The organism is Streptococcus sanguinis, assembly GCF_900635155.1.
Taxonomy (GTDB): Bacteria; Bacillota; Bacilli; order Lactobacillales; family Streptococcaceae; genus Streptococcus; species Streptococcus sanguinis_G.
This window is the reverse complement of record NZ_LR134002.1, coordinates 1,557,133-1,614,803: the sequence shown is the minus strand read 5'-3', so window position 1 is coordinate 1,614,803 and position 57,671 is coordinate 1,557,133. Positions and strand designations below refer to the sequence as shown.

Annotated in this window: 58 protein-coding genes and 3 pseudogenes (2 of these 61 only partly in view); 56 read left to right on the top strand and 5 right to left on the bottom strand. The window is 42.8% G+C overall.

The features are described from left to right. The 10 genes from argJ to ELZ47_RS07950 all read left to right on the top strand — a co-directional run. Positions 1 to 903: the 3' portion of a bifunctional glutamate N-acetyltransferase/amino-acid acetyltransferase ArgJ gene (gene argJ / locus ELZ47_RS08005; protein ID WP_126435746.1), read on the top strand. It extends 291 nt beyond the left edge of the window; only the last 903 of its 1,194 coding nucleotides appear in the window; its start codon lies beyond the left edge, outside the window; it ends in the stop codon at positions 901 to 903. Between the two features lie 11 nt (positions 904 to 914). Beyond that, positions 915 to 1,652 (top strand): acetylglutamate kinase, encoded by a 738-nt coding sequence (argB, locus tag ELZ47_RS08000; protein ID WP_126435745.1) that lies wholly within the window; start codon positions 915 to 917, stop codon positions 1,650 to 1,652. Positions 1,653 to 1,654: 2 nt separating this feature from the next. Beyond that, positions 1,655 to 2,797 carry an acetylornithine transaminase gene (locus ELZ47_RS07995; protein WP_126435744.1) on the top strand — a complete coding sequence of 381 codons (1,143 nt, stop codon included), beginning with the start codon at positions 1,655 to 1,657 and terminating at the stop codon, positions 2,795 to 2,797. 299 nt (positions 2,798 to 3,096) lie between these two features. Next, positions 3,097 to 3,429, top strand: a complete 333-nt coding sequence (locus ELZ47_RS12065) for a hypothetical protein (protein ID WP_126435743.1) — start codon at positions 3,097 to 3,099, stop codon at positions 3,427 to 3,429. An 18-nt stretch (positions 3,430 to 3,447) separates the two neighbouring features. After that, complete coding sequence (locus ELZ47_RS07980; RefSeq protein ID WP_002896031.1) at positions 3,448 to 3,657, top strand: helix-turn-helix transcriptional regulator; 210 nt, start codon at positions 3,448 to 3,450, stop codon at positions 3,655 to 3,657. Positions 3,658 to 3,754: 97 nt separating this feature from the next. Continuing rightward, a complete protein-coding gene (locus tag ELZ47_RS07975) occupies positions 3,755 to 4,519 on the top strand; it encodes a DUF3169 family protein (protein WP_126435742.1) in 765 nt (254 codons plus the stop codon). 28 nt (positions 4,520 to 4,547) lie between these two features. Continuing rightward, a complete protein-coding gene (locus tag ELZ47_RS07970; protein WP_126435741.1) occupies positions 4,548 to 5,090 on the top strand; it encodes a DUF3267 domain-containing protein in 543 nt (180 codons plus the stop codon). Next, positions 5,087 to 5,788: a CPBP family intramembrane glutamic endopeptidase gene (locus ELZ47_RS07965; protein ID WP_126435740.1), complete on the top strand. Its 702-nt coding sequence runs from the start codon at positions 5,087 to 5,089 to the stop codon at positions 5,786 to 5,788. Before ELZ47_RS07970 ends, ELZ47_RS07965 begins: the two co-directional genes overlap by 4 nt. A gap of 21 nt (positions 5,789 to 5,809) precedes the next feature. Continuing rightward, positions 5,810 to 6,463: a CPBP family intramembrane glutamic endopeptidase gene (locus tag ELZ47_RS07960; RefSeq protein WP_126435739.1), complete on the top strand. Its 654-nt coding sequence runs from the start codon at positions 5,810 to 5,812 to the stop codon at positions 6,461 to 6,463. A 160-nt stretch (positions 6,464 to 6,623) separates the two neighbouring features. Next, the gene (locus ELZ47_RS07950) at positions 6,624 to 7,541 is read left to right on the top strand and encodes a diacylglycerol/lipid kinase family protein (protein WP_164549592.1); all 918 of its coding nucleotides are present in this window, start codon (positions 6,624 to 6,626) and stop codon (positions 7,539 to 7,541) included. Positions 7,542 to 7,647: 106 nt separating this feature from the next. Here the strand turns inward: ELZ47_RS07950 and nrdF are convergent, their stop codons facing one another. The 3 genes from nrdF to nrdH all read right to left on the bottom strand — a co-directional run bounded on the left by nrdF (position 7,648) and on the right by nrdH (position 11,302). Continuing rightward, a complete protein-coding gene (gene nrdF / locus ELZ47_RS07945) occupies positions 7,648 to 8,607 on the bottom strand; it encodes a class 1b ribonucleoside-diphosphate reductase subunit beta (RefSeq protein WP_002915597.1) in 960 nt (319 codons plus the stop codon). A gap of 156 nt (positions 8,608 to 8,763) precedes the next feature. Further along, positions 8,764 to 10,923, bottom strand: a complete 2,160-nt coding sequence (nrdE, locus tag ELZ47_RS07940; RefSeq protein ID WP_126435737.1) for a class 1b ribonucleoside-diphosphate reductase subunit alpha — start codon at positions 10,921 to 10,923, stop codon at positions 8,764 to 8,766. Between the two features lie 160 nt (positions 10,924 to 11,083). Then, positions 11,084 to 11,302 carry a glutaredoxin-like protein NrdH gene (gene nrdH, locus ELZ47_RS07935; protein ID WP_002897920.1) on the bottom strand — a complete coding sequence of 73 codons (219 nt, stop codon included), beginning with the start codon at positions 11,300 to 11,302 and terminating at the stop codon, positions 11,084 to 11,086. Between the two features lie 600 nt (positions 11,303 to 11,902). Here nrdH and ELZ47_RS07930 point away from each other — a divergent pair. The 37 genes and pseudogenes from ELZ47_RS07930 to ELZ47_RS12115 form a co-directional block, all read left to right on the top strand. After that, entirely contained in the window at positions 11,903 to 12,166 is a 264-nt protein-coding gene (locus tag ELZ47_RS07930) for a phosphocarrier protein HPr (RefSeq protein WP_002896017.1), read from the top strand. A 1-nt stretch (position 12,167) separates the two neighbouring features. Then, positions 12,168 to 13,901 (top strand): phosphoenolpyruvate--protein phosphotransferase, encoded by a 1,734-nt coding sequence (gene ptsP, locus ELZ47_RS07925; RefSeq protein ID WP_126435736.1) that lies wholly within the window; start codon positions 12,168 to 12,170, stop codon positions 13,899 to 13,901. A gap of 234 nt (positions 13,902 to 14,135) precedes the next feature. Continuing rightward, complete coding sequence (locus ELZ47_RS07920; protein ID WP_125330531.1) at positions 14,136 to 15,560, top strand: NADP-dependent glyceraldehyde-3-phosphate dehydrogenase; 1,425 nt, start codon at positions 14,136 to 14,138, stop codon at positions 15,558 to 15,560. A gap of 385 nt (positions 15,561 to 15,945) precedes the next feature. Beyond that, positions 15,946 to 17,856 (top strand): 1,4-alpha-glucan branching protein GlgB, encoded by a 1,911-nt coding sequence (glgB, locus tag ELZ47_RS07915; RefSeq protein ID WP_126435735.1) that lies wholly within the window; start codon positions 15,946 to 15,948, stop codon positions 17,854 to 17,856. Between the two features lie 6 nt (positions 17,857 to 17,862). Then, on the top strand, positions 17,863 to 19,005 hold the full coding sequence (locus ELZ47_RS07910) for a glucose-1-phosphate adenylyltransferase (protein ID WP_004187682.1): 1,143 nt from the start codon (positions 17,863 to 17,865) through the stop codon (positions 19,003 to 19,005). Continuing rightward, positions 18,995 to 20,134 carry a glucose-1-phosphate adenylyltransferase subunit GlgD gene (glgD, locus tag ELZ47_RS07905; protein WP_126435734.1) on the top strand — a complete coding sequence of 380 codons (1,140 nt, stop codon included), beginning with the start codon at positions 18,995 to 18,997 and terminating at the stop codon, positions 20,132 to 20,134. The genes ELZ47_RS07910 and glgD overlap by 11 nt, the downstream gene beginning before the upstream one ends. Further along, positions 20,131 to 21,561, top strand: coding sequence for a glycogen synthase GlgA (gene glgA / locus ELZ47_RS07900; RefSeq protein WP_126435733.1), 1,431 nt, complete (start codon positions 20,131 to 20,133; stop codon positions 21,559 to 21,561). Before glgD ends, glgA begins: the two co-directional genes overlap by 4 nt. A 214-nt stretch (positions 21,562 to 21,775) precedes the next feature. Continuing rightward, complete coding sequence (locus ELZ47_RS07895) at positions 21,776 to 24,172, top strand: glycogen/starch/alpha-glucan phosphorylase (protein WP_126435732.1); 2,397 nt, start codon at positions 21,776 to 21,778, stop codon at positions 24,170 to 24,172. Between the two features lie 142 nt (positions 24,173 to 24,314). Then, the gene (locus ELZ47_RS07890) at positions 24,315 to 24,815 is read left to right on the top strand and encodes a phosphatase PAP2 family protein (protein WP_126435731.1); all 501 of its coding nucleotides are present in this window, start codon (positions 24,315 to 24,317) and stop codon (positions 24,813 to 24,815) included. 125 nt (positions 24,816 to 24,940) lie between these two features. Then, the gene (gene manA / locus ELZ47_RS07885; protein ID WP_126435730.1) at positions 24,941 to 25,882 is read left to right on the top strand and encodes a mannose-6-phosphate isomerase, class I; all 942 of its coding nucleotides are present in this window, start codon (positions 24,941 to 24,943) and stop codon (positions 25,880 to 25,882) included. A gap of 264 nt (positions 25,883 to 26,146) precedes the next feature. After that, complete coding sequence (locus ELZ47_RS07880) at positions 26,147 to 26,347, top strand: F0F1 ATP synthase subunit C (RefSeq protein ID WP_006596628.1); 201 nt, start codon at positions 26,147 to 26,149, stop codon at positions 26,345 to 26,347. 35 nt (positions 26,348 to 26,382) lie between these two features. After that, on the top strand, positions 26,383 to 27,099 hold the full coding sequence (atpB, locus tag ELZ47_RS07875; protein ID WP_126435729.1) for a F0F1 ATP synthase subunit A: 717 nt from the start codon (positions 26,383 to 26,385) through the stop codon (positions 27,097 to 27,099). Positions 27,100 to 27,117: 18 nt separating this feature from the next. Then, complete coding sequence (gene atpF / locus ELZ47_RS07870; RefSeq protein WP_072073704.1) at positions 27,118 to 27,612, top strand: F0F1 ATP synthase subunit B; 495 nt, start codon at positions 27,118 to 27,120, stop codon at positions 27,610 to 27,612. Continuing rightward, entirely contained in the window at positions 27,612 to 28,148 is a 537-nt protein-coding gene (locus ELZ47_RS07865) for a F0F1 ATP synthase subunit delta (protein ID WP_126435728.1), read from the top strand. The genes atpF and ELZ47_RS07865 overlap by 1 nt, the downstream gene beginning before the upstream one ends. A gap of 15 nt (positions 28,149 to 28,163) precedes the next feature. After that, on the top strand, positions 28,164 to 29,669 hold the full coding sequence (atpA, locus tag ELZ47_RS07860; RefSeq protein ID WP_126435727.1) for a F0F1 ATP synthase subunit alpha: 1,506 nt from the start codon (positions 28,164 to 28,166) through the stop codon (positions 29,667 to 29,669). Between the two features lie 15 nt (positions 29,670 to 29,684). After that, positions 29,685 to 30,566, top strand: a complete 882-nt coding sequence (locus ELZ47_RS07855) for a F0F1 ATP synthase subunit gamma (protein WP_002895995.1) — start codon at positions 29,685 to 29,687, stop codon at positions 30,564 to 30,566. 38 nt (positions 30,567 to 30,604) lie between these two features. Beyond that, positions 30,605 to 32,011 carry a F0F1 ATP synthase subunit beta gene (gene atpD / locus ELZ47_RS07850; protein ID WP_126435726.1) on the top strand — a complete coding sequence of 469 codons (1,407 nt, stop codon included), beginning with the start codon at positions 30,605 to 30,607 and terminating at the stop codon, positions 32,009 to 32,011. A gap of 7 nt (positions 32,012 to 32,018) precedes the next feature. Next, positions 32,019 to 32,441, top strand: coding sequence for a F0F1 ATP synthase subunit epsilon (locus ELZ47_RS07845; protein ID WP_126435725.1), 423 nt, complete (start codon positions 32,019 to 32,021; stop codon positions 32,439 to 32,441). Positions 32,442 to 32,615: 174 nt separating this feature from the next. Next, positions 32,616 to 32,846, top strand: coding sequence for a DUF1146 family protein (locus tag ELZ47_RS07840; RefSeq protein WP_002897901.1), 231 nt, complete (start codon positions 32,616 to 32,618; stop codon positions 32,844 to 32,846). A gap of 67 nt (positions 32,847 to 32,913) precedes the next feature. After that, on the top strand, positions 32,914 to 34,194 hold the full coding sequence (murA, locus tag ELZ47_RS07835; RefSeq protein ID WP_002917491.1) for a UDP-N-acetylglucosamine 1-carboxyvinyltransferase: 1,281 nt from the start codon (positions 32,914 to 32,916) through the stop codon (positions 34,192 to 34,194). Beyond that, positions 34,187 to 34,369 carry a DNA-directed RNA polymerase subunit beta gene (locus ELZ47_RS07830; protein WP_002917490.1) on the top strand — a complete coding sequence of 61 codons (183 nt, stop codon included), beginning with the start codon at positions 34,187 to 34,189 and terminating at the stop codon, positions 34,367 to 34,369. Before murA ends, ELZ47_RS07830 begins: the two co-directional genes overlap by 8 nt. Positions 34,370 to 34,427: 58 nt before the next feature. Next, positions 34,428 to 35,288, top strand: a complete 861-nt coding sequence (locus ELZ47_RS07825; RefSeq protein ID WP_126435724.1) for a DNA/RNA non-specific endonuclease — start codon at positions 34,428 to 34,430, stop codon at positions 35,286 to 35,288. A gap of 177 nt (positions 35,289 to 35,465) precedes the next feature. Beyond that, positions 35,466 to 36,185, top strand: a complete 720-nt coding sequence (locus tag ELZ47_RS07820) for a matrixin family metalloprotease (RefSeq protein ID WP_002904157.1) — start codon at positions 35,466 to 35,468, stop codon at positions 36,183 to 36,185. 4 nt (positions 36,186 to 36,189) lie between these two features. Further along, positions 36,190 to 36,555, top strand: a complete 366-nt coding sequence (locus tag ELZ47_RS07815) for a hypothetical protein (protein ID WP_126435723.1) — start codon at positions 36,190 to 36,192, stop codon at positions 36,553 to 36,555. Between the two features lie 252 nt (positions 36,556 to 36,807). Continuing rightward, complete coding sequence (locus tag ELZ47_RS07805; RefSeq protein WP_126435722.1) at positions 36,808 to 38,703, top strand: ABC-F family ATP-binding cassette domain-containing protein; 1,896 nt, start codon at positions 36,808 to 36,810, stop codon at positions 38,701 to 38,703. A 135-nt stretch (positions 38,704 to 38,838) separates the two neighbouring features. Next, positions 38,839 to 39,396, top strand: coding sequence for a hypothetical protein (locus ELZ47_RS07800; protein WP_126435721.1), 558 nt, complete (start codon positions 38,839 to 38,841; stop codon positions 39,394 to 39,396). 67 nt (positions 39,397 to 39,463) lie between these two features. Beyond that, the gene (locus ELZ47_RS07795; protein ID WP_126435720.1) at positions 39,464 to 40,225 is read left to right on the top strand and encodes a hypothetical protein; all 762 of its coding nucleotides are present in this window, start codon (positions 39,464 to 39,466) and stop codon (positions 40,223 to 40,225) included. 90 nt (positions 40,226 to 40,315) lie between these two features. Further along, positions 40,316 to 40,981, top strand: coding sequence for a hypothetical protein (locus tag ELZ47_RS07790; RefSeq protein ID WP_002900722.1), 666 nt, complete (start codon positions 40,316 to 40,318; stop codon positions 40,979 to 40,981). A gap of 174 nt (positions 40,982 to 41,155) precedes the next feature. Continuing rightward, on the top strand, positions 41,156 to 42,061 hold the full coding sequence (locus ELZ47_RS07785; protein ID WP_002900721.1) for a hypothetical protein: 906 nt from the start codon (positions 41,156 to 41,158) through the stop codon (positions 42,059 to 42,061). A gap of 69 nt (positions 42,062 to 42,130) precedes the next feature. Beyond that, the gene (locus ELZ47_RS07780) at positions 42,131 to 42,838 is read left to right on the top strand and encodes a hypothetical protein (RefSeq protein WP_002900720.1); all 708 of its coding nucleotides are present in this window, start codon (positions 42,131 to 42,133) and stop codon (positions 42,836 to 42,838) included. A 213-nt stretch (positions 42,839 to 43,051) separates the two neighbouring features. Further along, a pseudogene (locus tag ELZ47_RS07775) lies at positions 43,052 to 43,947 on the top strand (hypothetical protein). A gap of 57 nt (positions 43,948 to 44,004) precedes the next feature. After that, positions 44,005 to 44,664 carry a hypothetical protein gene (locus ELZ47_RS07770; RefSeq protein WP_002900716.1) on the top strand — a complete coding sequence of 220 codons (660 nt, stop codon included), beginning with the start codon at positions 44,005 to 44,007 and terminating at the stop codon, positions 44,662 to 44,664. Positions 44,665 to 44,809: 145 nt separating this feature from the next. Beyond that, positions 44,810 to 45,250, top strand: a complete 441-nt coding sequence (locus ELZ47_RS11990) for a hypothetical protein (RefSeq protein ID WP_232011348.1) — start codon at positions 44,810 to 44,812, stop codon at positions 45,248 to 45,250. A 151-nt stretch (positions 45,251 to 45,401) separates the two neighbouring features. Beyond that, on the top strand, positions 45,402 to 45,722 hold the full coding sequence (locus ELZ47_RS11985) for a hypothetical protein (RefSeq protein ID WP_232011345.1): 321 nt from the start codon (positions 45,402 to 45,404) through the stop codon (positions 45,720 to 45,722). After that, positions 45,715 to 46,614, top strand: a complete 900-nt coding sequence (locus ELZ47_RS07760; protein ID WP_002900714.1) for a hypothetical protein — start codon at positions 45,715 to 45,717, stop codon at positions 46,612 to 46,614. The genes ELZ47_RS11985 and ELZ47_RS07760 overlap by 8 nt, the downstream gene beginning before the upstream one ends. Continuing rightward, a pseudogene (locus ELZ47_RS07755) lies at positions 46,607 to 47,495 on the top strand (hypothetical protein). Before ELZ47_RS07760 ends, ELZ47_RS07755 begins: the two are co-directional and overlap by 8 nt. A 50-nt stretch (positions 47,496 to 47,545) precedes the next feature. Beyond that, positions 47,546 to 47,697: pseudogene (locus ELZ47_RS12115) on the top strand (MFS transporter); the annotation flags it as partial. Between the two features lie 56 nt (positions 47,698 to 47,753). Here the strand turns inward: ELZ47_RS12115 and gatD are convergent. Beyond that, entirely contained in the window at positions 47,754 to 48,539 is a 786-nt protein-coding gene (gatD, locus tag ELZ47_RS07750; RefSeq protein WP_002900712.1) for a lipid II isoglutaminyl synthase subunit GatD, read from the bottom strand. Then, positions 48,539 to 49,882, bottom strand: a complete 1,344-nt coding sequence (gene murT, locus ELZ47_RS07745) for a lipid II isoglutaminyl synthase subunit MurT (RefSeq protein WP_002900711.1) — start codon at positions 49,880 to 49,882, stop codon at positions 48,539 to 48,541. Before murT ends, gatD begins: the two co-directional genes overlap by 1 nt. Positions 49,883 to 50,114: 232 nt before the next feature. Here murT and cdaA point away from each other — a divergent pair, with 232 nt between their 5' ends. From cdaA to rapZ, 9 genes are all read left to right on the top strand, one after another. Further along, positions 50,115 to 50,963 carry a diadenylate cyclase CdaA gene (cdaA, locus tag ELZ47_RS07740; RefSeq protein ID WP_002900710.1) on the top strand — a complete coding sequence of 283 codons (849 nt, stop codon included), beginning with the start codon at positions 50,115 to 50,117 and terminating at the stop codon, positions 50,961 to 50,963. Beyond that, the gene (locus ELZ47_RS07735) at positions 50,960 to 51,715 is read left to right on the top strand and encodes a YbbR-like domain-containing protein (RefSeq protein ID WP_002900709.1); all 756 of its coding nucleotides are present in this window, start codon (positions 50,960 to 50,962) and stop codon (positions 51,713 to 51,715) included. The genes cdaA and ELZ47_RS07735 overlap by 4 nt, the downstream gene beginning before the upstream one ends. 94 nt (positions 51,716 to 51,809) lie before the next feature. Further along, entirely contained in the window at positions 51,810 to 53,162 is a 1,353-nt protein-coding gene (gene glmM / locus ELZ47_RS07730; protein WP_126435719.1) for a phosphoglucosamine mutase, read from the top strand. A 129-nt stretch (positions 53,163 to 53,291) separates the two neighbouring features. Then, positions 53,292 to 55,001, top strand: a complete 1,710-nt coding sequence (locus ELZ47_RS07725) for an Ig-like domain-containing protein (RefSeq protein WP_002900707.1) — start codon at positions 53,292 to 53,294, stop codon at positions 54,999 to 55,001. 117 nt (positions 55,002 to 55,118) lie between these two features. Beyond that, entirely contained in the window at positions 55,119 to 55,247 is a 129-nt protein-coding gene (locus ELZ47_RS07720; protein WP_002895969.1) for a DUF4044 domain-containing protein, read from the top strand. A 49-nt stretch (positions 55,248 to 55,296) separates the two neighbouring features. Next, entirely contained in the window at positions 55,297 to 56,607 is a 1,311-nt protein-coding gene (obgE, locus tag ELZ47_RS07715) for a GTPase ObgE (protein ID WP_002900706.1), read from the top strand. A gap of 11 nt (positions 56,608 to 56,618) precedes the next feature. Next, entirely contained in the window at positions 56,619 to 56,780 is a 162-nt protein-coding gene (locus ELZ47_RS07710; RefSeq protein WP_002900705.1) for a hypothetical protein, read from the top strand. A 211-nt stretch (positions 56,781 to 56,991) separates the two neighbouring features. Next, entirely contained in the window at positions 56,992 to 57,372 is a 381-nt protein-coding gene (locus ELZ47_RS07705; protein WP_002895964.1) for a RidA family protein, read from the top strand. Between the two features lie 54 nt (positions 57,373 to 57,426). Beyond that, a protein-coding gene (gene rapZ, locus ELZ47_RS07700; protein WP_002900704.1) for an RNase adapter RapZ crosses the window boundary here: on the top strand, positions 57,427 to 57,671 show its beginning. It continues 646 nt past the right edge of the window; only the first 245 of its 891 coding nucleotides appear in the window; its start codon is at positions 57,427 to 57,429; the stop codon falls past the right edge of the window.

Genomic DNA, 57,671 nt, shown 5'->3' with positions numbered 1-57,671 from the left:
GCTCAAAAGCTGAAGATTGAGCCCGACTTGGTAGGTCTGGCTTCTACAGGAGTCATCGGCGAGCAGCTTCCAATGGATGCTTTGAAAAATGGTCTTTCTCGGATTCTGGTGAGTGGTAAGGCAGAAGATTTTGCTGAGGCTATCTTGACGACAGATACTTGCACCAAGACCTGTGTAGTCACAGAAGAGTTTGGAACAGACCTGGTGACTATGGCAGGGGTGGCTAAGGGATCGGGCATGATTCATCCGAATATGGCGACGATGCTGGCCTTTATCACTTGTGATGCCAATATTTCCAGCGCTACCTTGCAAGCGGCTCTCAGTCAGCATGTGGAGACGACTTTCAACCAAATCACGGTGGATGGAGATACATCGACCAATGACATGGTGCTAGTCATGGCTAACGGCTGCCGACAAAACGAAGAAATTCTGCCAGATACGGAAGAATTTGAAAAATTTTCCAAGATGCTCCGCTATCTTATGGCTGACTTGGCTAAGAAAATTGCCAAGGATGGGGAGGGAGCGACCAAGCTGATTGAAGTTAATGTGCGGCATGCCAAGGATGAACAGAGCGGCCGTATGATTGCTAAGAGTGTCGTTGGATCTAGCCTGGTCAAAACGGCTATTTTTGGTCAAGATCCCAATTGGGGCCGAATCTTAGCAGCTATCGGCTATGCGGGAGCAGATGTCTCGGTTGATGACATTGATATTTGGATTGAGGGGATTCCAGTTATGCAGGCTTCTAGTCCTGTGGCTTTTGACCCCGAGGAGACTAGTGATGCCATGGCTGGGGAGCTGCTGACCTTGACGATTGACCTACACGATGGGGACGCTGAAGCTCAGGCCTGGGGCTGCGATTTGTCCTATGATTATGTGAAAATCAATGCCCTCTATAGAACCTAAGGAGAAATGCAATGAAAGATGTGATTGTTATAAAAATTGGCGGTGTTGCTGCGCAAAAGCTGTCTACTAAGTTTATCAAGCAAATGCAAGCGTGGATAGCAGCTGGTAAGAAAATCGTAGTCGTTCACGGAGGAGGTCTGGTCATTAACCAACTTATGAAAGAGCGCCAGCTGCCTACTCGCAAGGTTAAGGGGTTGCGGGTAACAGCTAAGTCTGACTTGCCTATCATTGAGCAAGCCTTGCTAGGTCAAGTCGGCCGGACGCTGACACAAGAACTGAACGACTCAGATATTGAAAGCCTTCAGCTGGTTTCACATTTGGGGAAGACAGTTTCGGCAGATTTTATCGATAAAGATCTCTATGGCTATGTCGGTCAGGTGAAGGCGATTCAAACTGCCTATCTAGAGCAGCTGCTGGCTGCGGACATGGTCCCGGTGCTGGCTTCGCTAGGGGAAAATACAGCTGGCGAGCTCTTAAATATCAATGCAGACTATTTGGCTGCGGCAGTTGCCAGTAGCTTACAGGCAGAGAAGCTGATCCTGATGACAGATATAGAAGGGGTTCTAGAGGACAAAAAAGTCCTGCCCCAGCTTCTGACCAGTCAGGTTTCCAAGAAGATTCAGACAGGTGTCATCAAGGGCGGCATGATTCCTAAGATCGAGAGTGCTGTTCAGACTGTGCTTTCCGGTGTCGGGCAGGTTTTGATAGGTGATAATCTTTTGACGGGCACCTTGATAGCAGAGGGATAACGATGACTTATTTATTTGAAAACTACAAGAGGGCACCTATTGAGTTTGTTAAAGCAGAGGGCGCCTATCTGATTGACAGTGATGGAAAGGCTTATTTGGACTTTTCATCGGGGATTGGCGTAACCAATCTTGGCTTTCACCCGCAGGTCCAGCAGGCTTTGATCCAGCAAGCAGGGCGCATCTGGCACAGTCCCAATCTCTATCTTAGCTCTCTGCAAGAGCAGGTAGCTCAGGAACTGGCAGGTTCTTATGATTATTTGGCTTTTTTCTGCAATAGCGGAGCAGAAGCTAATGAAGCAGCTATTAAGCTAGCTCGCAAAGCTACTGGCAAGCAAGGCATTATAACTTTTCAGCAATCCTTTCACGGTCGGACCTTTGGCGCTATGGCCGCAACAGGACAGGATAAGATCAAGGAAGGATTTGGTGATGGGGTTCCTCATTTCAGCTATGCGGTTTACAATGATCTGGCCAGCGTAGAAGACTTGGTCAATCAGGATACGGCAGCTGTCATGCTGGAATTGGTCCAAGGAGAATCAGGAGTTCGTCCAGCAGAAGCAGCCTTTGTCAAAGACTTGGCAGATTTTTGCCAACGAGAGGGGATTTTACTGATTGTTGATGAGGTACAGACAGGTATGGGGCGCACGGGTCAGCTTTATTCCTTTGAGCATTATGGGATTATACCGGATATTGTGACACTGGCTAAGGGTTTAGCCAATGGCCTGCCCGCTGGTGCTCTATTAGGAAAATCCAGCTTGGCTCCTGCTCTTGGACCTGGCAGTCATGGCTCTACCTTTGGTGGCAATAAATTAGCCATGGCAGCTGCCTTGGAGACCTTGCATATCATGAAAGAGGCGGGCTTTATGGAAGAAGTCAGGTCTAAGAGTACCATCTTGATGGAGCAGCTACAGCTTGCTTTTCGGGACCATCCAAAGATTTCTGCTGTTCGAGGCCTAGGCATGATGATTGGGATTGAAACAAGTGCCAGTTTGTCAAAGATTGTTGAAGCCGCTCGTCAGAAGGGCTTGATTATCCTGACAGCCGGAGAAAATGTTATCCGTCTCCTGCCACCATTGACTATCGGTAGGGAGGAAATCCAGCAGGGGATTGCTACTTTAAAAGAAGTGTTTTCTCAAGTAGATGAATAAAGGAAAAGAGAGTGGGACAGAAATCGGTAATTCGTTAGAATTCGATTTCGTCGTCCCACCTCCGCACAGTTGAGTAGGGCTGTAAAAGCTGATGAAATCAGCGTAGTAGAGCCCACTCAACCACTGCGTCTTGCTCGACAATCCAAAGACAATTGAGAGGCTAGGACTTTTGTCCCAGCCTCTTATTTGTCTATGATAATGGTGTTTTTGAAAATGATTATTATTTTTTTGACAAATATACTTGTCAAAAAGAAAAGAATCTGTTACAATACTTTTGAACAGGAAATGGAGGGACGCTTATGAATGCATTCTTATGGTTCTTGCTTCCGATGACTTTTATGGTTTTTATCTTTGGGATTGATTCTTCCAATAAGCTAAAACGGATGCAGGGACGGATAAAGTCTTTAGAAAGAAAAAGAAAGGGGAACAAAACAATGTCAAGATTTTTAAAAGAAATGATTGGAAAGAAGCCGACAATTATGAGCGAGTCAATTGGAACCAATAACTGGCTGGTAAACTGGCTGGTAGTGGATGTGGATGAAGAATGGGTCAAGCTGAGCATGACAGATAAAAAAGGTCAGACCAAGACCAAGCTGATTCGTATTGAAGACATTCGGTCTATCGAGCTTTAGGAGAAGTGGGGGATTTTAATGAAATTAAGAAATCGACTCAAGGAGTTGAGGGCGCGTGACGGTCTCAACCAGACAGAACTGGCTAAGCTGGCCGGTGTTTCCAGGCAGACAATCAGCCTTATAGAGAGGGGCGAATATACCCCATCGATTGTGATTGCCCTTAAGATTGCCCATATTTTCAATGAAAACGTTGAGAATGTCTTTCGGCTGGTGGAGGAAGCAGAATGAAGAACCAATTAAGATTCATTTCAACAGGAGCTAAAACAGTCCTTCAGCCTCAGCATTCTTGTATCATCTATTGTAAAAAAATAAAGGAGAAGAAGTCGTGAAAGAGCAAAAACGTATATCTACACAGCAAAGAGTTTTATATAATGTCCTTATATTTCTAGCTGGAGCTTTAATAGGTGGTCTGTCTATTTTATTTTCTGAAACTGGTCTGCTAAAAAACATCAGTTGGTCGACTATTTTTTCTGTTCAACTGCTGCGCCAGCTAGGTAGGGCCGGCCTTATCATCCTATATCCCTTGGTCTTTTTCTTGATTTATCGGACTCGTAAATACAATGAAGCCTATGAAAAAGAAGCAGATGAGGATAAGAATTATGAATGGTACCGGCTAACCTTTAAAAATCTGGAATATGCGACTATTGTCTTTAATATCAGCAGTGCTATCGTTCTTTTTACGATTTTAGTTGGAGTTGTTTTTATTGGAAATATCACTAATCATAAGAGCCCTCTTCAGTGGAGTCTTATAGATTATGCGATTGCCTTTCTTTATATTATTTTGCAAGTTGTCTTTTTAAAGACAGTTCAGAAGGTGCGGCACTATAAGCTATCAGCCTTTCCGACTACTGAGGAAATAAAAGAATTTGCCCTCTCTTATGATGAGTCAGAGCTGCAAGCCAATTATGAACAGTGCTATCTTATTCTCTTTAATGTAAATCAGAGACTTCTGCCAGCCCTCTATGTTATTTTAGGGATAGTGGGAACTTTCACCCCCCTTAATGTCGTTTCCGGCTTTGCCGTCCTGCTAGTGATTCATATCTATATCAATCTTATGTATTATCCAATGGTAAGAAAATATTTCAAATAAGCTTATTTCTCGATGAAAGGCGGAAATCATGAAACTACTGAAAGAACTTGATTTTATCCATAATAAAAAGGTCAGTCTGGCTCTGAATATAACGGCTGTATTGCTGATCTTCCCTTTTCTAGCCCTCTTTACCTGGATTGCCATTCTAATGTATGGCAAGGGAAGCGAAGTTTTTCATTTTTTTGACTTATTCTACCTCCTTGTTCTAATGGTCATTCATGAGCTGATCCACGGCTTTTTCTTCAAGGTCTTGGGGGATGAAAATACCAAGGTCAAGTTTGGTTTTAAGAGCGGCATGGCCTATGCGACTAGCCCAGGCAGTCGTTACAGTCGGAAAAGGATGCTCGTCATTATCCTGGCACCATTCTTTCTGATTAGCCTAGCCCTGACCTTGATCTATGCCTTGCATATTCTGACTGCGGCTTCTTATATCGTCCTTGCTAGCTTCCATGCAGCCGGCTGTGCAGGAGATTTTTTCCTAGCTGTCGCTATTCTTCGGCAGAAGGGTGATATCGCTGTTGAGGATACGGAAGTCGGTATTAATATTTATCAAAAGGAGAATACAAAATGAACAACTTCAAATCAATTGCTTTAGGACTTGTAAAATGGATAGGCTTAATTGCTCTTAGCCTCCTTATAAATGTTGCTCCAATGCTATTCTTAAGGCTCGGGAAGAGTTTACCTATTTATGCAGAAATCTTATTGGTAGCCTTGTATCTGATTTTAGTTTTCTTGATTTTTCGTAGCTTATGGCAGCGTTATCAGAAGCGTGTGCCTGAAGAAAAGAAGAAATTCAAACTGTCTGGCAAGGACATCGGTTTTGCTTTTCTATTCTTTTTCCTTGCCAGAGTGGCTGCTATTGTCGGTGTTTATCTCAATCTCATCCTGAGCGGCAATTCCCAGACCAGTAATGACAGCGCCATACAAGGGCTAGGGGGAATGATGTCTTCGCAGCGTATCTTCTTTGCCTTGCTCTTTGTTGCAACGATTGCTTTTATCGCTCCTATCATGGAAGAATTAATTTTCCGCGGTTTTGGTACTGCCTTCTTCTTCAATCATAATCAAAAAGTGCTAGCTGCCCTTGTGACCTCCGTGGTCTTTACTTTACCTCATATCACCCAATTGACAGAGTTCCCAATTTATTTTGCACTTGGACTGGTTTTTTATTTATCCTATGCTCGTCGGGGGAATATAAAAGATTCCATGTTGGTTCATATCCTGAACAATCTCCCCATGGCTATAATACTGCTGCTAGCTATGTTTAAGTAAATCAATCTATAAGGAGTCACTATGAAATTAAAAACTTTCTTTACTAATTTTGGCCTTTATATTCTTGTCCTCTTGGCGTATTCCTATATCTTTTCGACTATAGTTGTCTTCACTATAGGTTCTCTGACAGGGGGATCTTCTCAACTATTGATTTTGCCGATTTTTGTCATACTTGCCAGTCTCTATTCTTTTGCCATGTGGAAATGGTACCAGAAAGATTTGAAGCTGGAAATCAAAAATACCAAGCTGACCAGCTCTATCTGGCTTCCCAGCGCCCTCTTGCTTGCTTTTATCATCTTCCAGCAGCTCGTTCCTATTGAATCTTCTGCCAATCAGAATGCTGCTGTAGAGTTGATTCAGCAGCAGCCAGCCTTTGCCTTCCTATACATGGTAATCTTTGCTCCTATTCTTGAGGAGTTGCTGACGCGAGGATTTTTGGCTAAGTTTCTCTTTCCCAACCAAAATAGCTTGGCGAAAATTCTGCTTTATTTAACTGTATCTGCCAGCTTTTTCTCTCTTCTGCACATGCCGGGCAATCTAGTCCAGTTTCTGGTTTACTTCATCTTGGGAGCAATCTTTGGCTTAGGCTATCTAGCTAAGAAGGACCTGCGCTACTCAATGGGCTTACATCTGGCTAATAACCTAATTGCCTTTCTTCTCATTGTCTTCTTTTAATAGAAAAACGAAATTTAAGACAGCACTTCTCAAGTTAGCTTGACAATCTAACGGCAGAAGTGTTTTTATGTGGAATGGAGTTTAAATGCCAAACTGCTTTTCTGGTCTTTCGAAAGCTAGCAGTTTCAAATTCTTGTGAAAGTGTTTTCCAGATGGTATAATGAGCTATCAAATGAAAAGAGGTTTCCTTATGTCTAAAGTCCTATTAATTGTCAACCCTAGCTCGGGAGGCGAAAAAGCCAAGTCCTATGAAGACTTGGCAAGAGAAAAGCTGGCAGAATGTTTCAATGAGGTAGTGGTTAAGCATACTGAAAAAGGCGGAGACGCAGCAGCTTTTGCTAAGCAAGCCGCAGAAGACCATTATGATAGCGTCTTTGTCATGGGTGGCGATGGAACAGTCAATGAAGGAATCAGCGGTCTGGCTGAACTAGACTATCGTCCGACTTTTGGCTTCTTTCCACTTGGTACGGTCAATGACTTGGCGCGTGCTCTCAGCATTCCCTTGGACGCTGAAGAAGCCATCCAGAATCTGGATATCAACAAAGTCAAGCCGCTTGATATCGGCAAGATTAATGACCAGTACTTTATGAATGTGGTTGCCATTGGAACTATTCCTGAGTCGATCAACAATGTAGATTCTGAAGACAAGACCAAGTGGGGCAAGTTTGCCTACTTTATCTCTGGCTTCAAGCAGTTAATGGATACTAGTTTTTACGAGTTTCACTTAAAGATTGATGGAGAAGAGCGTACGATAAAGAGCAGTACACTCTTGATTGGCTCTACCAACTCAATCGGAGGTTTCGAGAGTATTCTCCCTGAAGCCACTGTTAATGACGGCTTGCTCCATCTTTTGTATCTTAAGGATAAAAATCTCTTGGACACCTTGGTTTCTGTGCCGGATTTGATTTCGGGTAATGGTGAAGAAAGTGATAATATCGAGTATCTGACCTTCAAGGAAATCACAGTTGAGTTGGCTGATGCAAACGCAGAGCTCAGCGTCAACGTTGACGGAGATGAGGGCGACCAACTGCCAGTGACGATTCGTGTCTTGCCATCTCACTTGAATGTGTATTGCTAATTCTTTTGAGAAAATCAGAAAAGCTAGATGACGCTTACTTGTTGACCTTTCTAGTTTAGATTACAAAACCCCTCTTTCCGTATTTTGGAAAGAGGGGTTCTTTGTCTTATAAACCGTAATTATAGTCGTCATCCTGCATGGCTTCAACTTCGCCTAACAGGTAGCCGTTACCTACTTGGGAGAAGAAGTCATGGTTGGAAGTACCGGTTGAGATACCGTTCATGACGATAGGATTGACATCGTCCGCTGAGTCTGGGAAGAGAGGATCTTGCCCTAGATTCATCAGAGCCTTGTTGGCATTGTAGCGCAGGAAGGTTTTGACCTCTTCGGTCCAGCCGACTGTGTCATACAGGCTTTCAGTGTAGCCTTCTTCATTTTCATAGAGGGTGTAGAGCAGGTCGTACATCCATTCTTTGAGTTTGTTCTGCTCGTCTTCTGGCAGCTCGTTAAAAGCTAGCTGGAACTTGTAGCCGATATAGGTTCCATGGACAGACTCGTCACGGATAATCAGCTTGATAATCTCAGCAACGTTGGCCAGTTTGTTATTACCCAGATAGTAGAGCGGAGTGAAGAAACCAGAGTAGAAAAGGAAGGTTTCCAAGAAAACGCTGGCTATTTTCTTTTCCAGAGCTGTACCGTTCAGGTAAATTTCGTTGATAATCTCTGCTTTCTTTTGCAGGTATGGATTGGTGTTGGTCCAGGCAAAGATTTCATCAATTTCTGACTTGGTGTTGAGCGTAGAAAAGATAGAAGAGTAGGATTTGGCATGAACGGACTCCATGAATTGGATGTTGTTGAAAACTGCTTCTTCGTGGGCTGTTCGAACATCCTTGCGCAGGGCATCCACACCAGACTCAGACTGGAGGGTATCCAGCAGGGTCAGGCCACCGAAGACCTTGCCGACCAGGTCTTTTTCCTTGTGAGACAGCTTTCTCCAGTCATCCAGGTCATTGGATAGGGGAATCCGCGTATCCAGCCAGAATTGCTCAGTCAGTTTTTCCCAAGTGGACTTATCGATAACATCTTCGATAGCGTTCCAGTTAATGGCTTTGTAGTAAGTTTGCATTCTTTCTCCTTTAGTAGATGGTACGACCTGATGTGGTATCAGCTATCACTTCTTGGATACTGTGCCAATATTCCACGATTTTACCTTCCTGTCCATGATGAGGAAAGTAAAATTGTGACGTGGTCGAATTTCCTTTTCTTTTTCTAAAATCTCTTGTTAGATGACACAGCTTTCGCAATGGTTAGCGCCTACTTCGCCGCCATCGTCAGTGAAGGTGCGGACGTAGTAGATGGACTTGATACCCTTGTTGAAGGCGTAGTTACGCAGGATAGAAAGGTCGCGGGTTGTTTGCTTGCTTTCTTTTTTCCATTCGTAGAGGCCTTTAGGAATATCGCTGCGCATAAAGAGAGTCAGGGAAAGACCTTGGTCCACATGCTCAGTTGCGGCTGCATAGACATCGATAACCTTGCGCATGTCCATGTCATAGGCACTGGTGTAGTAAGGGATAGTCTCAGTTGACAGACCAGCAGCAGGATAGTAGATTTTACCGATTTTCTTTTCCTGACGTTCTTCGATCCGCTGAGTGATTGGATGAATTGAAGCAGAAACGTCATTGATGTAGCTGATAGAGCCATTTGGCGCAACGGCTAGGCGATTTTGGTGGTAGAGACCATCAGCCTTGACCTTGTCGCGCAACTCTGCCCAATCTTCTGCAGACGGGATAAAGATGCCAGCGAAGAGTTCTTTGACACGGTCAGACTTAGGTACAAATTCACCTGTCAGGTATTTGTCAAAGTAAGTGCCGTTAGCATAGTCAGATTTTTCAAAGTTATGGAAGGTCACACCACGCTCGCGAGCGATATTGTTAGACTCAACTAAGGTCCAGTAGTTCATGAGCATAAAGTAGATGCTTGTGAACTCTACAGCTTCTGCTGATCCATAGTCGATCAATTGTTGAGCCAAATAGCTGTGTAGTCCCATAGCTCCCAGACCAAAGGTATGAGCCAGACTGTTACCATTGTCGATAGATGGTACAGCAGTGATGTGTGAACTGTCTGTGACAAAGGTCAGGGCGCGTGTCATAGTCCGGATGGATTTTCCAAAGTCAGGCGATGTCATCATGTTGACAACGTTGGTAGAGCCTAAGTTACATGACACATCTGTTCCTAGGTGAAGATACTCTTGCGCATCATTCAAAAGGCTAGGCTCTTGTACCTGCAGGATTTCAGAGCAAAGGTTACTCATGATGATTTTACCGTCGATTGGATTTGAACGGTTAGCTGTATCAATGTTTACGACATAAGGATAGCCGGATTCTTGTTGGAGTTTGGAAATTTCTGTTTCCAAATCACGGGCCTTGATCTTGGTCTTAGTGATATTTGGATTAGCGACCAATTCATCGTATTTTTCAGTGATGTCAAGGTAGGCAAATGGCACTCCATACTCGCGTTCAACAGAATATGGGCTGAAGAGGTACATTTCTTCATTCTTGCGCGCCAATTCGTAGAACTTATCCGGAATCACGACACCAAGTGAGAGGGTTTTAACCCGAACTTTTTCGTCAGCATTTTCTTTCTTAGTAGAAAGGAAGGCGATGATATCTGGATGGAAGACATTGAGGTAAACAACCCCAGCTCCCTGACGTTGGCCTAGCTGGTTAGAATAGGAGAAACTGTCCTCAAAGAGTTTCATAACAGGCACAACGCCAGACGCAGCTCCTTCATAACCCTTGATAGGTGCTCCAGCTTCCCGCAGATTGCTGAGGGAAATACCGACCCCGCCTCCGATACGAGACAATTGCAGGGCAGAGTTGATGGAGCGGCCGATAGAGTTCATATCATCTGTTACTTGGATGAGGAAGCAGGAAACCAATTCACCGCGACGAGCCCGACCAGCGTTGAGGAAGCTTGGTGTAGCCGGCTGATAGCGCTGGTGGATGATTTCATTAGCAATATCCTTGGCAATGGCTTCATCTCCGTTGGCAAAGTAGAGGGCGTTAAAGAGTACCCGATCTTCCATGCTTTCCAGATAGTATTCACCATCGTTGGTCTTCAATGCATACTGGTTGTAGAACTTATAAGCAGCCATGAAAGATTTAAACTTGAAATCTTGCGCATGGATAAAAGCAGTCAGCTCCTCGATGTATTCCGGAGAGTAGAGCTGGATAAATTCCTTCTCCAAATAGTTTTCTTCTATTAAATATTCAATCTTTTCTGTAATAGAAGAAAATTGCTTAGTGTTCGGCTCAACATTTTCCTTAAAGAAAGCCTCCAGAGCTTCTTTGTCCTTATGGAGCATAATCTGTCCGTTAATCGGACGGTTGATTTCGTTGTTGAGTCGGAAGTATGTCACATCCTCTAAATGTTTGAGTCCCATGTTTTCCCTTTTCTATATAAATAAGATAATTAGCTAGCGGAAAAAGTTCCGCCTTACAAAAGAAACGGCTCCTATGAGCATAGGAGCTGCAGTTTGCCCTGATAATCTGTCTTTTAGTTTATCTCCCGATCAAGGCGCGCTGCCCTCAAAATAAACTACATTAAGACAGTTTTTTCAATTTACCAGGTTGGAAACCAGAAAATGCCTCAGTTGCTGTCTGAATCACAGGAGCAGCATTGAAACCAAGATCTTTGACATGGTCAATAAATTCTGGCTGCTCGTCCAAATTGATTTCGCGATATTCTACATGATTAGTATCTAAGAAGCGCTTGGTCATTTTGCACTGAACGCAGTTGTTTTTTGAGTAAATAGTTACCATTAAAGATTCCTCTAAACTTTCTTTTTTTCTTTAAAATAAATACGAACCTAGTATATCTAAAAGCAAATAGAATGTCAATAGTTTTGAACTAAATATTGTGTGATATTTTGTTATAGGATAGATTACAATACAATATATAGTGTTTATATAAAAGATGAAAAGAAGTGAAAAATTGCAGAAAAGAGACCAAATGCTGATAGGACAAAGCTTAAACAAGTCTTAAAACTTTATATAAATGACTGATAGCTTTTCCTCCCAAAAACCAAAATCCAATATCTTGTGTTACAGAATTTAGGGAATCACTAGGAGGAGTGGAGGGAGGAGTTTATATTCTTATTTTATGGAAATTAATTACTATAAAAATAAGAAATTTATGATTGAAAACTTGCTGGAAGAAATTTTTGAATAAAAGCTGAAAGATGTGGGCTTTAGCTTGGAAATTCCACCTTCAATATAATAAGAGGAGTTTTCATTTCCTAAGAAATATTTTGTAAGCGGGCTATAAAATTCTTGAAAAAGATTTCAAAAGGTGATATAATATCAACTTGTAAGGGTTATCACAATAACTCAAAAAGAATTATTTAAAAGGAGAGTCTAACTATGGCTTCTAAAGATTTCCACATTGTAGCAGAAACAGGTATTCACGCACGTCCAGCAACTTTGTTGGTTCAAACTGCTAGCAAATTCGCTTCAGACATCACACTTGAATACAAAGGTAAATCAGTAAACTTGAAATCTATCATGGGTGTTATGAGTCTCGGTGTTGGCCAAGGAGCTGATGTTAAGATCTCAGCTGAAGGTGCAGATGCAGACGATGCTATCGCTGCAATCTCTGAAACAATGGAAAAAGAAGGATTGGCTTAATATGACAGAAATGCTTAAAGGAATTGCAGCATCTGACGGTGTTGCCGTTGCTAAGGCATATCTATTAGTTCAACCGGATTTATCATTTGAGACTGTTTCAGTCGAAGATACGAATGCAGAAGAGGCTCGTTTGGATGCAGCTCTTGAAGCTTCACAGAACGAGCTTTCTGTTATCCGTGAGAAAGCAGTAGATAGCCTTGGTGAGGAAGCCGCTCAGGTATTTGACGCTCACTTAATGGTACTTGCTGACCCTGAAATGGTTGGGCAAATCAAAGAAACAATCCGTGCGAAAAAGACCAATGCAGAAGCTGGTCTGAAAGAAGTAACGGACATGTTTATCACTCTCTTTGAAAACATGGACGACAATCCATATATGCAAGAGCGTGCGGCAGATATCCGCGACGTGACAAAACGTGTTCTTGCTAACCTTTTGGGCAAGAAATTGCCAAACCCAGCGTCTATCAATGAAGAATCAGTTGTCATTGCTCATGACTTGACTCCTTCTGATACTGCACAGCTGGATAAGAAATTTGTTAAAGCTTTTGTAACCAATATCGGCGGCCGGACAAGCCACTCTGCTATCATGGCGCGTACGCTTGAAATCGCAGCAGTATTGGGAACTAATAACATTACTGAACTTGTAAAAGACGGCGATGTGATTGCAGCTAACGGTATCACTGGTGAAGTGATTATCAACCCAACTGAAGATCAAATCGTAGCATTCAAGGCAGCTGGTGAGGCTTATGCTAAGCAAAAAGCTGAATGGGAATTGCTTAAGGATGCTCAGACTGTGACTGCAGATGGCAAGCACTTCGAATTGGCAGCCAATATCGGTACGCCAAAAGACGTTGAAGGTGTCAATGCTAACGGTGCAGAAGCAGTTGGTCTTTACCGGACTGAGTTCCTTTACATGGATTCTCAAGACTTCCCGACAGAAGATGAGCAGTATGAAGCATACAAGGCTGTGCTTGAAGGCATGAATGGAAAACCAGTGGTTGTTCGGACCATGGATATCGGTGGAGATAAGGAGCTTCCTTACTTCGATATGCCACATGAAATGAACCCGTTCCTCGGTTTCCGTGCTTTGCGTATCTCCATCTCTGAAACTGGCGATGCTATGTTTCGTACACAAATCCGCGCTCTCTTGCGTGCTTCTGTACATGGACAATTGCGCATCATGTTCCCAATGGTAGCCCTTCTGACAGAATTCCGCAAAGCTAAAGCGGTTTATGACGAAGAAAAAGCTAAGTTACAGGCTGAAGGCGTTGCAGTAGCAGACAATATCCAAGTGGGTATCATGATTGAAATCCCAGCAGCAGCTATGTTGGCGGATCAATTTGCCAAGGAAGTAGACTTCTTCTCAATCGGTACCAACGACTTGATCCAGTACACTATGGCAGCTGACCGGATGAATGAGCAAGTTTCTTACCTCTATCAACCTTACAACCCATCTATCCTTCGCTTGATCAACAATGTTATCAAGGCAGCTCATGCTGAAGGCAAGTGGGCAGGTATGTGTGGAGAAATGGCCGGCGACCAAACAGCGGTGCCATTGCTCGTAGGTATGGGCTTGGATGAATTCTCTATGAGTGCGACTTCTGTCCTTCGGACTCGTAGCCTCATGAAGAAGCTGGATACGAAGAAGATGCAAGAATTGGCTCAGCGTGCATTGACTGAATGTGCAACGATGGAAGAAGTTCTTGAGCTTGAAAAAGAGTATCTTGACTTTGATTAATCTGAAAAATTAAGATCAGGAAAATTTTCCTGGTCTTTTTTAGTTTTCTTCAAAGACATAGTGAAATTTGTTCAGAAAGTTGAAATCAAAGAAAATAGAAATAATCAGATATAATATGAACAAACTTAGATAATCTATCTTAATTGTGAAAAAATTCTTTAAATTTATAGCTTTTGGTTGAAATTTTCAGAAAATTTGGTAAAATAATATTTAATAAAATTTTGGAGGGGACACGTGACACAATATAAAAACTATATAAATGGAGAGTGGAAAGTTTCTGAAAATGAAATTACCATCTCATCTCCTATCAATAATGAGATTTTAGGAACAGTTCCTGCCATGACTCAGGCAGAGGTAGACTATGCTATGGCGAGCGCTCGTGCAGCTTTGCCAGCTTGGAGAGCTCTTTCAGCAGTTGAACGTGCAGCTTATTTGCACAAGGTTGCGGATATTTTGGAGCGTGATCAGGAGAAGATTGGTGAAATCCTTGCTAAAGAAGTTGCCAAGGGGATCAAAGCGGCAGTCGGAGAGGTAGTCCGGACAGCAGACCTGATTCGCTATGCGGCTGAAGAGGGGATTCGTATCCACGGTCAGGTTATGGAAGGCGGTGGCTTTGAAGCTGCCAGCAAGAAAAAACTAGCTGTGGTCCGTCGTGAGCCTGTAGGAGTTGTACTGGCCATTGCACCATTTAACTACCCAGTTAATCTGTCAGCTTCGAAAATTGCTCCTGCCCTTATCGGCGGAAATGTTGTGATGTTTAAGCCACCTACTCAAGGTTCAATCTCTGGTTTGCTCTTGGCTCAGGCTTTTGCTGAGGCAGGTCTGCCTGCTGGTGTTTTCAATACCATCACAGGCCGTGGTTCAGAAATCGGAGACTACATCATTGAGCATAAGGAAGTAAACTACATTAACTTTACGGGTTCCACTCCAATCGGTGAGCGCATTGGTAAGTTGGCTGGTATGCGTCCAATAATGCTTGAATTGGGTGGTAAGGATGCTGCAGTCGTGCTAGAAGATGCTGACTTGGAGCATGCAGCTAAGCAGATTGTTGGTGGGGCATACAGTTATTCCGGCCAGCGCTGTACGGCTATTAAACGTGTCATTGTTATGGAGAGCGTAGCAGATAAATTAGCGACGCTACTTCAGGCAGAGGTAGAGAAACTGACGGTTGGTGATCCCTTTGATAATGCGGATATCACACCAGTCATTGATCATGCATCAGCAGATTTCATCTGGGGCTTGATTGAAGATGCTCAAGAAAAAGGAGCGTCAGCCTTGACAGAAATCAAACGTGAAGCAAATCTCATCTGGCCTGCCTTGTTTGATCATGTGACACTAGATATGAAAGTAGCTTGGGAAGAACCATTTGGTCCTGTTCTTCCGATTATTCGTGTGACTTCCGTTGAAGAGGCTATCCAGATCTGTAACCAGTCAGAATTTGGTCTTCAATCTTCAGTCTTTACAAATGATTTCCCGAAAGCATTTGAAATTGCTGAAAAACTGGAAGTGGGTACTGTACACATCAATAATAAGACCCAGCGTGGTCCAGATAACTTCCCATTCCTTGGTCTTAAGGGGTCTGGAGCCGGAGTGCAAGGGATTCGTTACAGTATTGAAGCGATGACACAAGTGAAATCCATCGTGTTTGATGTGAAATAATGAGAAAGGCGGCTTTGTGCGGCCTTTTTTCTTACATTGATGAACTTGTAAATCTAACAAAATTACCGCATAATTTGAAAAGAACCAACTATTTATATGTTTAATTGCTTATTATTTTAAAATGTAAATTTACATATTGGTCTATATCTTTATGAAAATTTTCATCCTCTGCTTGTTTGGGATAGCTCCTATATTTAGCGAAAAAGGAATTAAAAGATATCGATAGGCACAAAATGCAGTGGTTTCTATCTTATTTATTACTAATTTCAGCTAATGTTCGGTTCTGGTAATTTTCCGTAAGGATATTTGAAATTTACTTGAAAAAGATATAAAAATAATGTAGAATAGTATTATAGAAAACGCTTACAAATAGAAAGGTGATCGCATGGATAAGAACGAAGCATTAAGAACCTTTACAACAGGTGAAAACTTTCATTTACAGCATTATCTAGGGGCGCATCAGGATGAAGTGGACGGCAAGTCTGGCTATTCTTTCCGCGTTTGGGCGCCTAATGCTCAGAGTGTCCATTTGATTGGAGATTTCACCAATTGGTATGAAGAGCAGATTCCTATGGTCCGAAATGAAGCGGGCGTTTGGGAAGTCTTCACAGAGCTACCTAAGGAAGGGGATATTTACAAGTACAATATCAAGCGCAGCAGTGGTCAGGAAATTTTGAAAATTGATCCGCTGGCTATCTATCTGGAAGAGCGTCCAGGCACGGGAGCAGTTATTCGCACTATTCCTGAGAAGAAGTGGAAAGACGGCCTTTGGCTGGCACGCCGGAAGCGTTGGGGTTTCTTCTCTCGGCCGGTCAATATCTATGAAGTGCATGCCGGATCGTGGAAACGCAATGAAGACGGCAGTCCTTATAGCTTTGCCCAGTTAAAGGAAGACTTGATTCCTTATCTAGTAGAGATGAACTACACACATGTGGAATTTATGCCGCTTATGGCTCATCCGCTAGGACTTAGCTGGGGCTATCAGCTCATGGGCTACTTTGCCTTTGAACACACCTACGGAACTCCTGAGGAATTTCAGGACTTTGTCGAAGAATGCCACTTAAACAATATCGGTGTTATTGTGGACTGGGTACCAGGTCATTTCACTATTAATGATGATGCTTTGGCCTACTATGACGGGACACCGACTTTTGAGTATCAGGATCATGATCGGGCCCATAACTACGGCTGGGGTGCTCTCAACTTTGATTTGGGCAAGAATCAGGTTCAGTCCTTCTTGATTTCCAGTATTAAATTCTGGATTGATTTTTATCATCTGGATGGGATTCGGGTTGATGCTGTCAGCAATATGCTTTATCTAGACTATGACAGCGGTCCATGGCAGCCAAATATAGATGGCGGCAATCGTAACTATGAAGGTTATTACTTCCTGCAACGCCTCAATACGGTTATCAAATTAGCCCATCCTGATGTCATGATGATTGCAGAGGAAAGCTCCTCAGAGACCAAGATTACGGGGATGAGAGAGCTGGGTGGTCTCGGATTTGACTACAAGTGGAATATGGGCTGGATGAATGATATCCTTCGTTTCTACGAGGAAGATCCGATTTATCGTAAGTACGATTTTAATCTAGTGACCTTTAGCTTTATGTACGTATTCTCTGAAAACTTCCTCCTGCCATTCTCACATGATGAAGTAGTTCACGGCAAGAAGAGTCTCATGCACAAGATGTGGGGTGACCGTTACAATCAATTTGCGGGGCTCCGCAACTTGCTGACTTATCAAATCTGCCATCCGGGCAAGAAATTGCTCTTTATGGGATCAGAGTTTGGTCAATTCTTAGAGTGGAAGTCAGAAGAGCAGCTAGAATGGTCTAATTTGGACGACCAAATGAACAAGAAGATGCAGGACTTTACTGCTACACTTAATGCCTTCTATAAGGACAATCGTCCGCTTTGGGAAATTGATCTGAGCTATGATGGCATCGAAATCATTGATGCGGATAACACTGATCAAAGTGTCCTCTCCTTCATCCGTAAGACGGAAAAAGGAGATATGTTAGTTTGTATATTCAATATGGCGCCGGTAGAGCGGAAGAACTTTACCATCGGTGTTCCAGTGGAAGCCATTTATGAAGAAGTATGGAACACTGAATTAGAAGAATGGGGAGGTGTTTGGAAGGAACATAACGAAACAGTTCAGTCTCAAGAAGGACTTTGGAAAGATTATCCACAGACCTTGACCTTTACACTGCCAGCTCTTGGGGCCAGCATCTGGAAGATCAAGCGTCGGATTGCTCGCAAAAATGTTAAAAAAGATTCCACAAAGGAGTAATAGTCTATGAAGAATGAAATGCTAGCTTTGATTCTTGCCGGCGGGCAAGGAACTCGTCTTGGAAAGCTCACACAGAGTATCGCAAAACCTGCGGTACAGTTTGGCGGCCGCTATCGTATTATTGACTTCGCCTTGTCTAACTGTGCCAACTCCGGTATTCACAATGTCGGTGTCATTACTCAATACCAACCACTCGCTCTGAACAGTCATATCGGAAATGGTTCTAGCTGGGGTCTCGATGGTATTAACTCAGGCGTATCCATTCTTCAGCCTTATTCTGCGAGCGAAGGAAATCGTTGGTTTGAAGGTACCAGCCATGCGATTTATCAAAATATCGACTATATCGACAGCATCAATCCTGAGTATGTCCTGATTTTGTCTGGGGACCATATCTACAAGATGGACTATGATGACATGCTTCAGTCTCACAAGGACAACAATGCCAGCCTGACAGTTGCCGTTCTGGATGTGCCTCTCAAAGAAGCCAGCCGTTTTGGTATCATGAATACAGATGCTAATAATCGGATTGTTGAATTTGAGGAAAAACCAGAAAATCCTAAGTCAACCAAGGCTTCGATGGGGATTTATATCTTTGACTGGCAGCGTCTGCGCAATATGCTGGTAGCTGCTGAAAAGAGCAATGTGGATATGTCTGACTTTGGTAAGAATGTTATCCCTAACTACCTTGAATCTGGCGAAAGCGTTTATGCTTATGATTTTGAAGGCTATTGGAAAGACGTTGGTACAGTAGAGTCTCTCTGGGAAGCTAACATGGAATACATCAGCCCAGAAAATGCTCTGGATAGCCGCAATCGTCGCTGGAAGATTTATTCTCGCAACTTGATTTCTCCGCCAAACTTCATCAGTGAAAATTCCCATGTAGAAGATTCGCTGGTCGTTGATGGCTGTTTCGTTGACGGTACAGTAAAACACTCTATTCTTTCTACTGGCGCTCAGGTCAAAAAGGGAGCAGTCATTGAAGACTCTGTCATCATGAGTGGAGCTGTTATTGGCAAAGACGCTAAGATTAAGCGAGCCATTATCGGCGAAGGTGCGATCATCTCTGATGGTGTAGAGATTGATGGTACAGAGGAAGTATATGTTGTCGGATACAACGAGAAAGTGGGGGTACCAAAAGATGAAGATTGATAAATACTCAGCAATTTTAGGAAACACAGTCGGCTTCCATGATATGTCAACTCTGACAAATCATCGTCCAGTAGCCAGTTTGCCATTCGGTGGGAAATACCGTTTGATTGACTTCCCGCTTTCAAGTCTTGCCAATGCTGGTATCCGCAGTGTCTTTGGTATCTTCCAACAGGACAATATCAGCTCTGTCTTTGACCATATTCGTTCTGGTCGTGAGTGGGGTCTTTCTACCTTGCTCAGCCATTATTACCTGGGAATTTACAATACCCGTGTAGAAAGCTCTACAGTCGGTGAGGAATACTATAAGCAGCTTTTGATCTACCTCAAACGCTCTGGTTCCAACCAAACGGTCGCTCTCAACTGCGATATCTTGGTTAATATTGACCTCAATCAAGTTTTCCACTTGCACAATACAACAGAGCAGCCGATTACAGTTGTCTATAAGAAATTGCATAAGGAAAATATTTCGGATGTGAATGCTGTCCTAGATATTGACGAAACGGACCATGTCAGAGGGCATAAACTCTTTGATGGCCGAGAAAATACTGAGCTCTTCAATATGTCTACAGACATCTTTGTGGTAGATACTCCATGGCTGATTGAAAAACTGGAAGAAGAAGCTAAGAAAGAGCATCCCCAAAAACTGCGCTATGTCCTGCGTGATTTAGCAACTCAGGAAGGGGCATTTGCCTACGAATATACAGGCTATCTGGCGAATATCTATTCTGTAGAGACCTACTACAGATCCAATATCGATATGCTTGAAAGTAAAAAATTCTACTCTCTCTTCAGTCCGAACCAAAAGATTTACACCAAGGTTAAGAATGAAGAGCCAACTTACTATGCTGAGTCTTCAAAAGTATCTCGCTCCCAGTTTGCGTCAGGAAGCATTGTGGAAGGTGAAGTCATCGATTCTGTGATTTCACGGAATACCAAGATTAAGACTGGAAGCAGTGTTAAATCCAGTGTTCTCTTCCCTCGAGTCAAAGTTGGAGAAAATGCAAGTGTTGAGTACGCGATTGTGGACAAGGGTGTTGAAATTGCCGAAGGCGTAGTGATTCGCGGAACAGCAGAAGACCCAATCGTAGTCAAGAAGGGCCAAAAAGTTACAGAGGACATAATTCGATGAAGATTTTATTTGCAGCAGCAGAAGGAGCCCCATTTTCTAAGACAGGTGGTTTGGGAGACGTTATCGGCGCTCTCCCCAAATCACTGGTCAAGGCTGGCCATGAAGTTGGTGTTATTCTGCCTTACTATGACATGACCCATGCCAAATTTGGCGACCAAGTGGAAGACCTTTTCTACTTTGAAGTCAGCGTTGGCTGGCGCCGCCAGTACGTTGGGGTCAAGCGACTGGTCTTGAACGGTGTGTCCTTCTATTTTATTGACAATCAGCATTATTTCTTCCGCGGCCATGTTTACGGGGATTTTGATGATGGTGAGCGCTTTGCTTACTTCCAGTTAGCAGCCGTAGAGCTGATGGAGCGGATTGATTTTATTCCGGATGTTTTGCATGTTCACGATTATCATACAGCTATGATTCCTTTCTTGGTTAAGGAAAAATACCATTGGATTCAAGCATATCAGAATATCAAGACTGTCTTGACCATCCATAATCTGGAGTTCCAAGGTCAATTCCCTGACAGTATGCTTTGGGAACTATTTGGAGTAGGTTATGAGCGCTATGCAGATGGAACCCTGCGTTGGAATGACTGTCTCAACTGGATGAAGGCTGGTATTCTCTATGCGGACCGAGTGACAACTGTATCACCAAGCTATGCAGGTGAAATCCGTACACCAGAATTTGGTTGCAATTTGGATCAAATTCTGCGGATGGAATCGGGTAAGCTGGTCGGTATTGTCAACGGTATAGATACAGATATCTATAATCCAGAAACGGATCCACTCTTAGCCCACCACTTTGACAAATCTGACTTATCTGGTAAACTAGAAAACAAGCGAGCTTTGCAAGAGCGAGTTGGTCTGCCTGTGCGTGACGATGTGCCAGTGGTTGGGATTGTTTCCCGCCTGACGCGTCAGAAAGGCTTTGATTTGGTAGTGGAAGAGCTGCACAATCTCCTCCAGGAAGATGTGCAGATTATCCTCTTGGGAACAGGCGATCCAGCTTTTGAGCAGGCTTTCGCTTGGTTTGGTCATGCCTATCCTGATAAGCTTTCAGCTAACATCCTCTTTGATGTGACCTTGGCTCAGGAGATTTATGCTGCCAGCGATATTTTCCTCATGCCAAGCCGCTTCGAGCCTTGTGGCCTGTCACAAATGATGGCTATGCGCTATGGAACCTTGCCTTTGGTGCATGAAGTGGGCGGTCTGCGTGATACCGTAGAGCCTTACAATGCCTATACAGGACAGGGAACTGGCTTTAGCTTCAATAACTTTTCTGGCTACTGGCTGACTTGGACCTTCAAGGAGGCACTCAAGCTTTATGCCGAAGACAAGGAAGCTTGGAAATCTCTGCAAGAGCAGGCGATGGAGAGAGACTTCTCTTGGGATACAGCTAGCCAAGCTTACAGTGATTTATATCAATCACTGCTGTAACATTTACTTTGGAATCAGTATAAGAAAATCCTCTCTTGCCCGATGGACAAGGGAGGATTTCCGTGAGAATTACATTTTTATATATTATCATACTGTATTGGAGCCCTGTTTGCAGCTTGTGGCTGAGGCGAGTGCTTCCCATCTTGATTGAAAAAAGTATTCCTGCGTTTAAAAACTGTTTCCCGCTATTAAGAAAGGGAGATAACCACCCACCATGGAACTGACAAAAGAAAGTTTTATTCGAGATTTTAAGGATATTCTACATGAAAGACAGCTGATTAAGGTTGCTGATGCGACTTCAGTGGAGCTTTTTCAGGCTTTGGCTAGCACTGTCCGTAAGTATATCACGCCCCTGTGGCTGGAGCGTCGCAATCAGTTGATTGAGCAGCAGCAAAAGACAGCTTATTACTTTTCTATCGAGTTTCTTCCAGGACGCATGCTGGAAACCAATCTGCTCAACTTAGGTATCCTCGATACGGTCAAGGAAGGCTTTGCTGAGTTGGGTGTTGACTTTGAGGATGTTAAGAATGCTGAGTATGACATGGCCTTGGGGAATGGCGGTCTGGGCCGCTTGGCGGCAGCCTTTATGGACTCGCTGGCAACCACCGGCTATCCAGGATTTGGAAATGGGATTCGCTATCGCTATGGACTCTTTAAGCAACGCATCGTAGATGGCTATCAGGTAGAAATTCCAGATGATTGGTTTGGCAGTCTGGGAAATGTCTGGGAAACTCGCAAGGACCATGATATTGTTGATGTTAAAATCTTCGGAAATGTTTCCCTCCATGCTAATGAAAAGGGCCGGATTGTGCCTCTTTATGAGAATTCCAAAATCTTACGGGCCGTTCCTTACGATGTGCCGCAGATTGGCTTTGGCAATGACAATGTTAACAATCTCCGTCTTTGGGATGTTGAAATTCCAGAAGAGCATGAACTGGACTATCCGACCATTGAAGCTCGTCGCCGGGTGCAAGACATCACTGCTATTCTCTATCCAGACGACTCTAGCTACGAAGGAAAAGAGCTGCGCTTGATCCAGGAATACTTCATGACCAGTGCAGGTCTGCAGACCATTATCAAATCCTACCTCAAGCAAGGTCGCCCGCTCAAGGATATTCATGAGAAGGTATCTGTCCATATCAACGATACCCACCCAGCGGTTGCACCGGCTGAGTTTATGCGTCTCTTGATGGATGAGTACGATTTGGAATGGGCAGATGCTTGGAATGCTACAGTTAAAACCATGAGCTACACTAACCATACCATTCTGTCTGAAGCCTTGGAAAAATGGGATGCAGAGCTCTTTAAGAATGTCCTGCCGCGGGTTTATCAGATTATCCTAGAAATCGACAACCGCTATGTAGCTGAAATGGCTGGGCGTGGCCTTGATCCGCAAGTCATCGAAAACACTCGGATTGTCAAAGATAATCAAATCCACATGGCCCACTTGGCTATCATTGGTGGTCATTCAATCAATGGTGTTGCCAAACTCCACACCGAACTGCTTAAAGAAGACACCTTGCGTGATTTTTACAGCATTTACCCAGAGAAGTTTAACAACAAGACCAATGGCATTGTCCAACGCCGCTGGCTGCAGATTGCGGATGAACCTTTATCGGCTGAGATTGATAAGCTGATTGGTAAGGGCTGGAGAAGTGATATCCATGAGCTGCGCAAGCTTTTGGAATTTAAGGATGATCAGCAAGTGCTGGGCGATTTTTATCGGGTCAAACAAGAAGCCAAGGCCCGTCTGGCTGACTTCATCAAGGAATCAACAGGAGTAGAAGTCTCGACTGAAGCCATCTTTGATGTGCAGGTGAAACGCCTCCACGCCTACAAGCGGCAGCTGCTCAACCTGCTTCATATCATCAAGCTTTACTGGGATCTCAAGGACAATCCTGATAAGGATATGGTGCCGCGCGTCTTTATCTTCGGTGCCAAGGCTGCTCCAGGCTACCACTTTGCCAAGTCTGTTATCAAGCTGATCAATGAAGTAGCCAATCTGGTTAACAAGGATGAAAGCCTGCAAGGCAAACTCAAGGTTGTTTTCCTAGAAAACTACCGCGTCAGCTTGGCTGAGCTCATCATTCCAGCAGCAGATGTATCTGAGCAGATTTCTCTGGCTTCCAAGGAAGCTTCTGGTACTTCCAACATGAAGTTCATGATGACAGGTGCCATTACCCTAGCTACACTGGACGGAGCCAATATCGAAATCAAGGACGAGGTCGGTGATGACAACATTGTCATCTTCGGGATGGACAAGGACCAAGTTTATGAGCATTATGCCCGCCATGATTACTACTCACGCGGTGTCTATGAAAGCAATCCTGACATTCGCCGGGTGGTGGATACCTTTGTCAACGGTACCATTCCAAACGTTCGTGAAGAAGGCTCTGAAATCTACGAAGCCCTCATCACCCACAATGATGAATACTTCCTCTTGGAAGACTTTCATGCCTATGTGGAAGCTCAAGAGAAGATTGATGCTCTCTATCGTGACAAAGAAAAATGGGCTCGCATGAGCTTGATTAACATTGCTACATCAGACAAGTTTACTTCAGATGATACCATTGAACAATATGCCAAGGAAATCTGGAGCTTGGAGAAATAATACTCTTCAGAAAACATGAACAATAAGAGATTGGGGCTGGGGTCTCAGTCTCTTTTGCTATCTATCTACCATCTTGTCTAGAAATATGCTATAGTAGAGAAAGTATGAGAGTCCAACTTTTAGAAAAGCAGGGTAAGCAAGCATGAAAGACTACACGATTTTTTATCAACAATTAATGACTCCCTTTCGCAGTCGCCCTCAGTGGCTGAAAGGGTTGGTTTACTTCAATAGGGGAATGACCCTCTTCATACCTATTGTTTATGGTCTCGTTCTAATCAGTGCCTTTCTGACGGAAGGCTGGAAAGGATTGCTTACTTTTTTCTTCTTACCAGCCATTGGATTTGGCCTGTTGTCAGCTATTCGCAAACGACTGAATCAAGCACGCCCTTATGAAAAATGGGGTATTCAGCCCTTGCTGGCCAAGGATACATCAGGCAAGTCCATGCCCAGCCGCCATGTTTTTTCGGCGACTGTTATTTCCATGTGTCTACTCTACTTTTTCTGGCTGCCGGGACTTATCTGCCTCTTGCTTTCAGCAGGGCTGGCCGTAGTGCGTGTGATTGGCGGAGTGCACTATCCAAAGGATGTGCTAGTCGGCTATCTTTGCGGCATTTGCTGGGGAGCTTTACTTTTTTTACTATAAAAGGCTTGATTTCAGCAGAGAGTAGACAAAGGACTTACAGCTATATTATAATAGAAGCAGTAACAACCGTTTCGACATCAAGGATTATTCCTTGCTGGATGTGAAAAATATTTAAGGAGAATACTATGTCAGAACCATTATTTCTACAGTCTGTGATGCAGGAGAAGATTTGGGGCGGCACCAAGCTGCGCGATGTCTTTGGCTATGAGATTCCCAGCGACCATGTAGGGGAGTACTGGGCTATTTCGGCTCATCCTAATGGTGTGTCAATCGTCAAGAACGGACGCTTTGCCGGTCAGAAGTTAGATGCGCTCTATGCCGAACACCGGGAGCTTTTTGGCGATCGTCCAGAACCTGTCTTTCCGCTTTTGACGAAGATTTTAGATGCTAATGACTGGCTCAGTGTTCAGGTCCATCCTGATGATGCCTATGGACTAGAGCACGAAGGGGAGCTTGGTAAGACTGAATGCTGGTATGTCATTGCTGCAGACGAAGGAGCAGAGATTATCTATGGTCACAATGCCAAGAGCAAGGAAGAGCTGCGCCAGCAGATTGAGAGCAAGGACTGGGACCATCTCCTGACCAAAATCCCAGTAAAAGCTGGTGATTTCTTCTATGTACCAAGCGGCACCATGCATGCCATAGGCTCAGGTATTCTGATTTTGGAGACTCAGCAGTCCAGTGACACAACCTACCGTGTCTATGACTTTGATCGCAAGGACGATGCTGGCAATCTTCGTGAGTTGCATTTGGAGCAGTCAATTGATGTTCTGACTATCGGTGAGCCTGCTAATAGCCATCCTGTTACCATTCAGGCAGATAGTTTGACTTCTACTCTTTTGGTGGCCAATGACTTCTTTGCTGTTTACAAGTGGGATATTGCCGGTTCAGTTAATTTTAAAAAGACAGCGGACTATAGCTTGGTCAGTGTCTTGGAAGGTGTTGGTGAGCTAGAAGTTGATGGAGCTGTTTACCCGCTCGAAAAAGGGGACCATTTCATCCTGCCAAGCGACGTCACTGAATGGACCTTGTCTGGAGATTTGCAGCTGATTATCAGCCATCCATAATCATAGAAAAATCAAGAGCAAATAACCATTTTGCTCTTTTTTCTGTTAAAAATATAGGAAATAAGTAAAATTCTAGACAGTTTCTTCTTATTTATATAGCAGAATAGTTTGTATGTTGATAATTATTTAATTGATTTTGGTAAAAAATTTTATATAACAAAAGAAAAAAACAAAAAACGCTTACAATTGTGTAAAAGATTGACTATTCGATATTTTAGGAGTAAACTAAGGAAGTAATTTAAAAAATATTAAGGAGAAGTCATCATGAATTTAACATTTTTAGGACTTTGTTTTGCCTGCTTTGGCGTATCAATTGCTGAAGGTTTGATTATGAGTAATTTATTTAAGGCAGCGTCTCGTCAGCCAGAAATTATCGGTCAATTGAGAAGCCTCCTAATCTTGGGAATTGCCTTTGTCGAAGGTACTTTCTTTGTAACGCTGGCTATGGCTTTTGTTATCAAATAAGAAAGAATTCTCTTTAGAAAAGGGGGTGTCATCTGTTGGAAGAAAGTATCAATCCAACTATCAATGTCGGTCCTGTGACCTTTGATTTGACCCTGCTGGCCATGACCCTGCTGACGGTGCTTGTAACTTTTGGATTTGTTTATTGGGCAAGTCGAAAGATGACGATTAAGCCGTCACCAAAGCAGAATGCTCTGGAATATGTCTATGACTTTGTCATGGATTTTACCAAGGGAAATATTGGCGAGCATTATATGAAGAATTATTCGCTCTTTCTATTCTCCCTCTTTCTTTTCGTAGTGGTGGCTAATAACTTGGGATTGATGGCCAAGGTTCAGACAACCAATGGCTTTAATCTCTGGACATCGCCAACAGCTAATCTCGCTTTTGACTTGGGATTCTCTCTTTTGGTGACAATTTTCTGTCATGTGGAAGGAGTCCGACGTCAAGGGATAAAAGGATATCTAAAAGGTTTTGTGACTCCGGGTATCATGACACCCATGAATATCTTGGAAGAGTTCACTAATTTTGCTTCCTTAGCTTTGCGGATTTATGGAAACATTTTTGCAGGTGAGGTACTGGCTGGTTTGCTCCTCATGTGGGCAAATCAAGCAGCATTTTGGTATCCAATTGCCTTTATTATGAACATGGTTTGGACTGGTTTTTCCATCTTTATTTCCTGTATCCAAGCCTATGTTTTTACCATGCTAACATCTATGTATCTTGGTAAAAAGATTAATGGTGGGGAAGAATAAAAAGAAAGGATAGATAAGATGAACATAACCATAGGTGAAATTATTGGCAACTTTATCCTGATTGCCGGCTCTTTTCTTCTTTTAGTATTTCTCATTAAGAAGTTTGCTTGGGGCAATATTGTCGGGATTTTAGACCAGCGTGCTCAAAAGATTTCAGACGATATTGATGGTGCAGAAGCTGCTCGTAAGAAGGCAGAAGACTTGGCGCAAAAGCGCGAGGAAGCTCTGGCAGGAAGTCGTGCGGAAGCCGTTGCTATTGTTGAGACAGCTAAGGAGACAGCTGAAAAGAACAAGGCTGGAATCCTAGCTGATGCAGCAGAAGAAGCAGGGCGTCTGAAGGCTAAAGCCAATCAGGAAATTGCCCAAAATAAGGCAGAGGCTATGAGCAGCATCAAAGGAGAAGTGGCTGACTTGACAGTGACTCTGGCTAGTAAGATTTTGAGTCAGGAGCTGGATAAGGAAGCTCAGAGCGAGCTCATTGACCGCTATATCAAACAGTTAGGAGATGCCTGATGGATAAGAAGCAATACGCAATCATTGAGAAATATGCTTTGCCTTTTGTTCAGACGGTCTTTGAAAAAGGTCAGCAAGAAGATGTTTTTGAAAAACTGAGTCAGATTAAGGCTGTTTTCGCGGAGACCGGTCTTGCTGACTTTTTGTCACATATCGGCATCAGTGACCGCGAGAAAGAAAAGAGTCTGAGACTCTTTCAAAACTCTGGTTCGCAATTGCTTGATAATCTGATTGAAATTGTCATTCTCAATCATCGTGAAGACCTCTTTTATGAGATTGTGCTGGAGAGTCAGCACCAGCTTGAAAAGATCAGCAATGAGTTTGAGGTGACGCTGCGCTCTGTTCAGCCTTTGACAGCCAGTCAGAAGGAGAAGATTCGGCCGATTATTGAGCAGAAAATGGGCCTAAAGGTTCGCTCGCTCAAGGAAGAATTGGACAGCAGCTTGATTGGCGGCTTTGTCATCTCTGCCAATAACAAAACAATTGATGCAAGCATAAAACGTCAATTGCAAGTCGTTAAAGAAAAATTGAAATAGAAAGTGGTGTGAATTTTGGCGATTAACGCACAAGAAATCAGCGCTTTAATTAAGCAACAAATTGAAAATTTCCAGCCAAATTTTGACGTCACAGAAACAGGGGTCGTCACTTATATTGGTGATGGAATTGCGCGCGCTCATGGTCTGGATAATGCTATGAGCGGAGAGCTCTTAATCTTTGAAAATGGCTCTTATGGTATGGCGCAAAATTTAGAGTCAACCGATGTTGGGATTATCATCTTGGGAGACTTTACAGACATTCGTGAGGGAGATACCATTCGCCGGACTGGCAAAATCATGGAAGTTCCTGTGGGCGAGGCCTTGATTGGGCGGGTTGTTGATCCGCTGGGTCGTCCTGTTGATGGACTGGGTGACATTGTCACGGACAAGACACGTCCGGTTGAAACACCAGCTCCGGGTGTCATGCAGCGTAAGTCAGTATCTGAGCCTTTGCAGACAGGTCTCAAGGCTATTGATGCCTTGGTTCCAATTGGCCGCGGCCAGCGGGAGCTGATTATCGGGGACCGTCAGACTGGGAAGACGACCATTGCCATTGATGCCATCCTGAACCAGAAAGGTCAGGATATGATTTGTATCTATGTGGCGATTGGTCAGAAAGAATCTACAGTCCGTACGCAAGTAGAAACGCTGCGTCAGTATGGTGCTTTGGACTATACGATTGTCGTGACAGCCTCTGCTTCACAGCCGTCGCCTTTGCTTTTCCTAGCGCCTTATGCTGGTGTGGCGATGGCAGAAGAGTTCATGTACAATGGCAAGCATGTTTTGATTGTCTATGATGATCTGTCTAAACAAGCGGTAGCCTATCGTGAATTGTCCCTCTTGCTTCGTCGTCCGCCAGGCCGTGAGGCCTTTCCAGGGGATGTTTTCTATCTACATAGCCGTCTCTTGGAGCGTTCAGCCAAGGTTTCTGATGAGCTGGGCGGAGGTTCGATTACAGCTCTGCCATTTATTGAAACGCAGGCAGGAGACATTTCGGCTTATATCGCGACCAACGTGATTTCAATCACTGATGGACAAATTTTCCTCAGCGACAGCTTGTTCAATGCTGGGGTACGTCCGGCCATTGATGCAGGTTCTTCTGTATCAAGGGTTGGGGGCTCAGCCCAAATCAAGGCTATGAAGAAAGTAGCTGGAACCCTGCGTATCGATTTGGCTTCTTATCGGGAGCTCGAGGCCTTTACTAAGTTTGGTAGTGATTTGGATGCGGCAACGCAGGCCAAGCTCAATCGTGGCCGCAGAACTGTAGAAGTCTTGAAGCAGCCGATTCATGAGCCGCTGCCGGTTGAAAAGCAGGTCGTGATTCTCTATGCTTTGACCCATGGTTTCTTAGACAGTGTGCCAGTAGATGATATTTTGCGCTTTGAGTCAGAACTATTTGCCTACTTTGATGCACATCAAGAAAGCATTTATGAAACCATTCGGACAACGAAAGACCTTCCAAGTGAGGAAGTCTTGGATGCTGCCATTACTGAGTTTATAGACCAGTCTAGCTTCAAATAAGAATCGAGGTGTCAGATGGCAGTTTCATTAAATGATATTAAAAATAAAATTGCATCCACGAAAAACACTAGTCAAATCACTAATGCCATGCAGATGGTTTCTGCTGCTAAGTTGGGAAAGTCTGAGGAAGCAGCTAAAAACTTTCAGGTCTATGCCCAGAAAGTGCGTAAGTTGGTTACGGATATGCTGCATGGCCACGAGGCAGAAAATGCCCGTCACCACTCAATGCTAATCAGTCGGCCAGTCAAGAAATCAGCCTATATCGTCATCACTTCTGACCGAGGTCTGGTAGGTGGCTATAATGCGACCATTCTCAAAGCTTTGATGGAGCTGAAAGCTGAGTACCATCCGACAGGAGAGGACTTTGAAGTCATCTGTATCGGAAGTGTCGGTGCCGATTTCTTCCGAGCTCGTGGCATTCAGCCGGTTTATGAGCTGCGAGGTCTAGCAGATCAGCCTAGCTTTGATGAGGTTCGTAAAATCATTAGCAAGACCATTGAGATGTATCAGAATGAGCTCTTTGATGAGCTCTATGTCTGCTATAACCACCATGTCAACAGTCTGACCAGTCAGATGCGGGTGGAGCAGATGCTGCCAATCATTGACTTGGACCCTAATGAAGCTGATGAAGATTATACGCTGAATCTGGAACTGGAGTCCAGTCGGGATTCTATCTTGGACCAACTGCTGCCCCAGTTTGCAGAGAGTATGATTTACGGTGCCATTATTGATGCCAAAACAGCTGAGAACGCTGCCGGTATGACTGCTATGCAGACAGCGACAGACAATGCTAAAAAAGTCATCAGTGATTTGACTATTCAGTACAACCGCGCTCGGCAGGCTGCCATTACGCAGGAAATTACTGAAATCGTGGCGGGTGCAAGTGCCCTAGAATAAGGCCACAAATGAATTAGAAATTAAACGAGGGAAAAAACATGAGCTCAGGCAAAATTGCTCAGGTTATCGGGCCGGTCGTAGACGTTGCGTTTGCTTCCGGAGACAAACTACCTGAGATAAATAATGCACTTGTAGTCTATAAAAATGATGAGAAAAAATCAAAAATCGTCCTTGAAGTAGCTCTTGAGCTTGGTGACGGTGTGGTGCGGACCATTGCCATGGAGTCGACCGATGGTTTGACGCGTGGTTTGGAGGTTTTAGATACTGGTCGTCCGATTTCTGTGCCGGTCGGAAAGGAAACTCTAGGCCGGGTGTTCAATGTTTTAGGGGATACCATTGATTTGGATGCGCCTTTTGCAGATGATGCAGAGCGCCAGCCTATTCATAAGAAAGCACCGACCTTTGATGAACTATCGACTTCATCAGAAATCCTGGAAACAGGAATCAAGGTTATCGACCTGCTAGCACCTTATCTGAAAGGTGGGAAAGTCGGACTCTTTGGCGGTGCCGGAGTAGGGAAAACAGTCCTGATTCAGGAATTGATTCACAATATTGCCCAAGAGCACGGTGGGATTTCTGTCTTCACAGGTGTTGGTGAACGGACGCGTGAAGGGAATGACCTCTACTGGGAAATGAAAGAATCTGGCGTTATCGAAAAGACCGCCATGGTCTTTGGTCAGATGAATGAACCGCCAGGAGCTCGGATGCGGGTTGCTCTTACCGGACTGACCATCGCGGAATATTTCCGTGATGTGGAAGGTCAGGACGTGTTGCTCTTTATTGACAACATCTTCCGCTTTACGCAGGCTGGTTCGGAAGTGTCTGCCCTCTTGGGGCGTATGCCGTCAGCCGTTGGTTACCAGCCAACACTTGCGACAGAGATGGGACAGTTACAAGAGCGGATTACCTCAACCAAGAAAGGTTCCGTTACTTCAATCCAGGCTATCTATGTGCCAGCGGATGACTATACTGACCCAGCGCCAGCGACAGCTTTTGCTCACTTGGATTCTACTACCAACCTAGAACGGAAATTGGTTCAACTTGGGATTTATCCTGCCGTGGATCCACTCGCTTCCAGCTCGCGTGCCCTTTCTCCTGAGATTGTCGGAGAGGAGCACTATGCAGTGGCAGCAGAGGTTAAGCGGGTTCTGCAACGTTATCATGAATTGCAGGATATCATAGCTATCCTTGGTATGGACGAACTGTCTGACGACGAGAAGACTTTGGTTGCACGTGCTCGTCGAATCCAGTTCTTCCTATCACAGAACTTCAATGTGGCAGAGCAGTTTACCGGCCAGCCAGGTTCTTATGTACCAGTAGCTGAAACGGTTCGTGGCTTCAAGGAAATCCTTGAAGGTAAGCACGATAAGCTACCGGAAGATGCCTTCCGTGGTGTAGGCTCCATCGAGGATGTATTGGCCAAGGCTGAGAAAATGGGATTCTAAGAGGTGAATGATGGCTCAAATGACAGTACAAATCGTGACACCGGATGGTCTTATTTATGATCACCATGCTGCATTTGTTTCCGTAAAGACCATTGATGGTGAGTTGGGGATTTTGCCCCGCCATATCAATACCATCGCTGTTTTAGAAGTGGATCAGGTTAAGGTGCGCCGAGTTGATGATGACAAGCATATCGACTGGATTGCGGTCAACGGCGGAATCATTGAAATTGCAGACAATGTCATTACCATTGTGGCGGATTCAGCTGAGCGTGCGCGTGATATCGACATTAGTCGGGCTGAGCGTGCTAAGCGTCGGGCTGAGCTGGAAATTGAGGAAGCCCATGACAAGCACTTGATTGACCAAGAACGCCGGGCTAAGATTGCCCTGCAGCGGGCAATCAACCGGATCAATGTCGGAACAAGAATCTAAGAAGCTATTCTTGCCTGAAGATAGAAGTCAACCTTCATCTGACGAGACTTGGCTTCATGAATACAAACTGAACACGCAAAACTGGGGCAGGAATGTCTCAGTTTTCTTTTCCAAAGAAAAAGGGAGAACTGTTTAGTTCGTCCCTGACTGGAGTCTTGTGGTATAATAAAAGTTATGGTAGAAGTTATTTTTAAATTATGCAGTCATTTGCTCTTTATTTTCTTTGCCTTTCATCTGCTGTCAACGGTTGTTGAGTGGGAGAGATTTTTCAAGGTTAATGCCGATAATGCCATGAAGATTCGCTTTTTGATTCTCTTGTTTAGCATTGCTTTGGGCTATTTAGTCAGCCTTTTCTTCATTGGTATTTACGATATGAGCCGGGCGATTTTTAACGGTACTTTATAAGGTCATATTTTTGATTTTATGGTATGATAGTATGGATGATTTTAAAAATTTAGAGTAAGGAATCGATATGGAAAAAATTATTATTCAAGGTGGAGATAATCGCTTGGTCGGAAAGGTCAAGATTGAAGGAGCAAAAAATGCGGTCCTGCCTCTTTTAGCAGCGACAGTATTGGCCAGCGAGGGCCAGTCAGTTTTGAAAAATGTTCCGGTCTTGTCCGATGTCTTTACCATGAACAATGTGGTCCGCGGTTTAAACACTCAGGTGGATTTTAATCAGGAAGAAAATACAGTTGTTGTAGATGCCACTCAGCCTTTGTCTGAGGAGGCGCCTTACAAATACGTCAGCAAAATGCGGGCGTCTATCGTTGTTTTGGGTCCAGTCCTGGCTCGTAATGGTCATGCTAAAGTTTCTATGCCAGGCGGTTGTACGATCGGCAGTCGGCCTATTGACTTGCACCTGAAGGGCTTAGAAGCCATGGGTGCTCAGATTACCCAAACAGCGGGTTACATCGAAGCGAAGGCAGAGCGGCTCAAGGGAGCTCACATTTACATGGACTTTCCCAGTGTGGGAGCAACGCAAAACATCATGATGGCTGCAACGCTGGCTCAAGGAACGACAGTGATTGAAAATGCTGCTCGGGAGCCTGAAATCGTTGACCTAGCTCTCTTTTTAAATGAAATGGGAGCCAAGGTCAGAGGAGCAGGTACCGAAACTTTGACCATTGTCGGAGTGGATCAGCTGCGCGGGGCTAAGCATAATGTGGTTCAAGACCGTATCGAAGCAGGGACTTTTATGGTTGCTGCAGCTATGACCAGCGGTGATTTGCTGATTGAGGATGCCATTTGGGAGCACAATCGTCCTTTGCTTTCCAAAATGCAGGAAATGGGAGTGGAAGTGACAGAGGAAGATGAAGGGATTCGGATTCGTTCCGATGTTTCGAAGCTGAGACCGGTTTCGGTCAAGACTCTTCCTTATCCGGGCTTCCCTACCGACATGCAGGCTCAGTTTACAGCACTGATGGCTATGGCCAAGGGCGAGTCTACGATGATTGAGACTGTCTTTGAGAACCGCTTCCAGCATCTGGAGGAAATGCGTCGGATGGGGTTGCACTCTGATATCATGCGTGATACAGCTCGCATCTGGGGTGGCGGCAGTCTTCAGGGAGCTGAAGTCATGTCAACAGACCTCCGAGCTAGTGCGACTTTGATTCTGATGGGCTTGATTGCCGAAGGCGAGACCAAGGTCAGCAAGCTGGTACACTTAGACCGAGGCTACTATAAATTCCATGAGAAATTGGCAGCCTTGGGAGCCAAAGTGAAGCGTGTAAAGGAAGAAGACGATGAGTGAAAATCTTAAATATTTAGGCCGGCAGATTGGCCTTGTTTTACTGGTTCTCCTGGTAGCTGTGATTCTCTTTTTCGTGGCTCTGATGATTGGCTATAATGTTATCGGAAATGGTAAGGGCTCTATCTGGTCACCAGAAACCTGGCAAGAATTAATTGGGAAGTTTACTGGAAACTAGCTCCTAGTCGAAAAGACTAGCTGAAATGAATCCAGTTTGCTAAGTTGAAAGAAAGAAGATGAAAAGAAAGACTAGTCAGAAAAGGAATTCTAAGAGCCTGCAAGGCTGGGCTGGGCTGACTTTAGCCTTGATTTTAGCTCTGGCTGGCTATTTCTGGGGACAGGAAGGTCAGCAGCCACTTCAGAGCCCAAATTCAGAAATCAGAGTTGGGCAAGTCCAAGATCAGGGCACCCCTAGTCGGGAACTGGCTGAGAGCGTTCTGACGGATGCTGTCCGAGCTCAACTCAAAGGCAGCATTGAATGGAACGGAGCTGGCGCCTTTATCGTGAATGGAAATAAGACAGACTTGGATGCGGGGATTTCTAGTAAGCCCTACGCTGACAATAAGACCAAGCTTGTTCAAGGGAAAACCCTTCCGACGGTGGCGAATGCCTTTTTATCGAAGTCTACCCGCCAGTACAAAAAACGGGAAGAAACTGGAAATGCCAACACTTCATGGGTACCGGCAGGTTGGCATCAACTCAAGAACCTCCCTGGTGAGTACAATCATGCTGTGGACCGCGGACATCTCTTGGCCTATTCGCTGATCGGTGGTTTGAAGGGCTTTGATGCCTCTACCAGCAATCCTGCCAATATTGCTGTGCAGACGGCTTGGTCCAACCAAGCCAATGAAACTGATTCGACAGGGCAGAATTACTACGAGACAAAGATCCGGAAGGCTCTTGATAAGAACAAGCGGGTGCGCTACCGGGTAACCTTGATTTATGCTACGGAGATTGATTTAGTGCCGGTTGGCTCACATTTAGAGGCCAAGTCCAGCGATGGCAGTCTGGAATTCAATGTCTTTATCCCGAATGTGCAAAAAGGGATTCGCCTGGACTATAATAGTGGCAGGGTCAGTCTGGATAGAGGTTCTTAATTTGATACTCAAAAATGGATTTGCAAAGAGTATTCATTAGTATGAAAAGAAATGGTTGCAGATTTGTAGTCATTTTCTTTTATACTAATAGATAAGAAGAAGACGGACTTTTCAGTCTTCTTTAAGAAAGCGGTGGTAAAATCAACGTTCTCTTACAATCTAGTAAAGGAGGTTGCGATGGGACTTATTTTTAAAAGCATCCGGTTCCTCATGCGTCTGATTGGGCGCGTGGTTTGGGGACTTGCCTGGTCCTTTGTCCTGAGCTTTATGGTTATTGTCGGAATTTTCTATTTTACCACTTCGACAGAACCGGGTACAGAGGGACTGACGCAGGCTGTTCAGACTGCTGTTGGCAGAGTGGATCAATTTTTAAATCACCAAGGCATTTCCACGGGGCTTCACAGCAGTGAGGAGACGCAGACGGATCAGCTGACAGATGAGCATGCAACAACAGGGGCTCGTTGGGATCAGCCAAGCGCCACAATTTACATCGATACAAATAATGAAACCTTCCGTTCAGCCTATAAGGAGGCCATTGATTCTTGGAATCAAACAGGTGCCTTCACCTTTCAAATCATCAATGACAAAGACAAGGCGGATATTGTTGCAACGGAGATGAACGATGGCAACATCAGTGCAGCTGGTGAAGCTGAGTCGCAGACCAATCTCCTAACCAAGCGGTTTACCCATGTCACGGTTCGCCTTAATAGTTACTACCTGCTGGACAGTCGCTATGCCTATTCTCATGAGCGGATTGTCAATACAGCAGCGCACGAATTGGGCCATGCTATCGGATTAGACCATAATGAGGAGGAATCAGTGATGCAGTCAGCAGGCTCATTTTACAGTATCCAGCCGACAGATATCCAGGCTGTAAAAGACTTGTATCAATCGTAAGCCTATGTTAAAATCTATTTTTTACTTGATTCGACACTTTCCAGAGCAAGTTTTTCTCTTTGTTTTTAACTCAGGAATCTTTGTCTGGCTATGGAAAAGCGGCAATGAGATTGCCAACCAGCTAGGAGTGACAGCGGCTTGGGAAAATCATGTTCCTGCGCCCATTCAGGTCTTCTTCGGGCAGAATATTGAGACAGTTCAGGGATTTTTTCACAATTCCGCCTTTATGTGGCTGGTCGGATCCATGATTATCCTTCTGGTTATTCGTCTAATCAAGGGAATGATTAAATTTGTTGTCTTTGCGGTTCTGATTCTGCTGGGAATTTATCTGATTTTGCAGAATCAATCTATTCTCAATAGTTTTATGTAGAGGCTGGGACAAAAGTCCTAGCCTCTCAATTGTCTTTGTATTGTCAAGCAAGACGCAGTGGTTGAGTGGGCTCTACTACGCTGATTTCATCAGCTTTTACAGCCCTACTCAACTGTGCGGAGGTGGGACGACGAAATCGAATTCTAACGAATTACCGATTTCTGTCCCACTCTCTTTTTCTTTTGGGGAGCTGAGTTTGCTTTCTCTTGAATTCTGATAGCTGTGCTTCTGGAAATCTGCTATAATGGTCTTATGATTATTTTACAAGCAAGCAAGATTGAGCGCTCTTTTGCAGGGGAGCTTCTTTTTGACAATATTAACCTGCAGGTAGATGAGGGTGATCGGATTGCTCTCGTCGGTAAAAATGGAGCTGGGAAGTCAACCCTGCTCAAGATTTTGGTGGGCGAGGAAGAGCCTACTTCTGGTCAGATCAATAAAAAACGAGACTTGTCCCTGTCCTATCTGGCACAGGACAGCCGCTTTGAGTCGGAGAATACTATCTACGACGAGATGCTGCTGGTCTTTGATAGTCTGCGTCAGCAAGAGAAGCGCTTGCGGCAGATGGAGCTGCAAATGGGAGAATTGTCAGGGGAAGACCTGACTGCTCTCATGACCCAGTACGACCTGCTGTCAGAGGACTTTCGCCAGAAAGGTGGTTTTACCTACGAGGCGGATATTCGAGCTATTTTGAATGGCTTCAAGTTTGACCAGTCCATGTGGCAGATGAAGATTTCTGAGCTGTCGGGCGGGCAGAATACCCGTCTGGCTCTGGCTAAGATGCTTTTGGAGAAGCCAGAACTGCTGGTCCTGGACGAGCCGACCAATCATCTGGATATCGAGACCATTGCCTGGCTAGAGACTTACTTAGTCAACTACAGCGGTGCCCTGATTATCGTCAGCCACGACCGCTATTTCCTAGACAAGGTTGCGACCATTACGCTGGACTTGACCAAGCATTCCTTGGACCGCTATGTGGGCAATTACTCCAGCTTTGTGGTCCAAAAGGAGCAGAAGCTGGCCACTGAAGCCAAGAACTATGAAAAGCAACAGAAAGAAATCGCTACGCTGGAGGACTTTGTCAATCGCAATCTAGTTCGGGCTTCCACTACTAAGCGGGCTCAGTCTCGCCGCAAGCAGTTGGAAAAGATGGCGCGTTTGGACAAGCCGGAGACCGGCAGTCGCTCGGCTAATATGACCTTCAAAGCCGATAAGGTTTCAGGCAATGTTGTGCTGACCTTGGAAGATGCAGCTATTGGCTTCGGACAGGAAGTCCTGTCGGAGCCGATTAACCTAGATATTCGCAAGTTTAATGCGGTAGCTATTGTCGGACCAAATGGGATTGGAAAGACGACCTTGATTAAATCACTAATCGGGCAAGTGCCCTTCATCAGAGGCAAGGAGCAGCTGGGAGCTAACGTGGAAGTGGGCTACTATGACCAGACCCAGAGCAAACTGACTGCCAGCAATACAGTACTTGACGAGCTATGGAATGACTTCAAGATGACGCCAGAGGTCGAAATTCGCAATCGCTTAGGCGCTTTCCTCTTCTCGGGAGACGATGTCAAGAAGTCTGTTGGCATGCTGTCGGGAGGAGAGCGGGCGCGGCTGCTTCTAGCCAAGCTGTCTATGGAAAACAACAACTTCCTCATCCTAGACGAGCCGACCAACCACCTGGACATTGACAGCAAGGAAGTGCTGGAAAATGCCCTGATTGACTTTGACGGCACCCTACTCTTTGTCAGCCATGACCGTTACTTTATCAATCGAGTGGCCACCCAGATCATCGAGCTCTCTGAGACAGGCTCCACCCTTTATCTGGGTGATTATGACTACTATCTGGAGAAAAAGGCAGAGCAGGAAGCCTTGCGTGAGGAGACGGAGCAGGCCAGTCCTGACAAGCCAGCACCTACCAATGACTATCAGCTTCAAAAGGAAAACCAGAAAGAACAGCGCCGTCTGGCCCGTCGCCTCGAACAACTGGAAGCGCAAATCGAGGACTTGGACAGCCAGATCAGTCAGCTTCAGGAAGCCATGGAGGCCACTAATGACGCCGCCGAACTCATGGAGAGCCAGCAGCAAATCGACCAGCTGACCGCTGCCCAAGAAGAAGCCATGCTAGAATGGGAAGAACTGGCAGAGAAGGTGTAGAAGTGCGCAGTTTTCGTTAGAAATGAGCTTCTTAGAGACTACAGGAAAATTAAATTGATATTTAATGTGCTTCAGTTATCGTACTACTAAAGATTTTGATGACTGAATCATTTTATTTAAGAAAAATAGGAGAAAATGATGGATTTTCTAGTAATATTTATGATTGCAATGCTAGCCATTTTTGCTTTCGTAGGTTGGATAGTTTATTGGGCGATTAGTCGTTCTGCTAAAAAGAACAAAGAATATCAAGCCTTTGCTTCTAGGCACGGCTATCAATTTGATAAAGCACAAGGTAATGATTATTACAGAGATTACTCTAAACAAAAAACAAGTAATGACCTAACACTGAAACTTTTTCAGAATCCTTATGTAGCAAAATACGCTAATTTTAGTCATTATCCATTTGGTCGTGGAAATCTAGTAAAAGTTGCCTATGTAATTTCAGGTAACTATAATGGTTCTCAATTTCGGGCTTTCACCTATCATTTTGAGGGGAATGCAATCGAGAATACTGGTCCTGGTGGAGTGTTCAGTATTGTTATGATTCAGTGCCCTAATGAACCAAAAGGTCAGCTTTCAGAGCAAATGTTTTATGAAAATGGAATGTTCTGTGAATACCTTCGAGAAAATTTGAATGTAGAAGACCTTCATGATAGAATTGAAAAATTAGCCAATATTGCAAATGCAAAATGATCCTGACCGGTATTCAATCTAGAGATTTGGTAATAATATGTATATAGTTAATTAGAAAGAGGTTAGAATGTTTTTTAGAAGACGTCGTTTTTACTTGAACCAATATTATGACAAAGCTATTTATTTTGATCGTAAGACCCACGAAGTTTTAGAGGCGCCAAAGAGTAAACTATTAGATACAGAGAAGTCAAATAAGATGAATCGACATATTCCTCTATTAGTTGTTCTCTTTATAGCTAGCGGAAGTGGCATTTCTTCCTTCTTTAGTCTATTTTTACAAGGAACTTATAGCATGACTACTTTTTGGAGTGTTATTCTTATCTGGATAGCAGAGTTTGCTTTTGTCACTCTCCTTGTAGAACGAGCCTTGTATAGAAATGTCAATATAGCTCAAGTGACTACTCAAACAGTTTGTCTGACTACTATGATTTATCCGGATGACGAAAATCAAGACGAAGAGGAAAAGACGGAAAAAGGTTTTAGTAAAGGTGCTTTTTTATATTTTAATGCACTCTTATTTACTATTCCTGCAGTAGGTTTCTACTATGTCTATGATTTTATTTCCCGCTTTAAAGACTTGTTGGGGCAACCGATTGGAGGAGAGATTTTTAAAATTATATTTGCAGGTCTTTTGTTGGGAATTGCTTTTGTTGCGTTCAATCAAAATTACTTTGTTAGAATCTTGAAATTGTCACAACGGTTTGAGGAGGGGAAAATTAGTGTGATATGTAGAGCTGATGACGATCCAGATGTCTATCTAGAAGTGAGTGTTGGACCAGATGGAGCTATCGTGACAAAAGAGCTACATGATTATAAAGCTGGATCTTAGCTGATTTGAAATTGAATAAAAGTGAGTGAAGCAGTAGAGATTATAAAGTTTGGTAACAGAACATCAATAAGTAATTAGAAAGAGGTTAGAATGTTTTTTCTCAGACGTCGTCGAGTATTTATTGGCGAGTGTGATGGTCAGGCGGTCTATTATGACCAGCAGACTGGAGAGGCTTTAGCAGCTCCCAAAAGTTTCCTGCTCAATACGGAAGGAGCGCGTAAGACCAATGCCTATATTCCTGAATTGGTGATTCTATTGATGGCAGGTGGACCTGCGGTCTTTGGATTCTTTTCAGTCTTGTCCATTGGTGTCTATAACTGGACCAGTTTGACCTATATCCTACTATTTTGGTTGGCTGAGTTTCTGTTAATGGTCGCTATTCTTGAGCGAGGGCTTTATAAAAATGTTCGCAAGGCTCAGCCGACAACGGAGAAGGTGTTTTATTATGCAGCTTCCCATAATTTGATGGTGGGTGACGAGAATTTTGATCCAGCTAAAGCATCTTCAACAATCTATCGAATTGCTCGCTACATAATAATTGCTGCTGATATATATTTAGTATTTGTTTTTTACGGCTATATTCAAAAGTTTGGTCAGCCTATTGAGACTAATTACGGTTTTTGGATAGCCGGATTTATGTTCTATACGCCCTTTTTGTTTTATAATCAAAACAATTCAGTTCGTTTTGTAAAGATTATGAAGCTATACAGTCAAGGGAAAATCCTGTTTAAGAAAGAAACAGAGAGAAACTTGTAACTAGGTGTTAGGTAAAAACAGTCGAATCGCAGAAAGCAAGTGCTATATCTTTAACGGAGCGAGGAGTAGTTGTTGCGACAGTTGCTGTTTGGTAACATAATTTGTTTCCTATCCTCAAATGGAAGATCTTAAACGAAGTTAGACTTTAGATAAGATGAAATTAGGAGATTAAAAATGAAAAAAATCAGTATTTTCGGTGCAGACTTTGAACGAAGTAAGAAAATCGTAACGAACGGAAAGTTTGCCTTAACAGCCGGTATGCCAAATCCTATTCATATGGGGATCATCAATCGCTTGTTTACGGTCGTGTTTTGCATATTTATCTTTTTTGGAATTATGGTTTACTTTCTATTAATTGCTTTGCCAAGTAGTGTAGGTCAAAGTGGAGAAGTACACTATCTTTCTCATCAATCGGTTTCTTTGTTTCACACAATTGGGCAAATAATGCGACCAATCAGTATAGTTTTCTATCTAACTTTCCTTTTTGGTTCTATCCCTGTTTTTTGGCCCAAGAAACGCTTGAGCAGTCAGATTTGGACCTATTTTCCTTTTTATTTTTCAATGTCAGTTTGTGCTTTTATATCAGGGTTATACTTTGCTAGTGCAGTAGCTTACGATGCTTATACAGTGGTGGGATTCTGGTTTCAGCTCGTCTTAGGAATCGGCCTCTTTTTCTGGATTATTATGAATAGTATCCAGAATTTGAAACGGAGACTGAATGATGAAGAGGAAAAGTCAATCCTTAAGAAAGTGATGATGATTACAGTCAGAACGATGGTAGTTCTCTTTCCGGTATCACTGTTCTATCATCTAATGAATCAACTACCGGTCCTTTTTTATTTCTATATTTTTGGATTATTTTTGGTGGTTTGGTTTGTCATTGGTGCCTATTTTATAGCTTTTATGATGAATGTGCATATTTTTCAAGCCTATTATATCTACAAGTACCCGGAAGAGTATAAATCCTACTTAAAGATTTCAGATAGAGAATGGTATAGCAAACGATATTATAAAAAGTTAGTCAAAAGCGGCAAGCTAGAAGAAGAAACAACACAAGAAAATGGAGAAGAAAATGAGTAAAAAATTATTACCTTTAGGAAGTGATGGAAATAAAGAACTAGATCGAAATATTAAGTTTAAAAAGCTAATATGGAGCTGTCCATTGTGAAAAAGATAAGATTATTATTTGCTGTTGATAATGGCATGGGGACTAATTTAAAAGGAACAGGCCTAGCTGCAGAGTACTATCTTTTATCAGGAGATATTATTTGGAGAAAGCTCGATAAGGAAAGCATAAGGAATCACCAAAACATAGCTAAGAAAATTGGCAGATTAACTTGGATGTCTTCGCCATTTTTGATTGTCCCGATTATGGCTTTTATCGCTAGTTATTCTGATAATTACATTGTTCCTCAAATTGAGTTCGGTCTTTTTTCTTTTCTGTTACCGATGATCTTAGGAATTTGGTTGTTTATATCTTTTGAATTATGGATGGTTTCAATTAGAAATACTTATCCATTGATTGAAGCTCCCAGTAGGACTGTCCAGAAAGAATATTTTGAAGTTACACACGATATAACTTTAAAACATAATGATGTTTTGAAACAGATAAAAACACCTTATCTTGCAAACATCTTAGTAGTTTTGTTTATTGTCTTTGCAGTTATTCCTTTTGTTTATTGGTTTTATTTTATGCCAAGTACAATCATAGAGTTTATGGAGAAATTAGTTGTACTTGCTATATTACTTTCTTTGGTTCCAAATATTATATGGAATGGAATCGTTAAGACTGTTATAAATAAAAAAATTATAGATGAATTAAATGCTAAAATAGAAAATGAAAATAGGAAGTTATAACCCTATGTTACCAATTCATTCGATTATCATAAACCATTTTAGATCAACCCATGTAATGTCTGTATGTGGAGCAGAATTAACAAATTGCTTTTAGAGATACAGAGGCCAAATTTTTTGAGGTAAAAAATGAATAAAAAGAGGACAGATTTAGGACCAGAAGAATTAAACAAGGACTATTTTCAAGGGTTAGGCACGACACGCGCTTCCGTTGGTATGCTTGGTTTGGTCTGGTCCGGTATATTTGTCTTAGGTATTGCCTTGTCGCATGTGTATTATTTTATAAAAGATCAACTCAAATTGAATCCTTTTTCTAATCTTATATTCCTATTTTTTGTGTGTACCTTCTCTTTATGCTGATATGTCAAGTTATTTCTTTCAATCAAAAATTGATTTATAGGCATCAATTTTTTGGCACAGCCATGCTTTTTGCCATGATTAATGGATTACTTCTGTCATTAGTTTTAACAGATTATGTTATTGTTGTACTCACTAATAATTTATTGAAAAATTCTTTTATATATACCATTATTTTTGGGCTTAGTTCTCTGCTTCTCTTTTTGGGTTTAATACTTTATAATGTAAGATGGTTAAAGAAACAATTAGAAACAGGCTTTTCCGAACAACGGACTAATGCCAACTATGTTGCTGCTTCGAGTGTCTATAGTAAACCCTCTATCTGGATAATTCTAGGAGCTACCTTGCTAGGGGGAGTCATGGTTGGTTGGATATCCGGCTATTCTAAGCAAATATTAGGTATTTTGGGTAATATAGTGTTTATATCAGCTTTCTCGAGACTCATTGTCGAAGTTGGATATTTACTTAAGTTGAGAGCGAAAGATAAGACTTACTGGGAAGAAGTACCAGAAGAATTATATAATCAGAGTTTTTTTAAAACTTTAGATTTCAAAAAGACTAAACCCCGTTTGATTACAGAGATTATTCTATTTCTTGGCATTATTGCTTGTTTGCAATTATTGAATATAGATGCTGAAAATGGTCCGATTTGGTTAATATGGTTTATAAGAATTTTTGGCTATACGATTGTCTTGGATGCTACGGGGAGTTTTATTTATTATCAGTTTAAAAAGAGGAAGACAAGAAAGCACTGAGAACTACATCAACCTGACTTGTTTTAATTGTTGGTATATAGAGAGGAAAGAAAAAGGATGTTTTTTAGGAGAGTTATTTATATAGGGGAAAGTGATGGTCAGGCTATTTATGTAAATGTAGAAAAGCCAAGAGATCCCTTAGCAGCTCCTAAAAGTAAACTATTGAATACAGAGGCATCGCGTGGCAATCGGAAACAAATCATTTTAATTACATCATTTCTGATTGCTTTTAGTGGTGTGATGCAGCTTTTTCCTGAGACACGATTGTTCGGTGGTATCTATGGCTATGGTACTTTGGTTTATTTTCTAATTGTTTGGTTTCTGGAAGGTACTCTTTTGCTGGTGATAGTAGAGCGAGCCCTTTATAAGAATGTTAAGTCGGCACAGCCAACCAGTAAAGAAAATTTTAGACGGGCAGTTGATACTAATCTTATTTGGGGTAATTTTAGCGATAAGAAGGTTACGCTTGGTAAGAAGATAGTTGCTTGGGTTTTCACAGTATCTATGGCTTTAATGGGGCTGATTAGTCCAATTTTAGTTATATCTATTCTAGTTTTTAATATGATAGGTACACCTATCGGCAGTGAGATTATCACTTTAAGCTTTATAGGTATTATGACAGCTGTAGGAGCTTTAGTATTATGGCAAAACAATATGGTTCGATGGTTTATGGCTGTTGAACGATATAGAAAGAATAGATATAATAAAATTTCATAATAGAAAGTATGAGTTTTGAAAATTTTTGCTGTAATGAATTCCAAAGTGAAAGATTATTTGAACACTTATGAAGGTGTGGTCGTTATGGCAGCATTTTCTAGACATCCTATGGAATGGGAAATGTATTGGTATTTTGGGTAAAAAAATGAAGAAAAGATCTATTTTTAAGGCTAGTTTTGAAGAGAGTTTGAATTTACAGGACGATCCCATTTCTGGAGAATTTTCCAATAAAAATTTAGCATCTGCTCAAGAAAAAGAGAAATACAGAGGTACAACAAAATCGTATGTATGGTTGACTGTTTTAACAATTGTTTTCATAATCGGTCCCAATTGGCTTATAACAACCTTAACAAATTACCTTTATCATCATTCTGAAGATTCTCCTCTATTGCCACCGGTTCATAATTTCTTGCCCCAACTGGCTATTTATTATTTTCTTACTCTTGTGGCTTTTACTGATTCTTTTTGGGAAACGCTTTTCTCAGCAGTATATCCTTATATACAGGGGACAATTTCATATGTTTGTCACATTCCTAATTTGGTTGATTGTCGAAATGAATCTATTTTTACTGACATTTTTGTATAGTACGATAAAAGCGACAGGGGCAATCCTTTTCTTTGTTTTGTTTGGGCTTATGTGCTGCATTTTCGTCCGAAGCAGGCGAACTTCGTTACTGTCATTGTTATATGGTAAACAAGAAGACGAACAAGACTGGCTGGGGAGACTGTTTCATAGAGTGGCTGCATTTATCTTCAAATATGGTTTTGGAATTATTGTAGTTTTACTCATTTTTAGGTTGATTTTTCCCCATGCGGTAGGCCTTATGTTGGATACCCTAGGTGTTTTGCTTATTTGGTTTGTAGGTGACTTGTTATTTGTCCTGCTAGAAAGTTTTCTGATATTTCCCTTTATGCTTCAAGGATACTACAAATGGAAATATCCCGAAGAATATCGAGAATGGGAAGGAAAGTCTATAGAGGAATGGTATGGAAAGAGGTACTTGAAAAAGCACCCTGAACTATTACAAAAGAAGATTGGTAATCAAAGTTATGACTGAAAGATCTATTTTTAATGCTAGTTTTGAAGAGAGTTTAAATCTGGAAGATGATGGGTTTCGAAAGTTGCAGCAAGAGCAGCATGATAAAACGTCTAACTATTTTAAAAAAGGGAGAGCATCTCTTTGGTTTCGAATTAGAAGTTTTATTTTAGGGTTAATTTTTCCTGTTGGATTTAACTTTATGTTGCTTGTTGTATCTATGGAATTTCATGAGAGTAAGACCCTGACTCTTCCGATATCTAAGCACGAGTCATTAACTGTAAATGTTTTTTTGATTTTACTTCTTATTTGGCTGTTCTTAGTCATTCTTGGAAAATTTACTAAACGAACTTATCTTTTACCATATCGCTATCAGCTTCATGTTTTTACATTTATGCTTTGGTTTTTATTGGAAATTGATTTAATGGTTTTTGACATTCTATTAGCAAATTTGGCATTTTGGGAAATTATTGCTATATATGGAGTAATAATGATCTTCACTTACATTATGTTTAGTATGGAGTTAACAGGATTAAGAAAGCTTATCTATGATGAGGATAGACAAGTGACTTTTCGTGATAAGATTGCTAAAATGATTTCTATTTACGGCATGGGGATTTTAGGGATTGGTATTGTTATAAAATATATTTTCGGAAGCTTTACTGTAGATATTTCAAATTCCATGAAAGCATTTGGTTTTTTACTTCTATGGGTCTTTGCTAATATTATGGTGATTGCAATAATTGTTTTTATAGGTTTACCATATTTTCTCCAAGCCTATTACAAGTGGAAATATCCAGAAGAATACCGAGAATGGGAAGGCAAGTCCGTAGAGGAATGGTATGGGAAGAGGTACTTGAAAAAGCACCCTGAACTACTACAAAAGAAGATTGGTAATCAAACTTATGGATAAAAAATCTATTTTTAATGCTAGTTTTGAAGAAAGTTTAAATCTGGAAGATGATGGTTTTTTTACAGTATCAGAAAAAAGATGTCTATAGCAAATTAGAAAAGTATTATAGAAAAGGCCATCCTTCTATGGGATTAAAAATTCAGAGTGTTATTCTGACATTGATATTTCCGATAAGCTTAAATTTTATGCTTTTAGTAATTTCTATTTATCTACATGATTCTAACCCAAAAGATTTAGCTGTTTCTATATCTAAAACTCCATTATTGTCAGCTGAAATATATGTTTTATTCCTGTTTATATGGTTACTTATTGTCTTAGTTGGAAAGTTTATTAAAAGAAATTATTTATTACCCTATCGTTATCATTTTCATGTTATCACATTTTTAATTTGGCTTAGTTTTGAATTTAACCTGCTAGCCATTGATATGTCATTACCAACTTTAACTATTTGGATGGTTGCTGCTATTTTTGTTTTTATTTCTATATTAGCCTATTTTATGTTTAGCCTTGAAATTGAAAGTCTCAAAAAACTGATGTATGGTAATGGAAGTGGGTCTTCTCTTCGCAACAAAATTGCCAATAAGATAGCGATTTATGGAATGAGCTTTTTGGGAATTGGAGTAATTATAAACTTTATAATAAAGAGTTTTTCCATGAAATTTTCAACTTTGTTGGAAGGCTTAGGTCTTTTGATAACATGGATTATCCTAAATATTGCTGTGATTGCTATGCTAATCTACATCGAAATTCCTAGTTATTTACAAGTCTTCTATAAATGGAAATATTCCGAAGAATACCGAGAATGGGAAGGCAAATCCGTAGAGGAATGGTATGGGAAGAGGTACTTAAAAAAACATAAGGAGTTATTAAGAAACAGATGAAAAGAACGATTGGTATGGGTAATAGAGATAAGTAGATAGAGTTCTTTTAGCAGAATCTAGGCCGAGTTTTCTCAACGATCTACACGCTGGCAATTCTTTTCATGCCTCCTGCACCTTTCTGATGACGCTTCTGCCGAGTGTCCACACCCTTTCCTTACTCCTGCTTGGTTTCGGAGTGATGGGATTGGCTTTGATTTCCTAGCTCTATCAAAATAGAATACAAAAAGACTAGGCTGGAAAATCCAACCTAGTTTTGTCTTATTCAAACTCAGCCTTGCTTTTGATATCTCCGTATTCTTCTGGGATTTCTTGGGCAAGGATATCTTCATAAGCAGCCAGTTTAATATCTGAGCCATATTTGTTTTTCAGAGCAGTGGTCACCAGACGGTAGGCCAAGTTGGCATTGCGGGACAAAATGGGGCCATGGAAGTAAGAGCCAAAGACATTCTTATAGTGGACGCCTTCATTGCTGTCTTCTTGGTTGTTGCCATTTCCATAGACGACTTTGCCCAGAGGTTTTTCATCGTCGGAGAGGAAAGTCCGTCCTTGGTGATTTTCAAAGCCGTAGTAGGTTTCATCGAATTCATCATTATGAATTTTAATGTCGCCGATATAGCGGTTTTTGGTCTGGTTGAGGGTGTAGTGGCCCATGATGCCCAGGCCTTCGATTCGTCGGCCAGAAGCTTCGATATAGTACTGGCCTAAGAGTTGGAAGCCACCGCAGATAGCTAGCACTACGCCGTTTTCATTGATAAAGCTTTCCAAAGCTTCTTTTTTAGTTGGTAAGTCACGAGCCACGATCGTTTGCTCATAGTCTTGGCCTCCGCCAAAGAAGACGATGTCGTAGCTGTCCTTGTCAAAGTCATCTTCTAGAGAGACGATATCGACTTCAACCCTAGCGCCTAACTTTTCAGCCACATACTTGAGCATGAGAACATTGCCGTTATCGCCGTAGGTATTCATGAGATTGCCATAGAGGTGAGCAATTTTAATATCGTAACGGTAATCCTGGTTTTCAGGAGAAGTGAGGGATCTGTATACCATTAATTCATCTCCTTTCTGACCACTTGTCGTTCTGCCAGTAGCTCGCGGAATTCCAGCATGGCAGTATAAGTTGCTAAGATATAGGCATGCTTGGTTTCTTGCTGTTCAATGGCCTTAAATACTGCTTCTAAATCTTTGACTTCAGTAATCTGATCTGCTGGATAGCCCGTTACCCGCAGTCGACGAGCAATCTCAGAGTGGCGCACACCACCTGCAATGACATGAGGAATCTCCATCTCTAAAATCTTCTCAAAATCAGCATCCCAAATCCAGCTGGTATCAATGCCGTCCGCATAGTTGGCGTTGAGCAGGACGGACAAACTAAAGTCAAAGGGTGCAAGTCCAATCATATCTAAAGCTTGGGTCGCCCCAACCGGATTTTTAATCAAGACTAAGGTACATTCCTTATCGCCGATTTTGAAAGTTTCCTGACGGCCAAAGACAGCTCGGCTCTTGTCAAAGCCAGCCTTGATAGTAGCCGGCTCGACACCAAAGAACTGAGCTACTGATACAGCAGCTAAAGCATTGTAGATATTGTAGAGACCGCCGATATTGATCTGATAGTCTTGACCATCAATGGTAAAGGCAGAGCGGTTATGCTCAAGTGTTTTGAGAGCGGTCAGGCTGTAGTCAAGCTTAGGACGCTTGAAGCCACAGTCCTCACAGATATAAGCCCCCAGATTTGCATAGGTGTTGAGCTCATACTTGAGGATATGCTCGCACTTGGGACAGAGGATGCCTTCTGTATTATAGTGAGCCAGCTGAGCCTGGCCTTTCTCGGTATCAAATCCATAGTAGCGGACAGGATTCTTCAGGCTGACCGAGTTAAAGAGGGGGCTGTCACCATTCATCAGTACAGTCGCTTCAGGCACTTTAGCTGCAGCATCCAGAATCATCTGGTAGGTCGTGTAGATCTCACCATAGCGATCCATCTGGTCTCGGAAAATATTGGTAAAGACGAAGAGGCTAGGCTTGATATAATCACAAATCCGAGATAGGCTGGCTTCATCTATTTCCAGAACAGCGATATTCTTGCCAGATTTGCCTTTCTTAGCGGTTAGGAAGGTTGTGGTAATCCCCGTAATCATATTGGCACCGCTAGGATTGGTCACCACTTCTCCGAAGGCTTCCTTGAGAATGCCTACTGTCAGAGCTGTAGTCAGGGTTTTACCATTGGTTCCGGTAATAACCACGACCTCATAGTTCTTTGCTAGGTTCTGTAAAATATTTTTATCAAATGTCAGGGCAACTTTCCCCGGCAGGGTCGATCCACGCCCCATTTTGCTGAGAACAAAGTGGGAGGACTTGCCCGCCAAGAGGCCCAATGCTGTATTTATCTTCATAAGAAATATTTTATCATAAAAAAGTAAAGAAGGTTACAGAAAAATATTGACAAACGTGATATAATGGGTTGGTAAGTCTTTAAGCATTAAGACCCACTGTAAAATAAAAAGAGAGAAGTTAATTGAGTGAACTCTAATTACAAGATAAAATCAGGCTGTGACTAGATTTAATAAGTTCGATTTGTTGCTACAGCTGTTTGATTTTACTTGTACAGGAGTAGGAAGTCTAAGTATGAATTTTCAACAACTAACCAATCTCCAATATTGGGCCAGTTTGTTTTCTGACCCTTGGAGGATTGTAATTAATATTATTGACGTCGCTATCGTCGCATGGATTCTATATTATCTAATCAAGGCCATTGCTGGTACGAAGATTATGATTTTGGTCCGCGGTGTGCTCTTCTTTATCTTGGCACAGTTTTTTGCCAATATCATCGGCTTGACCACCATTTCTTGGCTGATTAATCAGGTCATCACTTACGGGGTCATTGCGGCCGTGGTGATTTTCTCGCCTGAGATTCGGGCAGGATTGGAAAAGCTAGGCCGAGCAACGGATATTTTTTCTACGACGCCCATCAGTAACGAAGAAAAAATGGTTCAGGCCTTTGTCAAATCTGTTGCCTATATGAGTCCGCGGAAAATCGGGGCTTTGGTGGCCATTCAGGGAACCCGCACCTTGCAGGAGTACATTGCGACAGGGATTCCTTTGGATGCAGATGTGTCCGGAGAGCTGCTAATCAACATTTTTATCCCCAATACGCCATTGCACGATGGAGCTGTCATCATAAAAAACAATAAGATTGCGGCTTCCTGTGCCTACCTGCCTCTGACAGAAAGCAGCGGTATCTCTAAGGAGTTTGGAACCCGGCACCGCGCAGCTATTGGCCTGTCTGAAGTATCCGATGCGTTTACTTTTGTCGTTTCAGAAGAAACCGGCGGTATTTCCACTACACACAATGGAATTTTCAAGCATGATTTGACTTTGGATGAGTTTGAGATAGAGCTGAGAAAGGTCTTCTTATCAGAGCAGGACAAGCCAGCAGGTTTGAAAAAACGCTTCATGGGAGGATCGAAGAAATGAAAAAACGTAAAAAAATTCTTTATATCATCTCTTCGTTTTTCTTTGCCCTAGTACTTTTTGTCTATGCAACCTCTAGCAGTTATCAAAACAATACAGGAGTTCGACAGGTCACATCTGAAACATATACCAATACAGTTACCAATGTGCCAATTGACATCAAATATGACAGCGAGAATTACTTTATCAGCGGCTTTACTTCTGAAGTTTCCGTCGCCCTGACAGGCTCCAACCGGGTCAATCTAGCCAGTGAAATGCAGGAAAGTACTCGGAAGTTTCGAGTCGTAGCTGATCTTTCCAAGGCTACAGAAGGAACAGTAGAAATCCCGCTAAAGGTTGAAAATCTGCCAAGCGGTCTGACTGCTGCAGTGACTCCGCAGAAGATTTCTGTTAAGATTGGAAAAAAGGCTAGCAAGAAGGTTGAGGTCCGCTACCTCATCACAGACAGCCAGGTGGCTGAGAATGTGTCTATCAGTGGTGTAACCTTGGAAAACAAGGAAGCTACAGTAACCAGTGACGAGGAGACCTTGTCTAAGATTGAATATGTCGTAGCTATTCTCCCAACCAATGTCATTATCACTGGTAACTACAGCGGAACAGCGCCGCTGCAGGCTGTGGATGGACAAGGGAATGTCATGCCGAGCGTGGTGACACCATTTGAAACGACTATGCGTGTCAACACTAAAACAGCAGACAACTCTGGCTCGTCCTCCTCTAACAGCAGCTCAAATACGAGCTCATCAAATAAAAACTAAATAAAATTTTGAAAATAAACTTGGATTAAAGCGGTCTGCCTTGCTTGCAGCCAAAACCTTTACATCCAGGTCTTATGAAAGGAAACTATTTATAATGGGTAAATACTTTGGAACCGATGGTGTTCGCGGAGAAGCAAATGTGGAATTAACGCCGGAATTGGCCTTTAAACTTGGCCGCTTTGGTGGTTATGTTCTGAGCCAGCACGAAAGTGAAGTGCCTCGGGTCTTTGTTGGCCGTGATACTCGAATTTCAGGAGAAATGCTGGAAAGCGCCTTGGTTGCAGGACTTTTGTCCGTTGGGATTCATGTCTATAAACTGGGTGTCATTGCAACGCCTGGTGTAGCTTATCTGGTCAAGTCAGAGAAGGCCAGCGCCGGAGTCATGATTTCTGCCAGCCACAATCCAGCTTTGGATAATGGGATCAAATTCTTTGGTGGTGACGGCTATAAGCTGGATGATGAGCGTGAGTTGGAAATCGAAGCTTTGCTGGACGCAGCAGAAGATACCCTGCCACGTCCAAGCGCGGAAGGATTGGGTGACTTGGTGGATTATCCAGAAGGACTGCGCAAGTACCAACAATATTTGGTTTCAACTGGTTTGGAACTAGAAGGAATGCATGTAGCCTTAGATACGGCCAACGGTGCAGCTTCTACCAGTGCCCGTCAGATTTTTGCAGACCTTGGAGCACAGTTGACGATTATCGGAGAAAATCCAGACGGCCTCAATATCAATCTGAATGTCGGCTCTACGCATCCAGAAGCTTTGCAGGATGTTGTACGTGAGTCTGGTGCAGCGATTGGTCTGGCCTTTGATGGAGATAGTGACCGCCTCATTGCCGTGGATGAAAATGGTGAGCTGGTAGACGGTGACAAGATTATGTACATCATCGGTAAGTACCTGTCTGAGAAAGGCGAGCTGGCGCAGAATACCATTGTTACGACTGTCATGTCCAACCTAGGCTTCCATAAGGCTTTGGATCGCGAAGGTATTCAAAAGGCTGTGACAGCAGTTGGTGACCGCTATGTAGTAGAGGAAATGCGTAAGAATGGCTATAATCTAGGTGGCGAGCAGTCTGGACATGTTATCATTATGGACTACAATACGACAGGTGACGGTCAGCTTTCAGCTGTGCAATTGACCAAGGTCATGCAGGAAACAGGTAAGAAACTATCCGAATTGGCCGCTGAAGTAACCATCTATCCGCAGAAACTAGTCAATATCCGTGTGGAAAACAGCATGAAGGATAAGGCGATGGAAGTTCCAGCTATCAAAACGGTGATTGAGAGAATGGAAGCCGAAATGGCTGAGAATGGCCGGATTTTGGTGCGTCCGAGCGGAACAGAGCCTCTGTTGAGGGTCATGGCTGAAGCACCAACTGACGAAGAAGTAAATTATTATGTAGATACCATTGCTAATGTTGTTCGAGATGAAATTGGAATTGAGTAATAAAACGTAAAGAAACTGAGACACAATGTCTTGGTTTTTTTACATTGTTATGAATTTTTAAACACTACGAATAAAAATGTTGATAAATTGCAATACTCTTGGTATAATAAGCTATGAAAGGAGAAAAAGATGAAAAATAAAAATACAATTATTTTTAAAATTCTTATCTTATTAACAGCTATTGTTACAGGTTTAGGTTTTGCTGCTCGAACTCAGGCTTCTGAAGTAACTGAATACAGTCAGCAAACCAGCATTACTAAGGATGGTGAGCCATTAACAAGTGACTCAACTGTTAAGACTAATGAAACCTTGTCTGTAACAACCAACTTCACATTTCCTGCGGCTCAAACGATCGCTGAAGGGGATACCCTGACTTTTAAACTTCCGGAAGAATTAAGTCTGATTACTGCCTTAAACTTCGATGTCTATGATGTTGTTAATCATACGGGAGAGTTAGTCGGTACAGCTCAAACTGACCCGGCGACTCAGTCAGTTACAGTGACTTTCAGTAACTACTTTACAAACTATACCCAAAAGAAAGAGCTATCTTTGGGCTTTAATGTTCGTATCAATAACGAAAAAGTTAAAGAAACAGGTCCAGTTGCCTTCAAATTTGGCCAGACAGACTTTTCTTTCCAATACCAGAAAGAAGAAGGAACTGCTGGTGAGTATGAAATGAAATATGGTTACCAGGACAGCACTGATCCGAGTATTGTTAAATGGCGCATTATCCTGAATGCAAGACAGGACATGCTTCGCAACATGGTGATTTCAGACACCTTTGGTGATGGTCTGACCTTGGTTCCTGGTACGCTGCGGGCAGTTCGTTATGCTCCAGTTGCTGGTGGTATCCGCAATGAAGCTCATATCCTGACGCTGCCTGTTGCTGATAACTTTACTAACAAAGCAGTCCTAACCCAAAACGCTAATGGCGATGCTAACGGTTTTACCATCAACTTTGGTGATAACTATAACTGGCCAATGTACATCGAGTACTCTACTCGCGTACCAGAAGGTACAAAAGTGGGCGATGTGGTTAATAACAAGTTATCATGGACAGCTAAAGGATTCCCAGAGCGTACTATTACTAAGTCAGTCCGCTTGGAAGAGGGCTTTGGTAAAGGAAGCGCTGTGCTAGCAAAAGATGTGAAGATTCAGGCACAGAAAAAACTTGTTAATAAAGTGTTAGAGAAGGGTCAATTTACCTTTGGTCTCTTTGACGAAAACGGTGTTTTACTTCAAACAGCTACCAATGAAGCTGATGGTTCTATCAATTTCAAAGCCTTGAACTATAATGCAGCTGGTGACTACCGCTACAGCATTAAGGAAATTCCGGGCAATGATGCTAACTACATCTATGATGACAAGGAAGCTCAGCTGACAGTTACTGTTAAAGATGTGAATGGTGAGTTTTTGGGCTCTGTTAAATATGATTTGGATCCTGTCTTTACCAATACCTATAGAGGTGATGATCCAGGCAAGGCAGTTCAGCCACCTAACCCTGGAAATAATAACAATCCAAACAATAACCCTAACAATAACCCTAACAACAATCCAAACAACAACCCAAATAATGGGAATAATAATCCAAATAATACCCCAGGCAATGGTACCAATACCCCTGATAACAGTTCCGACAATCCAAAGGGAGGAGCAGACAATCCAGGGAATGAAAATAACAATTCAAACAATGGTACCAATGATCCAGGTGCTGCAGGAGGCAACAAAAAAGTTCTGCCTAAGACTGGTCAAGAAACGACGCTTTGGCTGTCAGTTGCAGGTTTGGCAATCTTAGTTGGCTTTGGAAGCTATGTCTTTCTTCAAAAGAAGACTAGATAAGATTCAAAGGTTTTAAGAGTTTTCTCTTAAAGCCTTTTTGCATGGTTTTCCATTTGAAAAAACGGAGCAATCGTGTTAGAATAGACCTAGTAATTTTTAAAGGATAGAGGTGTTATCGTGGCTTTTGGAGATAACGGACAACGCAAAAAAACAGGATTTGAAAAATTGACGATGCTGGTCGTGATTATCATGCTCATCGTGACAGTTGGAGCAATCTTTGCTTCTGCTCTCAGCGCAATCTTTTAATCCAAACGCTTCAGGGCGTTTTTTTAGACTAGAAAAAGAGAATAGAAAAATGAGTATGTTTTTAGATACGGCCAAGATTCAAGTTAAGGCTGGCAATGGTGGCGATGGCATGGTGGCCTTTCGCCGTGAAAAATATGTTCCTAATGGCGGTCCTTGGGGCGGTGATGGCGGTCGTGGTGGCAATGTTGTTTTTGTCGTAGACGAGGGTCTTCGTACCCTGATGGATTTTCGTTACAATCGGCACTTCAAGGCTCAGTCTGGTGAAAAAGGCATGACCAAGGGCATGCATGGTCGTGGTGCTGAGGACTTAATTGTTCGTGTACCTCAGGGAACGACGGTTCGTGATGCGGAGACTGGCAAGGTGCTGACGGACTTGGTAGAAAATGGCCAAGAATTTATCGTAGCGCGCGGTGGCCGAGGCGGTCGTGGAAATATCCGTTTTGCGACGCCTAAAAATCCTGCTCCAGAGATTTCTGAGAATGGAGAACCGGGTCAAGAGCGTGAGCTTCTGCTGGAGCTCAAGGTACTAGCAGACGTTGGTCTTGTCGGCTTCCCTTCTGTCGGGAAATCCACTTTGCTTAGTGTCATCACAGCAGCTAAGCCTAAGATTGGTGCTTATCATTTTACGACCATCGTGCCCAATCTAGGAATGGTTCGCACTCACTCTGGAGAGTCCTTTGCGGTGGCGGATTTGCCAGGTTTGATCGAAGGTGCCAGCCAAGGTGTCGGACTGGGAACTCAGTTTCTCCGTCATATTGAGCGGACACGGGTTATCCTGCATGTTATTGATATGTCAGCCAGTGAGGGACGTGACCCTTATGAGGACTATCTAGCTATTAATAAAGAGTTGGAATCCTACAATCTTCGTCTCATGGAGCGTCCGCAGATTATTGTTGCTAACAAGATGGATATGCCAGATAGCGCTGAAAATCTCAAGGAATTTAAAGAGAAATTGGCAGCTAATTATGATGAGTTTGCTGACCTACCGCAAATCTTCCCCATTTCCAGTCTTACTAAGCAGGGACTTGCGACCCTCTTGGATGCGACCGCAGAATTACTGGATAAGACGCCAGAGTTCTTGCTTTACGATGAGTCTGAAATGGAAGAAGAAGCTTACTATGGCTTTGACGAAGAAGCACCAGCCTTTGAAATTTCTCGTGATGATGATGCGACTTGGGTGCTGTCAGGTGACAAGCTGGAGAAACTCTTTAATATGACCAACTTTGACCGCGATGAAGCAGTCATGAAATTTGCCCGTCAGCTTCGTGGTATGGGAGTTGATGAAGCCCTTCGCGCTCGTGGAGCCAAGGATGGTGACCTGGTCCGCATCGGCAAGTTCGAGTTTGAATTCGTTGACTAAGGAGGCTTGCAATGGGTGATAAACCAATATCCTTCCGCGATGAAAATGGGAATTTTGTCTCTGCAGCTGACGTCTGGAATACAGAAAAGCTAGAAGAGCTCTTTAATAAACTTAATCCCAAACGCAAGCTGCGTCTGGAAAGAGAAGCATTAGCGAAAGCTGAAGAGCAATAAGATTTTATTTTGAGAATCATAAACGCTGGGAAAGATTTCTCAGCGTTTTTAAATCTTAAAAAGTGGGTTCTGATAGGTAAGAAGATTTCCTTTTAGCTTCTAAGGCCCCATCAATGAAAAAATGGAAAAAGGCAAGGCTTATCAATCTGTCGTGGCCATTGCTTGCTATTTTATGGTATAATGAAAAAAATAAGTAGGAGAAGTGATAATTATGGCAAAAACAATTCATACAGACAAAGCACCAGCAGCGATTGGACCTTATGTTCAAGGAAAAATTGTCGGCAATCTCTTGTTTGCGAGCGGGCAGATTCCCCTGTCTCCTGAAACAGGAGAAATCATTGGGACAACTATTGAAGAGCAGACCCAGCAGGTGCTGAAAAATGTTTCAGCTATTTTGGAAGCCGCTGGAACAGACTTTGACCACGTAGTCAAGGCTACTTGCTTCTTGAGCGATATCAATGATTTTGTGGCTTTTAATGAAGTTTATAAAACAGCCTTTACAGAAGCATTTCCAGCTCGCTCGGCAGTAGAAGTGGCTCGCCTACCTAAGGATGTGAAGATTGAGATTGAGGTTATTGCCGAGATTCTCTAAAAAGTGCTGGAGAAAACAGCTTTTTGACGGATTCTATCTGATGAAAGGATTATAATGTCTGAGAAGAAAATTCAGCTTGTCATTGTGACTGGAATGAGCGGAGCGGGGAAAACCGTAGCCATCCAGTCCTTTGAAGACTTAGGTTATTTTACCATTGATAATATGCCGCCAACTCTGGTGCCGAAGTTCTTGCAGCTGGTCGAAGGGACTACTGACAATGATAAATTGGCTCTGGTTGTCGATATGCGCAGCCGTTCCTTCTTTTTGCAAATCCAGAACGTTTTGGATGATTTAGAGCA

Excerpts from the sequence above, each read along its gene's own strand:
- argB (WP_126435745.1), top strand. The coding sequence starts at position 915 with ATGAAAGATGTGATTGTTATAAAAATTGGCGGTGTTGCTGCGCAAAAG.
- ELZ47_RS07995 (WP_126435744.1), top strand. The coding sequence starts at position 1,655 with ATGACTTATTTATTTGAAAACTACAAGAGGGCACCTATTGAGTTTGTT.
- ELZ47_RS12065 (WP_126435743.1), top strand. The coding sequence starts at position 3,097 with ATGAATGCATTCTTATGGTTCTTGCTTCCGATGACTTTTATGGTTTTT.
- ELZ47_RS07980 (WP_002896031.1), top strand. The coding sequence starts at position 3,448 with ATGAAATTAAGAAATCGACTCAAGGAGTTGAGGGCGCGTGACGGTCTC.
- ELZ47_RS07970 (WP_126435741.1), top strand. The coding sequence starts at position 4,548 with ATGAAACTACTGAAAGAACTTGATTTTATCCATAATAAAAAGGTCAGT.
- ELZ47_RS07965 (WP_126435740.1), top strand. The coding sequence starts at position 5,087 with ATGAACAACTTCAAATCAATTGCTTTAGGACTTGTAAAATGGATAGGC.
- ELZ47_RS07960 (WP_126435739.1), top strand. The coding sequence starts at position 5,810 with ATGAAATTAAAAACTTTCTTTACTAATTTTGGCCTTTATATTCTTGTC.
- ELZ47_RS07950 (WP_164549592.1), top strand. The coding sequence starts at position 6,624 with ATGAGCTATCAAATGAAAAGAGGTTTCCTTATGTCTAAAGTCCTATTA.
- nrdF (WP_002915597.1), bottom strand. The coding sequence starts at position 8,607 with ATGCAAACTTACTACAAAGCCATTAACTGGAACGCTATCGAAGATGTT.
- nrdE (WP_126435737.1), bottom strand. The coding sequence starts at position 10,923 with ATGGGACTCAAACATTTAGAGGATGTGACATACTTCCGACTCAACAAC.
- nrdH (WP_002897920.1), bottom strand. The coding sequence starts at position 11,302 with ATGGTAACTATTTACTCAAAAAACAACTGCGTTCAGTGCAAAATGACC.
- ELZ47_RS07930 (WP_002896017.1), top strand. The coding sequence starts at position 11,903 with ATGGCTTCTAAAGATTTCCACATTGTAGCAGAAACAGGTATTCACGCA.
- ptsP (WP_126435736.1), top strand. The coding sequence starts at position 12,168 with ATGACAGAAATGCTTAAAGGAATTGCAGCATCTGACGGTGTTGCCGTT.
- glgB (WP_126435735.1), top strand. The coding sequence starts at position 15,946 with ATGGATAAGAACGAAGCATTAAGAACCTTTACAACAGGTGAAAACTTT.
- ELZ47_RS07910 (WP_004187682.1), top strand. The coding sequence starts at position 17,863 with ATGAAGAATGAAATGCTAGCTTTGATTCTTGCCGGCGGGCAAGGAACT.
- glgD (WP_126435734.1), top strand. The coding sequence starts at position 18,995 with ATGAAGATTGATAAATACTCAGCAATTTTAGGAAACACAGTCGGCTTC.
- glgA (WP_126435733.1), top strand. The coding sequence starts at position 20,131 with ATGAAGATTTTATTTGCAGCAGCAGAAGGAGCCCCATTTTCTAAGACA.
- ELZ47_RS07895 (WP_126435732.1), top strand. The coding sequence starts at position 21,776 with ATGGAACTGACAAAAGAAAGTTTTATTCGAGATTTTAAGGATATTCTA.
- ELZ47_RS07890 (WP_126435731.1), top strand. The coding sequence starts at position 24,315 with ATGAAAGACTACACGATTTTTTATCAACAATTAATGACTCCCTTTCGC.
- manA (WP_126435730.1), top strand. The coding sequence starts at position 24,941 with ATGTCAGAACCATTATTTCTACAGTCTGTGATGCAGGAGAAGATTTGG.
- ELZ47_RS07880 (WP_006596628.1), top strand. The coding sequence starts at position 26,147 with ATGAATTTAACATTTTTAGGACTTTGTTTTGCCTGCTTTGGCGTATCA.
- atpF (WP_072073704.1), top strand. The coding sequence starts at position 27,118 with ATGAACATAACCATAGGTGAAATTATTGGCAACTTTATCCTGATTGCC.
- ELZ47_RS07865 (WP_126435728.1), top strand. The coding sequence starts at position 27,612 with ATGGATAAGAAGCAATACGCAATCATTGAGAAATATGCTTTGCCTTTT.
- ELZ47_RS07855 (WP_002895995.1), top strand. The coding sequence starts at position 29,685 with ATGGCAGTTTCATTAAATGATATTAAAAATAAAATTGCATCCACGAAA.
- atpD (WP_126435726.1), top strand. The coding sequence starts at position 30,605 with ATGAGCTCAGGCAAAATTGCTCAGGTTATCGGGCCGGTCGTAGACGTT.
- ELZ47_RS07845 (WP_126435725.1), top strand. The coding sequence starts at position 32,019 with ATGATGGCTCAAATGACAGTACAAATCGTGACACCGGATGGTCTTATT.
- ELZ47_RS07840 (WP_002897901.1), top strand. The coding sequence starts at position 32,616 with ATGGTAGAAGTTATTTTTAAATTATGCAGTCATTTGCTCTTTATTTTC.
- murA (WP_002917491.1), top strand. The coding sequence starts at position 32,914 with ATGGAAAAAATTATTATTCAAGGTGGAGATAATCGCTTGGTCGGAAAG.
- ELZ47_RS07830 (WP_002917490.1), top strand. The coding sequence starts at position 34,187 with ATGAGTGAAAATCTTAAATATTTAGGCCGGCAGATTGGCCTTGTTTTA.
- ELZ47_RS07825 (WP_126435724.1), top strand. The coding sequence starts at position 34,428 with ATGAAAAGAAAGACTAGTCAGAAAAGGAATTCTAAGAGCCTGCAAGGC.
- ELZ47_RS07820 (WP_002904157.1), top strand. The coding sequence starts at position 35,466 with ATGGGACTTATTTTTAAAAGCATCCGGTTCCTCATGCGTCTGATTGGG.
- ELZ47_RS07815 (WP_126435723.1), top strand. The coding sequence starts at position 36,190 with ATGTTAAAATCTATTTTTTACTTGATTCGACACTTTCCAGAGCAAGTT.
- ELZ47_RS07805 (WP_126435722.1), top strand. The coding sequence starts at position 36,808 with ATGATTATTTTACAAGCAAGCAAGATTGAGCGCTCTTTTGCAGGGGAG.
- ELZ47_RS07800 (WP_126435721.1), top strand. The coding sequence starts at position 38,839 with ATGATGGATTTTCTAGTAATATTTATGATTGCAATGCTAGCCATTTTT.
- ELZ47_RS07795 (WP_126435720.1), top strand. The coding sequence starts at position 39,464 with ATGTTTTTTAGAAGACGTCGTTTTTACTTGAACCAATATTATGACAAA.
- ELZ47_RS07790 (WP_002900722.1), top strand. The coding sequence starts at position 40,316 with ATGTTTTTTCTCAGACGTCGTCGAGTATTTATTGGCGAGTGTGATGGT.
- ELZ47_RS07785 (WP_002900721.1), top strand. The coding sequence starts at position 41,156 with ATGAAAAAAATCAGTATTTTCGGTGCAGACTTTGAACGAAGTAAGAAA.
- ELZ47_RS07780 (WP_002900720.1), top strand. The coding sequence starts at position 42,131 with ATGGAGCTGTCCATTGTGAAAAAGATAAGATTATTATTTGCTGTTGAT.
- ELZ47_RS07770 (WP_002900716.1), top strand. The coding sequence starts at position 44,005 with ATGTTTTTTAGGAGAGTTATTTATATAGGGGAAAGTGATGGTCAGGCT.
- ELZ47_RS11990 (WP_232011348.1), top strand. The coding sequence starts at position 44,810 with ATGAAGAAAAGATCTATTTTTAAGGCTAGTTTTGAAGAGAGTTTGAAT.
- ELZ47_RS07760 (WP_002900714.1), top strand. The coding sequence starts at position 45,715 with ATGACTGAAAGATCTATTTTTAATGCTAGTTTTGAAGAGAGTTTAAAT.
- gatD (WP_002900712.1), bottom strand. The coding sequence starts at position 48,539 with ATGGTATACAGATCCCTCACTTCTCCTGAAAACCAGGATTACCGTTAC.
- murT (WP_002900711.1), bottom strand. The coding sequence starts at position 49,882 with ATGAAGATAAATACAGCATTGGGCCTCTTGGCGGGCAAGTCCTCCCAC.
- cdaA (WP_002900710.1), top strand. The coding sequence starts at position 50,115 with ATGAATTTTCAACAACTAACCAATCTCCAATATTGGGCCAGTTTGTTT.
- ELZ47_RS07735 (WP_002900709.1), top strand. The coding sequence starts at position 50,960 with ATGAAAAAACGTAAAAAAATTCTTTATATCATCTCTTCGTTTTTCTTT.
- glmM (WP_126435719.1), top strand. The coding sequence starts at position 51,810 with ATGGGTAAATACTTTGGAACCGATGGTGTTCGCGGAGAAGCAAATGTG.
- ELZ47_RS07725 (WP_002900707.1), top strand. The coding sequence starts at position 53,292 with ATGAAAAATAAAAATACAATTATTTTTAAAATTCTTATCTTATTAACA.
- obgE (WP_002900706.1), top strand. The coding sequence starts at position 55,297 with ATGAGTATGTTTTTAGATACGGCCAAGATTCAAGTTAAGGCTGGCAAT.
- ELZ47_RS07710 (WP_002900705.1), top strand. The coding sequence starts at position 56,619 with ATGGGTGATAAACCAATATCCTTCCGCGATGAAAATGGGAATTTTGTC.
- ELZ47_RS07705 (WP_002895964.1), top strand. The coding sequence starts at position 56,992 with ATGGCAAAAACAATTCATACAGACAAAGCACCAGCAGCGATTGGACCT.